We start from the raw sequence: 57671 nt of genomic DNA, 5'->3' as shown, positions 1-57671 counted from the left end.
CGCAAAATCCGCTCGGACGTAATGGTTTTGGGAGTGAACGACTCGAGACCTGCCTGGAGGACGTCGTCGAGAAGTTCGGTTCCGCCGTGCGCGAGGAGAATCAGTCCACCGCTGGACGCATGCAACGGCAATCTTCCCCCGGCGCGACCGACAACGGTGACAGCGCTACGCGAGGACAAGCGCTCGAGGTACAGAGCCTCGGTACCCTCACGAACGACCAACTGCACGTTCTCCCGGGTGACCTCGTACAGGTCCTCGAGAAACGGCAACGCCACCTGTCTGAGCCCGTGCGCCCCTGGAGCAAGAGCGCCGATCTCCCACAACCGCACTCCGACCTGGTACTTGCCGTCACTCCGACGCTCGAGTGCGCCCTCGGCCACCAACTGCCCACACAGCCGATGAACGGTGGGCAGAGGTAAACCGCTGCGACGACTGATCTCCGACTGCGTCAACCGCGGCGATTTCGCGTCGAAGGCACCGAGCACGATAAATGCCCGGCCGATCAACGAACGGTCGCCTGATGCCATTCACACAGTGTGACAGGGCAGTGCCACTAAGAATCCACTGTGACTGGCATCAGGCGAAACGTGTTCAGGCGGTGCGTAGCTACGCGGAGTGCGCCAATTCCGGTTCGCGTTCGGTCACCGGCGGCGCGGCCTCGATCTTCATCGGTTCCTGCGCGTAGTGGAAGTGCGGACGACGGTGACCGATGAACGAACCGAACCACGACATCACAGCGACGTACCGGTTGCGGAAGCCCACCAGATACATCACGTGCACGGCCAGCCACATGAACCAGGCGATCGTGCCCTTGAACTCGACCTTGCGGACGCGACATACAGCGCTGAATCTGCTGATGATCGACATGCTGCCCTTGTCGAAGTACTTGAAAGGCGTTCCGGCCTTGACCTTTCCGTTCACAGTCTTCGCGGCGTGACGGCCACCCTGCATCGCAACGGGCGACTGACCGGGCAGACCGTTGAGCGAAGTCATGTCGCCGATGGCAAAGACGTTGGCGAACCCGCCGACGGTCAAGTCCGGATTGATGAGCAGACGACCTGCGCGGTCACTCTCACAACCGGTTGCCTCTCCGAGCACTGCGGCGAAGTCGTTGGCGCGTACACCGGCCGACCAGATGACGGTCTCGGCGTCGATGCGCTTCTCTTCCTTGGTCTTTGCCGAAGAGACGGTGACACCATGCTCGTCGATGGCGGTGACCATGGTGTTGAGGACTACCTCGACACCCGACTTCTCGAGCGAGGCCTGCGTGTACTCACTGAGCTTGCCGCCGAAGGCCGGAAGCGCAACGCCGGCGCCCTCGACCATGGTGACCGTGACCTCGTCGGCACTGATGTTGTTGATGGCCTTCGCAAAGTAGCGACGCGCCAGTTCCTTGATCTGTCCGGCGAGCTCGACGCCGGTCGCGCCGGCACCCACGACAACGAAGCTCAGCAGGTTACGGCGAACCAGCGCGTCGTTGGTGGTGTGCGCTTCCTCGAAGCAACGCAGGATCTGCTTACGCAGTACCTCGGCGTCCTCGACGGTCTTGAGCTTGTAGGTGACCTTTTCGAACTCGTCATGCCCGAAGTACGCCTGCGTGGCACCGGTGGCTGCGATGAGCGAGCGGTACCCGAGCGTGTGGCGGGTGCCCGAGGCTTCGTAGACGACGGTGTTCTCTTCGGCGTTGACCTCGACGACGCGGCCGAGGCGTACGTCGGCGTTGGGGTACTTCTGCAGGATCGTGCGGATGGGCGGAGCAACTTCGCCGGCCGACAGGACACCCGTCGCCACCTGGTAGAGCAGCGGCTGGAAGAGGTGCTCAGTGGTGGCGGAGATGAGAACGAACGGCGTCTTGGACTTCGCGAGGGTCTTGGCCGCGGCGAGGGCTCCGAATCCCGAACCGACGATCACAACCTGAGTCTTCTCGTGTCCAGTCGCGTCGATGTCGGCGCGACCCGCAGCTGTTCTATCCACAACGAACTCCTCAACCAAATTGAAAGTATGACTATTACGGTATGGACTGATCATGGGTCGGGTCCAGCTAGCTGGAGTATTCGCAAGACTGTTATCTCGATTGCTCATAAGTAAGCTGTCCTCATGGACTTCCGCCAACTCAAGTACTTTCTCGTCGTGAGCGAGGAACTGAGCTTCAGTCGCGCTGCCGAACGCTGCTTCATCTCGCAGTCGGCGATCAGCCATCAGGTCGCACGACTGGAGAAGGAGCTCGGGGCGACACTCTTCGAGCGCTCGACCCGGGCGGTTCGCCTGGCCCCGGCAGGATCGCGACTGGTGCCCATCGCGCAGCAAGTCCTCAGTCTCGAAACGATGGCGTACTCCGTCGCACGAGACCCGAGAGCCCGGATCCGAATCACCGGAAACATGAGCTTTGCCGCTCAGACGCTGGACGCCATCGCACACGTGCGCGAACTTCATCCGGACCTGGACGTCGAGTTCGTCATCAAGAGTTTTGCCCACCGCATGGACGCTGTGGCCTCCGGTGACGCGGACATCGCCCTGATTCGCGGCGGCGTCGACCGCCCCGGACTCGAACCTCTGGACCTCGGCGTCGAAGATCTGCTGGTCGTCATGTCGAGCCGACACCCCCTAGCCGGCCAGCAAAGCGTCGACCTCAATGATCTGGCCGCATATCCCCTGCTCCTGCCGCCGCGCCAAAGTCAGGTGCTCATTCACAAGGTGGTCGAGGACGCATTCCGCGAGATCGATCGACGCGTCCAACTGGGCCCCGCAATTCCGAGCGATCACACAGCCACGCTGGACGTGATCACCAACCCGCGCGCCTGGACCCTGCTCTATTCGATCACCGCAGGCGAATCTCCACGCGCTGGAATCAGCTTCATGCGAGAATCGCACGGCCGCTTGCGCATTCCCGTCTCGGGAGTGACCCGCAGCGGCGCTACCCACTCCGCTGAGTTTGCCGATCTGATCCAAGCACTCAAGGACGCCATGAATCCGTCTTTCACTGAGTGAAAGTGTGATGGCGATCGACCCCCTCACAGAGCAACGTGGTGAGCAACCATGTGATGCGGCGCGCGGTTGCATCCCTTTACCGAGGAGCAGCCATGACGCGTTTGCTGAGCGCCCCTGTGTGGGAATCGAAGATCTTCGACGGCGAATGGGTTCGCGGTAGCGCCGACGATCGTATTGTCGTCGAGCCGGCCACCGGCAAGCAGTTGACGACGGTCGGCATGGCAACACCCGACGACGTGGCAGCCGCTGCAACAAAAGCTACTGCAGCTCAGAAGGATTGGGCAGCAAGGCCATACACCGAACGAGCCGCCGTTCTACGCCGCGCCGGTCAACTGTTCGAGCAGTACGCCGACGAAATCGGCGAATGGGTAATCCGCGAGGCCGGCAGCATCCCGGCCAAGGCCGGGCTGGAAACCCACACCGCTGCCGAAGAGTGCTACAACGCAGCAGCTTTGGCCGCACACCCTGTCGGTGAGATTCTGCGCTCGGAGCAACCTCGGCTGAGCTTCTCTCGTCGCGTACCCGTCGGAACCGTCGGCGTCATCGCGCCGTTCAACTTCCCCATCATTTTGTCGATCCGTGCAGTCGCTCCCGCACTGGCGCTGGGCAATTCGGTGATCCTCAAGCCTGACCCGCGCACGGCGATCTGCGGCGGTGTGGTTCTCGCTCGCATCTTCGAAGAAGCAGGCTTGCCCGCCGGAGTGTTCAGCATGCTGCCGGGCGGCGCTGACGCCGGTGAGGCAATCGTGGTTCATCCGAGCGTTCGCGTCATCGCATTCACCGGGTCGACCCGAGCTGGACGCGCGGTCGGCGAACTGGCGGGCCGCCATCTCAAGCGCGCTCATCTTGAACTCGGCGGCAACAATGCGCTGATCGTCATGGATGACGTCGACCTCGAAAAGGCCGCATCTGTCGGCGCTTTCGGATCGTTCATGCACCAGGGACAGATCTGCATGACCACCGGCCGCCAACTGGTCCACGAAAGTATCGCCGCCGACTACACCGCACTCCTTGCCGAACACGCCGACAAGCTTCCGGTAGGCGACCCGTTCACCGGTCAGGTCGCACTCGGACCCATCATCGACGCCAAACAACGCGACCACATCCACTCTCTGGTCACCGGAAGCATCGCGGCCGGAGCAAAACTGGCTGCCGGCGGCACCTACGAGGATCTCTTCTACCGGCCCACCGTGCTGGCCGACACCCCACTCGCCGCGCCGGCCTTCGCCGACGAGGTCTTCGGGCCGGTCGCACCGGTGACCTCCTTCGCCACCGTCGAACAAGCCGTCGCCATAGCCAACGATTCCGAGTACGGATTGTCGCTGGGCATTCTGACCTCCGACGCCATGCGCGGACTCGAACTCGCCCAACAGATTCCCACCGGCCTGGTCCACATCAACGATCAGACGGTCGGCGACGAAGCCGTCATCCCGTTCGGCGGCATGGCGTCTTCGGGTAACGGCGGCCGTGTCGGCGGTATCGGTGCAAACCTCGATGCCTTCACGGAAACACAGTGGGTGACGGCGCAAAGTGCACTCCCGGTCTACCCCTTCTAGAACGAATTCACAGGGCATGTCCCACTCGGTCGCTGACCAGCATTGACGGGATCGATCTCGCGGACTTACCATCCAGAGAAAATTACTTCGCCACATTAAGCATTTTCTCTTGTTGTTCCCGAGAAGGACCCGTTGACGAACACAGTTACGACGAGCAGTGCCGCGAGCCCCAGCGCTACGCCAACTGCCACCGATTCCCCGGACCAGTCCGTAGCAAGATCGCCGCGCCGGGAGGCCGTGATCATCGGCGCTTTGAGCCTGGCAGCGATGATCGTCTCGATGATGCAGACGCTGCCGGTTCCGATCCTGGGACGGATTCAGTCCGACCTCGGAGCCTCGTCCGCCGGCGTCAGTTGGGTGACGACGGCGACCCTGCTTTCCGCTGCCGTCTTTACTCCCCTGCTGGGGCGCTACGGCGATCAGCACGGCAAGAAGCGCACCTTGGTCGGCGTCCTCGTCGTCATGGTGATCGGTTCGATTGTCGCGGCATTGGCGCACAATCTGCCACTGCTGATCCTCGGCCGTGTACTCCAGGGAACAGCCACCGCGATCTTCCCTCTCGCACTCTCGGTCTTGCGCGAAGAGATACGACCACAGAAGCTTCCCGGCGCCATGGCCCTGGTCAGCGGAACTCTCGCGTTCGGCAGCGGTCTCGCCCTCGTGGCCACCGGTCTGCTCACATCGGCTCCGGATGCCGACTACCGCAACGCCTTCTGGATGGCCACCGGATTCGCAGTGCTGGCCTTGATTGCCGTCGCCACGCTGGTCCCGCCCACCACGCACAAAAGCGGTGGGCGCGTGGACCTCATCGGTGCGCTGAGTCTGGGCGCGGCACTACTTCTGCTTCTTCTGGCGATTTCTCAAGGCCACCAATGGGGGTGGTTGTCGCCCTTGACCGTCGGTGTTTTCGTGGCCTCGATCGTGATGTTCGCAGTCTGGGTGTGGATCGAGAAGATCGTCGACGAGCCGCTTGTCGACATGCGGATGTTCGTCCACCGCCCGGTGATGATGGCAAATCTTGCCGGCGTCGTGGTGGGCTTCGGCATGTTCGCGAACTTCCTCGGGATCTCGTATCTCGCACAACTTCCCCGCGATCTCACCGGATACGGCTTCGACGCGAGCATTCTGCGTGCGTCGGTCGAATTCCTGCTGCCTGGCGCGATAGTTTCGCTGATCGCCGCCCCGATCGGCGGTCGTCTCATCAGGCTGCGTGGGCCGCGATTCGTTCTGGGACTCACTGCGATCCTGGGCGCGGTGCCGTTTGCGTGGCTCGCGTTCGACCACACGCACACCGCGTCGGTCATCGGTGCGGGCATGGTGATCGGCGCCGCCCTCAGCCTCGGCTATGCAGCCATGCCCGCCATCATCATGTCCAATGTGCCGCATCATCAGAGCGGCATCGCCAACGGCATCAACTCGATCTCACGTTCCACCGGCAGCGCCATCGGCAGCGCAGTAGTGACAACGATTCTGGCGTCGATGACAATCGCGAACCTCCCTGAAGGTGTTCCGGCGATGCCAAGCGAATCTGCCTTCACCGTCACGTTCGCGACCGCGGGCGTTGCCTTCGTTCTGGTGGGACTTGTGGGGTGGCTGGGGCTGCGACCGGCACACTCCCCGTCCGCTTCCGAACAACCTCCCGCTGCGTGAGATCGGAAGTACTGCAGAGGGTTAGGTGCACCGTAGCCTGCGCACATGGCAGGTGAGACTCTCTACGTGATCGACCGGATCGTGACGAATCCCGGATGCGGGCAGAAGTTCGTCGACGAATGGCGTGCCGGCTACCTGCCGAGCGCCCGGCGACGCAGCCTGACCCTCGACAACATACTTGTCAGTCCGCCGTTGTGGTCCGAGTACGAACCGAACGTCGTGACTATCACGTGGACCGTCGACGGAACCTCCGGTTGGTGGGCAATGACTCGCCTGAGTCGCGGCGACACCACGCTTCGGCAGTGGTGGGATGCCATGGAACCACTCATCTGCGAACGTAGCCGCACCATGGCTGCTGCTGCCGACGACGTCGAGGCACTGGCCGATGTATAACGTCACGAGGGTTGTTTTTGCTGCCGACAGCCCGGACTCGGACGGCTGGGCGAATGCGGTGAACACCATTGCAGCAGTGGCAGAATCGTCGGGCGCAGTTCGCCATCTCGTCACCGCTACTCTGCCCGGCGCCATCAACGGCGGAGATCTGATCGTTTATCTTCAGTTCGCGAATGAAGCCGCGTGGCGGGCCGTTAGCGATTCCGTCGACGCCGAACTTCACCACGATGCCATCGAACGCTTTCACGGCGCCGAGTACGTTTCCGGAACCGAGGGTCGCTCGCGCGCCACGGGCCCGAACGGGGTGTATCGAGCGTTGCTGATTCGCGTTGAACCCACTACCTCCGAGGACGAAATCGAACGCTTCGAAAGCGACTTGCTGAAGATGCCCGGGCATATCTCCTCGATCGCTGCCTGGCGACTCAGTCGGGTGAGTGCGGCGACCGGCGCAACACCCGCATGTGACGAAGCACCGTGGACCCATGTGTGGGAGCAGGAGTTCACCGACCTCGAATCACTGCAGACCCAATACCTCGATCATCCGATCCACTGGGGCGTCGTTGATCGATGGTTCGATCCCGAATGCACCGAAGTCATTGTGCGGGAAAGAATCTGCCATACCTTCGGCGAACTGGGCGACGAGATCCTATCGAGCGGCGGCTGATACCTCGCGGATCATCGCCCAAACTTTCTGGCGTGCCGGCTCTGTGAGCGACAATGACGGAATAGTGAGGAACCCGTGAAACAACCCGTCGAAGCGATGATGCTGCACGGGGACGCCGGCCGAGGCAAGCAGTTTCGCGTACTCGTCACCGGACGAGCACGGCGGATCCAGCTCGGCTGTCACGACAACAGCAGCTGGAAGATCTGCGAACGACTCTGTCCGAGTGGGTATCACCCGCACGTCATCTCGGCGTTCGGGAGCATATTGGTCCCAGTACCACTTCATGGCCGTGGTCGTGTTGTAGTGGTCGGTACCGTAGAGACGGTAGGACTCGGTGTCGAAATCGTCGTCGATCACCGGATAGATGAGAACCTGCGCCGCAACCGCCGGCCCCCCACGATCGCGAGCGGCGATGGCTACTGTCGCAGCAAGATTGCCGCCCGCGCTGTCGCCGGCAAGGACTATCTTGCTCGGGTCTGCGCCGTACTGTGCCGCGTGTTTCGTCGCCCACTCCAATGCGGCGTAGACGTCGTCGTGTGCTGCCGGCGCGGGGTACTCAGGGGCCAGACGATAATCGACGGAGACGACGACGGCGCCAACCCCTTCCGCCATGGACCGGCAGAATTCGTCATGGCTGTCCAGGTCACAGAACACGAAGCCTCCGCCATGAGCGAAGACGACCAGCGGTCCGGCGTCGGAGGAAGTGTGCGGGCGGTAGACGCGGATCGCCAGATCTCCACCGGGGCCCTCGATTGCGAGATCTTCGACCGTACGCAAATCGGGAAGCCGCTCCAACGGGGCGCGTCGATTCCGAAGCAGAGCGCGCAACTCCGACGGCTCGAAGCTGGTGACATCCGGAAATGCGGCGTTGAGCGTGGCCAGCATGGTGATGACTTCCGCGTGAATTGTCATGTGCACTCCTGATCTCGGACGTCGGGCATCCGCCAAGGTAGATCGCGCGCGGCCGAGTGAGAACACACCTTCCCGATCAGTGGTCTGTTTGGTTACGAGAAGTCGTGAGAAACGAAAAGGGAGACCACACCTCGTTGTGTGGTCTCCCTTTTCGATTCGGTTCAGCCGATCAGGCGTCAGCTCCTACTGCGAGCATCCACCTTGTCGTCATCGTCGTCGTGCTCGTCGGCAGCAAGCGCGATGTCGGAAGACTCGACGCCCCCATTCGGGCCTGTCTTCTCGAGGTCGACCGGTGCATCACCGGACGCAACCTCTTCGGCCTCAGGCTCTTGCGGTAGCGGTTTCTTGAGGCTCAGGATGATCGAGCCTGCCAAGACCACGATGATCACCGCGAGGCTGACCAGCGAGGGGATCTCGGGGATCGACGTGCTGATCACCTTGTGGCTGGCCTGCATGATCAGCTTCACGCCGATGAAGGCGAGGATGATCGACAGACCCTTGGAGAGGTAGTGGAACTTCTCGAGCAGACCCGAGAGCAGGAAGTACAGGGCACGCAGACCCAGGATCGCAAACGCGTTACTGGAGTACACGATGAACGGGTCGTCGCTCACTGCCAGGACTGCCGGGACGCTGTCGACTGCGAACACGAGGTCGGCGGCTTCGATGGCGACGACGACGGCGAACAGCGGTGTTGCGACGCGCTTTCCGGCTTCCTTGACGAAGAACTTGGTTCCCGCGTATTCCTCGCGAACCGGCATGATCTTGCGCAGCAGGCGAACTGCCAGCGACGTACCCGGATCGAAGCTCTCGTCGTCGTCCTTGAGCAGCTTGTAAGCGCTGTAGAGCAGGATGGCGGCGAAGACGAACAGGACGGCCGTGAACTTGCTGACCACGGCAACGCCGGCAGCGAGGAAGATTCCGCGGAAGATCAGGGCGCCGATGACACCGAAGAACAGCACACGGTGCTGGTACTCACGGGGCACCTTGAAGTAACCGAAGATCAGGGCGAACACGAAGAGGTTGTCGACCGAGAGGCTCTTCTCCAACAGCCAGGCTGTTGTGAATTCGACGCCCGAGTTCACCCCCAAGGTCAGGGTGACAACCACCGCGAACACGAGAGACAAACCGACCCAGAGTGCACTCCACCAGGCCGCTTCCTTGAAGCCGATGACATGCGCGCCGCGGTGGGCGAGCAAGTCGATGAGCAACATGACGACGATGACTGCGGCGAACGCGGCCCACGCCCACATGGGAACGTTCATCGCTGACCACCTACCCGAATGGCACTGATGACTGCGGTCACGGGGAGCTCCTTCACTGGGTTCGGACGGCCGTCTCGCCGTCTTCTCCAGTGTTCCTTGCCGACTTCTATCCACCCCTGTCGAAATATCGACGACTTTTGTATCTAAAGTTGCCGAGATCATGCAATCTAAAGGTGTTGCATCCGAAACCGCCGTTGGAAGGCAACTTGTTCTAGCCTGGCAAACATGAGCACCTCGTTGTACTACTCCGCCGTCCGCTCCACACCGCTGACCGACGACGAGAAGGCCGAAGTCGACCGACTCATCGCCGTCCACAACGACGAATTTCCGTTCGACTACGAGGTCCTGGACCTCTACCCGTCGGATATCCCCAACACTCTGCTCAACGGCTCGACCAAGATCTCGAGCGATCCGACCGAGGTGATTCCGTCACTCGTCTACTGGTTCAACGCACTGACCGAACTCCGGCGAGCGGTGCCCGACGCCGACTGGGACGTTTCACTCGACGACACCCCCGCAGATTGGGATGACAACTCCGGCTACTCGCTCCCCGGACTCGATGACATGCAGTAGCGAATCACGGCGCCGGCGCGATGGTGGCTCCGTAGCTCTCCAGTGCGATGAGGGCCAACTCCGTCGGCAGCCGACGCTGGTCGACGCTGCGACCCAGTAGCTTTTCGGCCTGATCGAGTCGATACCGCACGGTGTTCTTGTGCAGGCCGAGGGCTGCGGCAGTAGCGGCCGCGGTGCAGTTGTTCTCGTAGTAGACCCGGACGGTGTCACGGATGCGCGTCGTGACGCCGTCCGCGCCGGCCAGGCCTTTCAGTTCCCGAGCCACCAACTCACGCAGTTCGCCCAGATCTTCGGTGAGCAGACAGGGAACCTGAACATCCTCGTAGACGGTGATACCCGGCGAGCCCCCGGAACGGACCGCCACGCGCTGCGCGGCGAGCGCCTCGCGATGACTGCGAGCGAATCCTTCCATTCCGTAACCGCTCGCTCCCACTGCAACGCGAAGATCCGAATGCCGGGCATCAACATGTGACGCCCACTCCTGGCCGTCGAAATGCGCGACCCACGACCACAGCTCACGCGCGCCCGAAGGCAAAGTCAGAACACGCTCGCCATTGGACTCGTCGACAAAGGTACGGGCGTACGAGTCCAACCGCGCCAATACGTCTGCAGCCGGGTCGGTGTCGTCCGTCCAGAGAACAAACGCCGTGTGGTGGCGCCGCATCGGATAGTCCAGGATCCGGGACGCTTCGTCGGAGTGAAGGGCTTCGCCCGCGACAATCGCGTGCACCGTCTCGGACCGACGCGCAAAAGCGCCGCGCGCCAAGCTCTCCCGCTCCTTCGCGTACGTCGCGACCAACAATTCGGTGGTCACTTCCAGCCATCTCATCGCCGAACCCCACACTCGAACGAGAAGTGCGCGTTTGAGTTCCGGACCGATCGGGAGTGCCTCTATCGACTCGTCGACGAAACCCAGCATCGCGAGGCGTCCGGCGCCGTAGATCTTGAGCAGGACCCGAAGATCCATACCGCGCCGAGCGACGGTGAGTGCAAGCGCAACCGACTCCGCCGGCGGCGTGACCTCTTGGGAACCGCCCGCGATCGCCGCCACGATGACGCGGAGTTGCGCCGCGGTGCTCGCATCCACATCGCGTCGTAGCTCCCGATCAGCCGCTACCTCGGGATTGGCCTCGGCAATGGCGTCGTCGATGCGTTGGACGAAACCGTCGATCACCTCCGGCTGGAGATAGATGGGTGCGAGATTCGCAATCCAGCCGTCCAACTCCGATGTTTCCATGGCGCCTCCCCGAATTGTGACTTAGTCATAAATCTATCGCCTTGGTTCGGCCAACAAGCCCTATCTACCCAACTTCAACTGGTCCACAATCACATCTCACTGCAGTTTCACGTCGCTGCAGATTTACGTCACTGCAATCCCATCCCTCTAGTTTTTGGAGACGCTCGCGATATGAACAAGCCTTTCGACGGTCAGGTAGTGGTCATCACCGGTGGCGCCAGGGGCATCGGATACGCCACCGCGAAACGGCTCATCAGCCTGGGCGCGAGGGTCGCGATCGGCGACATCGACGAAGCCACTCTCGCGCAGGCTGCAAAAGATTTGGGCATCCGTACGTTCGGGCGTCTCGACGTCACCGACCCCGCGTCGTTCTTCGACTTCCTCGACACCGTCGAAGGTGAACTCGGCCCGATCGACGTACTGGTCAACAATGCGGGCATCATGCCGGTCGGACGGATCGTCGACGAGGACGACACCGTGACCAGACGCATCATCGAGATCGACGTCCTCGGCGTGATCACGGGAACCAAACTCGCACTGCGACGGATGCTTCCACGCGGACGTGGACACGTCATCAACATCGCTTCGCTTGCCGGCGAACTCCCGTGCCCCGGTTTGTCGACGTACTGCGGCGCCAAGCATGCGGTGTTGGGCTTCACCGATTCTGTCCGCAAGGAAGTTCGTGGCACCGGAGTGAACGTCTCGTCCGTACTGCCGACGCTCACCAACACCCAACTCACTTCCGGGACTTCGGGAATGAAGGGTTTCCGTGAGGTTCAGCCGGAGGAAATCGCCGAAGCAATCGTCGGCTTGATCACCAAACCTCGACCACGCGTGCGCATTACGCGAGTGTCCGGACTGCTTGTCCAGGCACAGGGTTTCGTGCCCCGACGGCCTTACGAGGCATTGAGCCGACTGTTCGGCGTCGAGACGCAGTTTCTCGGCGACGTCGACACCGCGGCCCGTGCTGCCTACGAGGAACGGGCGCGCACCAGCTGATCAGGCCAGCTCCGTGGCCGGCCAGTCGAGCAACTTCGCGCCCAGCACGGCAGCGTGGAGCGCGAAGCTGTCGTTGGGGTCGTTGACGTTCTGGCCGGTGAGTTCACGGATACGGTCCAAGCGGTACGTGACCGCCCGGACCGACAAATGCAGGTCTCGGGCGGTCTTTGCCGTATTGCCGCCGGCGGAGAAGTACGCGAGCAGGGTGTCGATCATCGGCCCAGCGCCGCCGCGTGCCTCGAGCAGCGGGGTGAGCAGGGTGTGGATCAGGTCGGTGACCGCCGGCCTGTCGTTGACCAGAACGCGGTAGACCAGCAGGTCACGAGCATCGATGATCGGTGCGGTCAACGACAGGCGCTGCGCCAGGTCCAGTGCGTCGAGCGCCTCCCGGTACGACGCCACGACGCCCGAAGCGGTGGTGCGAGGGCGCCCGACAGCGATCTGCCAGGTGCCGTCCAAAGCACGCCGCTGCAACTGAACTCGCCCGTCGTCATCGGTTCCCGGTCCGAGAGCCGACCGAATACCCGCCAGCACGTGGTCGACGGCATCACGGTCCGGCGCCGCGAAAACGACGACCAGTTTGCCGCTCTTGCTGGCAACCAACGCGTCGGCGTCACCCTTGCTGCCGAGCACGGCACGTTCGACGGCCCGCACCAAGGGATTGTCGTCGGTGAACTCGCGCGTCGCGGTCACGACCGCGACGGCATGCGGACCGCTGAGATGGAGCCCGAATCCCGAAGCACGACCTAACAATCCGACGACATCGGCTCCGCCGGTCAACAAGTCGTCGACGAACTCACGGCGTGCCGATACCTGCGAGCGGACCAGAGATCGCCTGGCCAACTGGAATCCTTCGGCCAGTTCGGCGACGGCATCGTCGACGGCGCGGAGCATGACTTCGCCGGCCGAGACCACGGCAGTCGGATCCGATTGTGCCGCAATAACAGCGGGGAGCTCACGCCACAGGCGCCAAGCCGAGGAGAGATACAGATCGAGCAGGGCTCGCAGGGCGACACCCTGCTGCGCCGCTTCTTCACCGCGGGCACGGAAACGATGCAGCTGACGACGCTGCAGCGGCTTCCCCTCGCATACGGCGACACTGAGCACGTCCAGGAAATCACCCAGCAGTTCGACGGGTAGGCCACCGGCGTCGTCCGCCCCTGCCGCGGCTACCCAGGAAAGCACTTCTGTGGGTACTCCGGTTGTGTTCACCCCCCGCATTCTTCCACCACGTTCCGAAGGCGGGGGGACTGTCGTACCGGAACCGCTAGTCTTCGCCGACCAGGATGTGCGCGTAACTCACTCCGCCGGCTCCGATCATCTGCGCGAATCCGATCCGCGCACCGTCGTGCTGACGGACCCCGGACTGCCCACGAATCTGCTGCGTGATCTCGACGAACTGGGACAGGCCGGTCGCTCCACCGGGATGCCCACGGCCGATCAGTCCACCGCTGGGGCTGACCGCGACACGGCCTCCGATGTGGAAATCGCCGTCTGCCATCGCGAACGACGCCTTCCCTTCCGCCGCCAACCCGAGATCCTCGATGTACTGCAGTTCTTCGACGCTGAAAGCCTCGTGAACCTCTACGACGTCGACGTTGTCGGGGCGAATGTCGGCTTGCTCGTAGGCACGGGCGGAGACCCGCTTGGTCACACCGAGATCAGGCATGAACGCGGCAGCCCCGTGCCACTTGTCCGTCTCCGCTACGGCGGCAGCCACTCGGACGGCCCGACTGGCGTTCGCGAGTTTTCTGCTGGTGATGACGACTGCTGCTGCGCCGTCACCGATCGGGCAGGATTCGACGCGCCGGAGCGGATCCACCAGCATCGGTGCAGCTTTCAACTCGTCCATCGTCAATGCTTTGTTACGCTGCGCCATGGGGTTTCGGCTTGCATTGAAGAGGTTCTTCTCCACCACCAGGAGGCTGGCGTCGGCCGATTCGCCGTGTCGATGCATGCGGGCCTGCTTCATCAACGCAAACGGAACAGCAGGAACTGCCATGCCGGATACAGAAATCAAGTCCGGTTCACGTTCCCCTTCGGCAGCGCGGCTCATCAAGAGAGCACCGAGGCTTCCGACTCCGACCACCGCGGCAGTTTCCACCTGCCCCGATGCCACAGCAGCGCGGGCCTGCTCGAAAGCCGCTGTGCCGGTAGCTGATGCGTTCTCTACCGCAACAGCAGGAATCCCGGTCCACGCCATTTCGTGCAGAACCAGCGGAGCGGTCGACATTCCGGTACCGACGGCACCGACCACGAGCAGGCCGACTTCAGCCCAGTCCAGTCCGGAATCCCCGAGGGCCGCGTTCAACGCCTGTCCACCCTGAACATGTGGCGGTGTCGTCGTTTTGGAAACGAACGGCGTCATTCCGACGCCCGAGATGTATACCTCACGCATCGCGCGACTCCTTTTCGAAACCGTATGTCGTGAACAGTGAGTCTTCCGTGCCCGCACTCCGGGGAACAACGGAAACCACATCACCGATTCGAACGGGATCGGCACTGACTCCCAGAATTTCGATGTCGGCGTCACCGATACGCACCTGCGCGATGGTCACGGGAGGTTGCGCTCCGGCAATCGGAAATGCTGCAGTGCAATGCGATAAGACGGTACCGGACTCGGCCAGTTCGATCTGGGTCGCCGGGGCGTAGCACTTGGCGCAACGCTCACGGCAAGGGAAGCTGATGTTCTCGCACCGACTGCACTGCGAAGCCAGCAGTCTGATGCTCGTGCCTTCACATCGCAGGGCGGCATCGTCGAACGAAGGGTGCATTATTCGTCAGTCCTGTTCTTCAGACTCGTCGAGCCTGATCAGCCCAGTAGAGTTCTCGGAGATCCTTCTTGAGGACCTTCCCGTTGACGCTGCGCGGGAGTCGTTCGACGAAGTCGATTCGCTTGGGACTACGAACACCTCCGAGCTTGTTGCGGCACAGAGCAATCAGCTCGTCGGCACCTACTTCTGCGCCCTCGTTGAGCTCGACGACAGCGGTGACGGCCTCGCCCCATTCCGGGTCCGGAATGCCGATGACGGCACAGTCCTGCACAGCGGGGTGCGACCAGATCACCTGCTCGACCTCAGCTGGGAAGACGTTGAATCCGCCCGAGATGATCATGTCTTTCTTGCGGTCGGTGAGCGTCAGAAACCCTTCGTTGTCGAGGTATCCGATGTCGCCGGTGTGAAGCCAACCGTCACGTATGGTGTCGGCGGTCGCCTCGGGGTTGTTGTAGTACCCCTTCATGACCAGGTCTCCGCGTACGCAGATTTCGCCACGCTCACCGCTCGGAAGCGCGTTGTCTTCGTCGTCGCGGATTTCGACTCTGATCAACGGCGACGGCCGACCACAAGACAGCAATCGGGCGTCGTCGGCGATCTCGCCGTCGACAAAGTGCTGCTCGGGGCGCAGGAAACTGATGGAGCCGGGAGCTTCCGTCTGGCCGAAGCATTCGATCATCACCGGACCCAGAACCTTCAAGCACTTGCGCAGCTTCTCGGCCGACATCGGGGCAGAACCATAGAGGAAGTACCGCAGCGACGTGAGATCGTAGTTCGCCAGATCCGGATGTTCGATCAACCGGTAGATCACGGTGGGAGGCAGGAACAGGTCGGTGACGTTGTATCGGTCGATCGACTCGAGCAGGGTCTCCGGATCCGGCCGCTTCAACACGACGACGGCGCCGCCGCGGGCAGTTGCCGGCAGGGTCAGCATTCCGGCGGAGTGCGTCATGGGGGCAGCCGCGAGGTTGACCACCTTCTCGTCGGCGCGATAGTGCATGGCAAGCATCAGCTGCGCAACACACATCGAGAAGCTGCGGTGGGTGTTCATCACGCCCTTGGGAGCGCCTGTCGTACCGCCGGTCGGCGAAATCATCGCCACGGAATCCTGCGGAACGTCGACCCTCGGATGCGTCGACGGAGAATCGCCGAGCCAGTCCGTCAATGCGCGGGCGTAGTCACGAACACACTCGGCGGCGTCCGCTTCTCCTTCGAGGCGGATGTACTGGATGCGGTCGCCGACTGCAGCGTGAATCTCGTCTACAGCTGCTGCAAGCGCAGGGTGATAGAAGAGAATCTCGCAATCGAACTGGTTGACGAATCCGATGCTGTCCGTGATCGGACTGTTCGGATTGAGAGGCACCCAGGTTCCACCGGCACGCCAGGCAGCGATGACGCATAACCACGCCGCTGGATCATTGGGAGAGAGAACGCCGATCTTCGTTTCCGGCTTCATTCCGTCTCGCAGCAACGCGTTCGCGACACGACAGGACAGCGAACCTGCTTCTTCGAACGTCCAGTCGACGTCGCCGTGACGATATGCGATGGCAGCGGGATCGACGCTCCACCCTTGGTCGAAGAAATCGGAGAGGGCCATGGGAAACCATTCCTTCCTTCCTGCGGGCCGCAGCGTCCCAGGAAGTTGTCAGTAACTGTTTACATCTCGGCGAAACGTAAGCTCCCCCGGCCGACCTGTCAACCATCGACAACTGCAAAACTGTTGCACAACAACAGAATAGAGCTAACAGTCGAACAGACTCAGCAGAATCATCCCGTCTCGTACACTAAACCATACGCCATTAGGTTTACCGAAGGCGCATGCGTTGACCATTTAACCGAACTGCGTTAGATTAACCGATGTGACTTGAGGCACATCGATTCAGTGTCCACTCGAAAACTGCTGCTGGTGAACATCACCCGAGCGCACAAGCCAAGTCACACCCGCAACCACCCCTTCCGACTAAGGAACACGATGGCTTCAGCACGCGAACTGATCGATGCGTCTCCACTCAGCAGACTCCAAATACGGGTAATCCTTCTGTGCACGCTGGTCAACATGGCCGAGGGATACGACATCCTTTCGATGTCACTCGCCATACTGCCGATCACGGACGACTGGGGAATATCCGGCACCCAGTCCGGCATGCTTTTCAGCGCCGGCCTCATCGGCATGGCGGTCGGCTCGATCGCCTTGGGACCGGTCGGCGACCGATACGGGCGCCGCCCCCTGCTGATCGGTTCGCTGGTCGTCATCACAGTCGGTCTTCTACTGTCCGCAGCGAGCGGCGACGTCACACAACTTGCGCTTGCGCGTCTGCTGGCCGGCGTCGGTATGGGCGGCATCATCCCGAGTTCGCCGATCATCGTCGGCGAGTACGCACCTGCACGCAAGCGCTCGACGCTCATCGCGCTGTTCGCGATCGGCATTCCACTCGGGGGTGTACTCGGCGGCGCCGGAGCAGCGGTGCTGATGTCGACGTACGGCTGGCACTCCGCATTCCTGCTCGGCGCGGTCGTCACGGCGATAATGGCGGGTGTGGCCTATTTCGGAATCCCAGAATCGCCGGACTTCCTCGCCGCCAAGGGAACCGAGTCGTCGCGAAAGAAGCTGGACGAACTGATTTCCAAGATGAAACTGACCGGAGTCCCGGCCACGGGTAATCACACGACACCTGTGCGGCGGTCACCGAACGTCTCCGGATCGGCTCACCTGAAGTCCTGGGCCCTGGCGACGACATGCATCGTCTTCGGCCTGGTCAACATCGCATACTTCTTCGGCAATACCTGGACACCGAAACTTCTCAAGCTTGCCGGCATGTCCAACAACGCCGGAATCAGTGGTGGACTGATGTTCTCGCTCGGCGGCGCGCTCGGAACGCTGGTCTTCGCCGGCCTGGCCCTTCGATTCGCCTCGATGTGGATCACCATGGGCTTCATCCTCGCCGGCTCGCTACTGTTCGGCGTCCTCGCTCTGGTCTCGACTCAACTCAGCCCCGCGCTGGTGGCGTCAGCTCTGCTCGGGCTGTGTATGACCGCGGCCTACACCGGCCTGTATGTCATGGTGCCGATCCTCTTCCGCCCCGAAGCACGTGTCTCCGCTCTCGGAATCGCAGCGGGACTCGGCCGCATCGGAAGTATCGTGACGCCGTTGGGGATCGGTCTACTCGTCGACCGATCCTGGACGACGGAATCCATCTTCTTCCTCTTCGTCGTACCGACCCTGCTCGCCGCCGCAACGATCGCATACGCGCAGGTTCGCAATACCAAGGAATCAGTCGCCCTTGCCGTCGACGGCGAAAAGGCATCTGTACCTGCCGCTTGATCAGATCGAGTTATCCACCTGGTCGGCGTGAAGAACCCCGTAGAGGAAACTTCGCATCATCTGTTCGTACAACTGCCTGGGCGTACGTTGATTCGACTTCAGCGCGGCGTCGAGGACCGGGTGGGCAATTCGATCTACGTTGGCAAAAACGGCGGAACGCTTGGCCTCGGGCCTCATCGCCTCAGTGAGGGTGACACCCAAGGTCAGCTTCTCGAGGCCGTCGAGGATCTGAACATGCAGCCGCACAGGAACTCCCGAACCCTCGAGGTAATCTGCTGCAGCCTCGAACATGTCAGTCACGAGGTCTCGCGGAAGAAACTGCAACATCACCGGCGCGGCATTGCGGTGACGCAGAATCACATCCCGAAAGTTCAAGCCGTACGCGACAACCCAGTCCTGCCAATCACCTGACGCGGGCTGACGCGGAATCCTGGTCTCGAACACGATTGCTCGCGCAACCTCCGTCAAAATCTCGTTCTTGTCGGAGAAATGGTGATACAACGACGGAGCTTTGACGTCGAGGTACTTAGCCAGACGCGGAAGGCTGAAAGCGTCCAAGCCCTCGGCATCGATAATCGAGATTGCTGCGGCAACTGCGGTGGTTCGGCTGATCAACGGTTTCGACGGTCGAGCCATGTCGCTCTTCACTCCTGATTTGCTCGGCGTCCGAAGATCGTACAAGCACCGATCGGAAGGTCAGGACAAGCGCATCGAACCCGTGTCGATGTACCGCTGATGGAACGAGAATGCCTCGCCCAGGATGTGCGGCGTCTGCCCCGCGCCCGGCTGAGCGTCGGCGCGAGCGATGTAATCGCGGAGCAGTGGCCGGAACTCCGGGTGAGCACAGTTGTCGACGATCAGGCGCGCGCGTCGCCGCGGAGACAGACCGCGCAGATCGGCCAACCCCTGCTCGGTGACCAACACCTGAGTGTCGTGCTCGGTGTGGTCGACGTGCGGAACCATCGGAACGATCGCCGAGATCTCACCCCCGCGGGCCGTCGACGGGCTCAGGAACATGGACACGTAGCCGTTACGAGCGAAGTCTCCCGAGCCGCCGATTCCGTTCATGATCTTCGTCCCCATGACGTGCGTCGAGTTCACGTTGCCGTAGATGTCGGCCTCGAGCATGCCGTTCATGGCGATGATTCCGAGTCTGCGCACCACCTCTGGGTGGTTGCTGATTTCCTGCGGACGGAGCGTGATGTGGTTGCGGTAGAAGTCGATGTTCGCGGTCAGTTCTTCGATGCCCTCGTCGGTGAGCGCCAAAGCCGTCGACGACGCATGCGCGACGGTTCCGTCCTTGATCAGCTTGAGCATCCCGTCCTGGATGACCTCGGAGTAGCAGGTCAGGCCGCGGTACGGCCCCCGATCGAGACCGCCGAGCACCGCGTTGGCAACATTGCCGATGCCTGCCTGCAGCGGAAGCAAGGTATCCACCGGCATCCGTCCGGCGCGCACCTCGAAGTCGAAGAATTCCAGGACGTGGCCGGCGATCGCCTCACTGACGGCGTCGGGTGCAGTGAGAGGGCTCGCGCTGTCTCGGCAGTCGGTCTCGACAACGGCCACAACCTTCGCGGGATCCACTCGGAATGTCGTCTGGCCGATCCGGTCTTCGACGCGGGTGATCTCGAGAGGCTTGCGATGCGGCGGCAACGCGGTGCCGTAGTAGACGTCGTGGATGCCTTCCATCGCCTCGGGCACCCAGGAGTTGACTTCGAGAATGACCTTGTCTGCGACGTCGAGCCACGTCTTGTTATTGCCGATCGACGCGGAGGGAATCAGTTCACCTGATTCGGTGATACCGGCGACTTCGACGACCGCGACGTCGACATTGCCGTAGTAGCCCTCCCACACCTGCTGAGCAACGTGGGAGAGATGGATGTCGACGTAGTCCATGCGACCGTCGTTGATGCGGCGACGCGCGGTGGCCTCGGACTGATACGGCATTCGCAGCGCGATTCCGTCGACCTCGGCGAGCAGCCTTTCGGTCTCGGTGGACACCGAAGCACCGGTCAGGAGATTGATCGTGAAGTTAGATCCGTTGCCGCGGGTGTGGTGAATGCGCTCGGCCAGCGCCGGAATGATCACCTTGGGAGTACCGGCGCTTGCGAAACCGCTGATCGCGACCGTGTCGCCGGGGTGAATGAACTTCACAGCGTCGGACGCGGCCATCACCTTCGACGCAAAGGCTGTGGCGCGAATGCGGCTGGAGGTGGCTTTGTGTCCGGTTTCACCGAAGGTTGAACTCACGACACCAGGATAAACAGGGCACGTCGAAGCGATTTACGGGGATAACCCAGACAGAATCGCTCCGACGTGCTAGGGGCTCGGGTCAGCTGACGACGCCGTAGGCGCCCTCGCCGACCAGGCTCGCAATTCGATATTTCTGAATCTTGCCCGAGCCGGTCAGAGGAAATGCTTCTGCACTGAACCACTCCTTCGGTGCTTTGTGGCGTGCCAGTCGCTCGGTGCAGAACTCGACCAGTTCGGCTGCGGTCGGCTGGTCGGACTCGTCTTTCCACCTGATGACGGCAACCACCCGCTCGCCCCACACCTCGTCGGGCACACCCACGACCGCCACATCGAGGATCTTCGGATGCGTGAAGATCACGGACTCGACCTCTCGCGGATAGATGTTCTCCCCGCCGCGGATGATCATGTCCTTGAGCCGGCCGGTCACCCGGACGTATCCACGGTGATCCATCGTCCCCAAGTCGCCGGTATGCAACCAACCGTCCTTGTCCACGGTGGCGGCCGAAGCCTCCGGGTTGCGGAAGTATTCGGTCATGACGAGGTACCCGCGCGCGCAGATCTCACCTTGTTCGCCGAGTGGCACGCTGTCCCCGGTCACCACGTCGGAAATCTTCACCTCGACCTGCGGCAACGCGAGACCGACCGTCTCCGATTTGTCTTCGGGGGTGTCGGCGGGGCTGGTCTGCGTGATCACGGGGCTCGCCTCGGTTTGTCCGTAGACGATGCTGAACCCCGCACCGAAGGCCGATTCCACCGTGCTCACGAGTTCGGGCGGGACCGACGACCCACCCGACACGACCACCGAACAGGCCGAGAAATCGCGGCTCGCGAAGCTGGCGTCGTTGATCATCGCGATCAGCATCGTCGGAACTCCACTGACCACGTCGGCCCGAAAGCGTTCCGCCGCATCGAGAACCGCAGTCGGGTCGAAATACTGGATCAGACCGATGGACATTCTTCGCTGTGCGGCGCCGAGGACCAGGATGCCGCACCCAGCGGTGTGGAAGAGCGGCATCGCCGAGACCACCGACCCCCTTTCGGGGAATTGACCTCTCCGACTGACGAAATCGGCATTGTTGACCAGTCCTCGATGATGCAGCAGCGCACCTTTGGGAACTCCGGTGGTTCCCGACGTGTACTGGATCTGCGCATTGTCGTCAGGAGAGACTTCCGGCAGTGCGCCCCGTTCGCCGGCCCAACCTCGAACCTGACGATCCCAGTCCTCGAAGTTCACTGCCAGAACTTCTGCTCCCGCAATCGAAATCGCCTCGGATGCCACCGCCGCCATGTCACCGCCGCGAAATTTTCCGGTGTGGAACAACCCGCGGGACTGGGACTGCGACAAGACGTACGCCAACTCCTCGGCGCCCAACGCCGGATTGGCAGTCACCAGAACCATTCCGGCGAGCGCGGCGCCGTACTGCAGAATCATCCACTCCGGAATGTTCGGAGCCCAGACCGTTATCCGGTCGCCGCGGTCGAACTGCGACAAGAGGTAGTGCGCGCACCCCTCCGCTTCACCCAGGAGTTCCGCAAAGGTCCAGGTGCGATCCGTCTCGGAGGCACCGGACAACGAATGCGATTGCGTCGGAACCACTTCTCTGATTGCAATCAGGTTCGGCGAGTCCGCGGCGCACTCTCGCAGCAGTCCGCCGACCGTTTGTTCCACTATCGGGTCCGACACGTCCGCGGGGAAGTACGACGTTTCGAGAACACTGCTCATCTCACATCCACTTTCTTTTCGGAAGGGGTGTCGGATTCGGGGAGCGGCCCGCCTCCGTCTGGAATCTTGCGGCCGGAATCGCGGTACTGCACCGCGGCGTGAAATCCGTCGCGTTCGGCAAAATCCTTGAACCAGCGCCCTTCCGGCGAGTGGCGCGTGATTCCGTCGAACAGGGTTGCCAGCACCTGGGTACCCTGCAACCCCATGTTGTCGTACGCCTGATTGATCATCATCTTCTGCATTGCCAATTGATTGAGCGGGACACCGGCGATGCGATCCGCCAACGCCTCCACCGCAGCGTCCAGTTCGTCGGCCGGCACCGATTCGAGCGCCAATCCCCAATCGGCGGCGGTGACACCGTCAATGGTGTCTCCCGTCAACAACATTCGCTTGGCGCGTTGCGCCCCGAGGCGGTACACCCACATAGCTGTGGTCGGGCAACCCCAGACGCGAGCAGGCGGGTATCCGATGCGGGCGTCGTCAGCCATGATCAGCATGTCGCAAGACAGCGCAATATCGCTTCCGCCTGCGACTGCATGACCCTGAACTTTGCAGATGGTCGGCTTGAGCGATCGCCAGAGGGTGAAGAAGTCGTCGGTGTTCTGCTTCATGCCCCGAAAGTCCTTGATGGGGTCCCACACCGGGCCTTGATTCCACTTTCCGTCGAGATCTCCTTCGGCGAACTTCTTGAGGTCGTACCCGGCGCAAAACGCCTTGCCTGCGCCTTGCAAGATGATCACGCGAACGTCGTCGTCGTCATTGGCCGCCGCAACTGCATTTCGGATGTCCGACGGCATCCGATCGTCGATTGCGTTGAGCCGATCGGGGCGGTTCAGGGTGATGTACGCCTTACCACCAGAGGTCTCGTATTTCAGGGTCGCAAAATCTGTCATCATCGGTCCTGTCGATCGAGCGCATCTCGAACGAAACGAGTTGCGCTAGTTCTGGGTGAGCAGCAGGCGAACAACGCCCGCCCATTGACTGATCGAACGACGCGCAGAGGCATCGCTCTTGTGTACCGCCCGGGACAACGCCAAACCACGGAGCATCAGCACGGTTAGATCTGCAATTTGCGAATAGTTCTCGGAAGCAACAATTTCAGGCCCGAACGCGTCATGGACAACTCGCTGCAAATCCCGCCCGGCGACGCGCTCCGATTCGCGGAGAACCTCCGCCAACACCGGATCCGTCCGAGCCGCCGACCACAGTTCGAGTTCCGCTTGGAACGGCGGCTGAGTCAACGCCGAATACAGAGCGGAGATCGAGTTCTCGATCGTATCCACCGACGGGTCCTGTCGAGACATCGCCGACCTCACCGCCGCCTCGTTCCGCACGACGATGTTCGACACCAACGCCGCAGTGAGCTCCTGCATATTCGGAAAGTGGTGCAGGAGAGCGCCCCGACTGACTCCGGCAGCCGTTTGAACCGACTGCGTCGTCAACGACGAATACCCGTCCGCTATCAGTAAATCCGTTGCCGCATCGAGAATCCGGTGGCGCGTGGCTTCGCGCTGCGCGTCACGCAGGGTCACGGTCACACCTCCAGTCTCTCGAGTGGCATGGCTCACAGTTTCACAGTCCATTCAGACTGTCAACGGTCGAAGACCTCCGGCGTACCCTCGATCCACCGGACCTCGGACTGATCGGAGCAACAAGTGAGGACCTCACCGCCGACCGTCTCGCTGACGCTCGATCAACTTGCCTCACGCGCCGCTTCACTGATCACCGACAACGGCCGATACATTCTCGGCATCACGGGAGCCCCTGGAGCCGGGAAATCGACGGCTTCACAGGCAATTGCGCAGAAACTGGACTCACTCTGCACCGTCGTCGAGATGGACGGCTTTCACCTTGCCAATCGGGAACTCGACCGACTCGGCAGGCGTGGACAAAAAGGCGCTCCGGAAACTTTCGACGCCGACGGATACGCGGCGCTTCTACACCGCCTCCGATCCGAAGACTCCATTGTGTACGCGCCCGTCTTCGATCGCGAGATCGACGAATCAATCGGCAGCGCAACCACTGTCGAGCCTCGAACGCCGTTGATCGTCACCGAGGGAAACTACCTCCTCCTACCAAACGGCAGCTGGCCACAAGTACGAGCGGCGATCGACACCGTCTGGTACCTCGAGGTTCCGGAGGCGACACGCACACAGCGGTTGGTGAAACGCCACAGCCGCTTCGGGAGGAGTTCCGAAGCGGCCGCGGACTGGGTGAGACGGGTGGATCAACCGAACGCCGACGTAATCGCAGCGGCCAGGTCACGTGCGGATCTGATCGTGGAGATCCGCACGTGACTGTCGAAGTTCGGCAGCTCCCCACACCCACCCGTCATCCAACTGAACGGCGAAGACTACGGTAGTTTGGATTAAAAACCCTGGTCAAGTCGATTTAATATCTCCATACATACGTACGTATGGATCCTCTTTCGACCATCATCCTCGGGCAACAAACTCTACCGCTGGTCGCCGCCGTCAGTCTGGCTCCTCAGTGAAACTCGACAGTTGCGCAGCAAACAGATTCAGCACGTTTGCGGTTATTCGTTCGGTGAAAGGATCCCGGTGAATCAGTCCACTGACCCACTCGGTCGTCCCGGCATTGAAAACGGTTCCGAGACCGCGCTGATGTGTTGCCACCATTCCCGAACCGTATTCGAACTCGCGCAGATGCTCGGGGAGTTCTCTCCCATAGGCACTTTCGAAGATTCCCGACACCTCGGCGAGGGGCGCACCAATCGGAGCGGTGCCGTTCCAGTTGTCCCGTGACCCCGAAACTGCCGGCGCCATTGCGATGATTTCCAGATCCTCTGGTGCACCGTCGACACCGGTGGCGTACGGCAGACCCTTCCTGAACGTGTAGTCCGCACCGTCCATTGCGAAAGCAGCAATACAGACCGGCGCGATTCCGAAGTTGTCACCGTAATACAGGTCGGTTCCGTTCAATGCCCAATGATCGGGCCGGTATACGGTAAAGCCGCCGGATGACCTCGGAGCTGTTGCACCGTAACGGTTGTACACCCCCGCCATCGCGGTCAAACCCATCGTCCACGCGCCCGGCCGATCAATCTCGGGGGAATCCCATGCCGTGGTGACGCGGGTGGGGTCTACTTCTCGTATGGGATCGTCGAAGGGGTTCTTGTAACAAATCTGCGCGTCACCTTCGATGCGTACCTGCCACAGGAAGTTCCCGCCGAATCGCGCCAGGCCGCCTCCTCCTTCGACAAATGCGTCGAGACGATCACGCATTTCCCACGACCAGTACTCGTCGTGACCGACGACGACTGCACACGAATATCCGCGCAGCGCTGAAGGATCCTCATGTAGGTCGTGCTGGGTGATGTGGTGTACGAGAAACGCTTGCTCCTCCGCCCACACCGTGAACGGGCGTTCGTACGTCGCCCAGAATGCGTCGGCGTGATGGCGCGAGTATCCGTTCACCCAGGCCCATTCGTACGGCGGGTGCCGCGGAACCCATCCGATTCCCGGCATATCGGTGTGAATGTTTCGCGCTGCACCTTCGGGTTTGCGCAACATCCCGCGCGCGATGGGACGCTGCGTCGACGAAATCGGTGTCGCCACGTCGCCGAAACCGTCCGGGGCACCACGGAAATTGTTGGCTCCGCCCCAGTCGTTGTAGGCCAACATCGTGCTCGTGGTGTGGATGAGGACCATGTCAGCGTGCTCGGGTTCACGTGCCTTGACAATGAAGAAGCCCTCACGTTCGACGACCACACCTTCGTGGCGCATTCGAACCAGGATCAGGTACATCCCCGAAGCCCAATTCGGTGCAACGGTGAAGGCAACGGATTCCGACCAATCACACCCGGTCGCATAGGCGTCGTCGGGCGTCGACTGTTGTTTGCCTGGTAGCCCGATGTACTTGACGATGCTCTGTGGGCGCGCGCCGTCACGGACCACCTCGATGTCGTATTCGTCAGCGGTGGTGTGCACGCGCACCGAGACGGTATCGCCGGCGAAGTAGGAGAACTTGTCTGCGTAGACCCAGATCTCGGGTGCTCCCGGAATCATTCCCGGCCGTTCGACCAAACCACCAGTGGCCGACCACGCGGCAGCAGCACCCGCGCGACGTGGACGGGTTTTCTCTCTCATGGGTAACTCCGTGGATCGTCGTATTTAGGCGCATGGACTGTGAATGAGGGTGCCCGAGGTCGACCGAATTTCACTCGAAGTTGTCCCGGTGTTCTACGAGAGTGCCGAAACGTTTCGGCATAGTCAATAGCTCTGATGAAACGATTCGGCGCAATTCCTTCGACTGAACAATCGTCCGCCAGGTTCCCCCTGCCGAAACGATTGGGCGTTACTCTTGAGTAGAAACCGCCCAGCAACTAGAGGACGCGACCCCGATGATCACGCCGAACGTCCCGACGCTTCGCGATGTCGCGACAGCCGCCGGCGTCGCCGTGTCCACAGTTTCCTACGCACTCAACGGCAAGGGCAGAGTCGACTCTGCCACCCGGGCGCGTGTTCAAGAGGTTGCGGATCGCTTGGGTTACCGAGCCAATCGGTCGGCACAAAACCTTCGCTCGGGTCGAACCGCCACCCTCGGGTTGATGCTCCCGGCCCCGGACGAGCCTTCCTCGGCCGAGTGCCTCAACTTCGACTGGTACGGCCGTGTGGCGACCGCCGCCACACAGGCAGCGTTCCACGCCGATCACTCACTCCTGTTGTTGCCGTCGATGAAAGACCCGAACGGACTGCGTCGCATCGAGATGGACGGTGTGATCGTCGTCGACCCGATGATGCACGACCCTCGCGTCGACATCTTGAAGAAACTCGGAATACCTTCTGTCGTAGTGGGTCCCGGCAACCCTGAGCAATTCGGATGGAGTATTTCGCCGGATCTCTTCGCCACGACCGAAACGCTCTTGAACCACCTCACCGAACAGGGCGCAACGGATATCCTTGTCCTCAATCCCGGAATGGATTCGGCATGGACTCGCGCAACGACCATCGCTTACCTCGAATGGTGCCGCATCCACGGCGTGTCGCCCCGAGCCACCGACGACCTGGCGTCGTTCGAGGGCGTCAATTCCGTCGAACAACTCGTCTCCGCGGCATACGCGGCGACTCACAAAGCACTGACATCCGAGAATCCCCCTGACGCGATTCTCTCGGTCATCCTCGGTTGCGCCCCCGCCGCTGCACGAGCGGCGCTCGATCTCGGCCTGTCAATTCCCGGAAGTATCTTGATCGCCCAGGACAGTGACGAGCCCGCTCTACTGATCTCCGATCCCCCGATCACCGCCGTCGACTTCTTCCCCGAAGAACAAGCAGCTTTGGCGGTGGATGCACTGCTCGCCCTGATCGACGGTGACGAACCCTCTGCGCCGACCCACACGCGTAGCGAATTACGCATACGAGCAAGCACGGCGCATTCGCTCACCCCATGAATTCACTCGGCACCGATAGACTGATTTCCTGACAATCGTCCGTCGCAGACCGAGAGGAATCAAGCCATCGCGCACCGCTCCCGCGACCGCTTGGCCAGGTACCTCGCCGTAGCGCTCGTCTGCATCTTCACGCTCGTGATCTCGGTCGCCAGCGCCTCCGGTCTCGACCGCGATATCCCTCCGGTGCGCATCGCTTACGCTGCTGCCGCAGATACTTTCGGCGATCTGTATCTTCCACCCGGATCGGACGGCGACCTGCCAGTCGTCGTATTGATCCACGGCGGCGGCTGGGCGCAGAAGAGCAATCTGGAGTACGCGGGCGCGTGGGCAAAAACGCTGACCCCCTACGGAATTGCGGTCTGGAACATCGAATACAGACGTATAGGTGGGCAGGGCGGTTGGCCGACTACTCTCTCCGATACCGTTGCGGCGACCAACGCGCTTGCCGGCATCGTTCAGGAAAAGGCCTCCGGGCGACTGGATTTGGGTCGCGTGCACATCGCCGGATACTCCGCGGGCGGACAACTGGCCGCGTGGGTCGCGTCGCGACCACAACAGGACACGGATGCTCCCGCGCCTGACCTCACCGTGCCGATTCGTTCGGCGACGATCATGGCCGGCGTCTTCGACATGACACTCGCCGCAACCGCGGGCAAAGATCGATTTGTTCGAAATCTTCTGGGCGGCATGCCGGTCGATCACCCTGACCGTTACCGCATCGCGTCACCGATCGAACATCTCCCCACCGGGCTCCCCGTCACGGCGATCCACGGACTCGGCGACAAGGTCGTGTCGGTCGAACAGAGCCGGCGCTATGCCCGTGCCGCACGAGCAGCAGGCGACGTGGTCGATCTGATCGAACTACCCGGCGTCGGCCACGGCGACTTCGGCAACCCGACAACCAACGCCTGGGCTATCACCAAGCAAGCAATAATCGATCACGTAAACACTCCTTGAGCAGGTGAAACCGCCTACTGTGAGCATGATCGCCCGCAAAAGGATTAGCTGAAACCAACTCCATGACGTACGGTGGGGTTATCAGAGGGCAGCCGTCAGTCAGGCAGCCGGTCGCTTCGCCCGGAACGACAGTTCCAATATTCGTTCCAGGGGCAGACTTCCAGTTCGGTGCAAATCCGCGCCTTTGATCACTACGCACTTTCATCAGTCCCGCAGATTGTTGACCAGGCCGAAGGCTCCGACAGAGTCCGCCGCCAATCGCGTACCGACTGCACCAGTATCAACATGCGCTACACACCGCACGGGCCCAAAACCCATGTGGTTCAAAGGAATACCTTGTACAACACCATGATTCACCCCGACGACACGAACAACCAGACGAACAGTGTCCCGACAAACGGACTACGGATCCCGACTACTTCGGGCCGTCTCCGCGAACGGGCTCTCGAAATTGTCTGCACGCTCTACCGCTGCAGCACCGACGAAGCCGCCGACCTGCTGGTACGACATTCTCAGACCAACAACCTCAAGGTCACCAGCCTGATCAAGGCGCTTGTCGCCTTGATCGACGAGGACACCTCCGGCACCGGCTACGGAAGCAACAACGCGCTGGCGTCTCACTTCTGGCTTCGCGAGATCAGGAATCTCAGCCAGGCCCACCGACGCAGCGATCACTTTCACCGCCATCTCGTCGGCGCGTAACAGTCGCTGAACGACAACTGACCTGAAACGACAGCTGGGGCAGTACACGGAAATCGTGTACTGCCCCAGCTTCGTTTCGGCAGTCAGGCGGAAGCCGATTCCTTGTTCAGGTCCTGCCGGACGTCGTCGGTATCCGTCGCCTCGTCCACATGCTGCGGAGCGAAGAGCAGGCAGACGATGCTCAGGATGCACATGCCGATCAGCAGTGCGATGACCGGCCAGATGCTGCCCGTTGCCTTGTACATCAGCGTCGAGATCAGCGGAGACAATCCGCCGAAGATCGCGCCGGCACCCTGGTACGCCAACGAGATACTTGTGTAACGAGCCTGCGGCTTGAACATCTGCGAGAGAACGGCGGCGATCGGACCATACGTGGCAGCAAGCACCAGTCGCATGACCGCAAACGTCAGGAAGATCAGGAACACGGATCCGGACTTCAGCACCAGGAACTGCGGCGCTGCGAGTATTGCGACCGCAGCAAGACCCCAGATGACCACGCGGACGCGCCCCACCTTGTCGCCGAGCCACGCAACTCCCAGGGTCGCGATCAACTCGACCACTGCAGCGACACTGAGCGCGTTGAGAATCAGCGTCTCCGACAAGCCGACGTCGGGGTCGGTTGCGTATGCCGTGATGAAGGTCGTCACGAGGTAGTAGCCGCCGACTGCGACCGGCAGAATGCCGATACCAAGGATGATCGGACGCCAGTTGGTCACCAGCGCGTACTTGAGCGGCAGCATCTCCGGAACGTCCGCGGACTTCACCTCGGACTCGAAGACCGGGGACTCCTCGACCTTCAGGCGAACGACCAAGCCGACCAGAATCAGCAGTGCCGAGCAGAGGAACGGCAGACGCCAAGCCCACTCGCGCAGAGCGTCGTCGCCGAAGGTGGAGAGAATGCTGAAGAAACCGGTGGCAAGAAGGGCGCCGGCCGGGTTGCCCAGCTGAGCGAATCCGCCGTAGAAGGTCTTCTTGTCCTCGGGAGCATGCTCGACGGCCATCAGGACTGCGCCACCCCATTCGCCGCCAACGGCGAAGCCCTGGACGAAGCGGAGCACGACCAGCAGTAGCGGCGCCCAGAACCCGATCGACGCGTACGTGGGCAACATGCCGATGAGGAATGTTCCTGCACCCATCAGCGTCAGGGTGACAACAAGAGCGGTGCGTCGGCCCATCTTGTCACCGACATGGCCGAACACGATTCCACCAAGGGGGCGGGCGAAAAACCCGACGGCGTACGTCGCGAACGCCGCCGCAACGCCGGTCAGGCGATCGGTTCCGGGCGGGAAGAAGATGTCACCGAACACCAGGGCGGCTGCCGTGGCATAGACGTAGAAGTCGTACCACTCGATGGTTGTACCGACGAAGGCTGCAAATCCCGCCTTGCGGGCCTTCACGATCTGTTGCTCTCGGTTCATTACTTTTCCTCGGTGGTCGAAGTGCTCGACAATAGGTGGTTATGACCTGAATGTGCGAGTTCGCCGTCGATCCAGGTCTCCCGGACCTCGATCTGCGCAATCGCGTCGGCCGGAACCTCGAGGAGATCCGCGCCCAGAATCACGAAGTCGGCCCGCTTGCCGACCGAGATGCTGCCAAGTTCCGCTTCACGGCCCAGCGCACGCGCGCCGTTGAGCGTGTGAGCCTGCAGTGCCTGGTCGGCGGAGATGCGGAGTGCATCGGAGCCGAGCTGATGGCCCTGACGTGTCACACGAGTGACGGCTGCCTGAATTGCCTCGAGCGGCTTGGGCTCTGCGACCGGGGCGTCGGAGCTGATGGTCACGGGAACATCGGCAGCGATGAACTCCCCGAGCGGGTTGAACCGCTCGCCCGGAGTGCCGATCGCCGCGGTGACGCCCTCACCCCAGTTGTAGTAGTGCTGCGGCTGGTTCACCGGGTAGACACCGGCCAGGTTCATCCGGGCGATCTGCTCGGCCGTCGGGAGTCCGCAGTGCTCGATGCGGTGACGCGCGTCGGCGTCGGGGTGAGCCTTCTGCGCTGCTTCGATGGCGTCGAGCACCATGTCGATGGCGGTCGGCGACTGCGCGTGCGTGGCGGTCTGCAGACCCACGGAGTGTGCCTTGGCAATGAGCTCCGAGTAGTCCGCCGGCTCATGGTAGAGCTGCCCGGTGCGGCACGGGTCGCCCACGTAGCCGTCGGGGAAGTATGCGGTCCAGCCGCCGAGAGTGCCGTCGGCGTAGAACTTGATGCCGCCGAACGCGAGCCGCGAATTGCCGAAGGCGCCATGCATTCCCGTGTCGATGACGTGATCGAGGAGATGGCTGAGCATGTACATGCTGACGCGCGTCTTGAGCTGATCCTGCTCGGCCAGACGCAGGTACATGTCGAATTCACGACGCGTCACCTGGCAGTCACCGATGGTGGTGACGCCGCCGGCCAGGAACTTGTCCTGAGCGACCGACAGCTGGCGAAGGTGCTCTTCCGGCTCGTCCTCGAGATGGAAGTTGGGTCCGTGATGGCCGACCTTCACACCGTTGACACCGGTGAGGATGTTGCACGCGGCGTCGGACAGCTCGCCCGTCAACTCGCCGTCTGTGTCTCGGAAGAACTCGCCACCGGCCGGGTTCTCAGTGCTCGCATCGATGCCGTGCTTGTCGAAAGTGAAGGAGTTGACGACGCCGCCGTGACCGCTCGCGTTCATGAGGTAGACCTCGCGATCAGTGGCAACCTGATCGAGCTCTTCCTTGAGCGGATGACGCCCTTCGATCAGGTTGCGGTGCTCATAGCCGTATCCGCGAATCGGGACACCTGCAGGAGCTGTGAGTGCCGCTTCCTGAAGCAGGGCAATGATTCCGGGAATCGAGTGCGCCTTCTCCGGCCCGCAGTCCACCCAGCTGAGCATCTGTCCGTACATCAACGGGTGTGCGTGCGGATCGACGAATCCGGGGACGACGGTGGCGCCGTCGAGTTCGACCACCGCGGTCGTGCGAGTGCTCAGGCGTCGCGCCTCCGTGCGGCATTCCTCGAGTGTCCCCACCGCGGCAAAGCGGTTTCCGAACACCAGGAACGCTTCGGCTCCCGCCGTGCTGTCGTCAACGGTGTGGATCTTGGCGCCGGTGAAGATCGTGGCGGTGGCGTCGAGCGGCGAGGCTTCGTGCGTGTGCAACTTGCGCATGGTGGTCCTTCGTCGAGATGGTGGTGCAGGTCACTGCGTGTTGAGCGAAAACTACGCCCTGACCTGGAGCTATGCAATGCATCAAAGTTTCAGACCAGGTGGTACACAACTTTTTTGTACAAGTTTTCGAGCATTTCTGCACTTATCCACATCATCTATGCCCACATGCGACTGTTCTAATAGGAAGCTCATACAGAAAAATCTCTGGAAAAGTTGGGGCATCCATGACGGTCGATCTCGATTCCAAGCTCATCGCTGCTCTTCAACGCAATGGGCGAGCGACGTACCGCGAACTGTCCGTGGCCGTCGATGCCCCACGCGCGGCAGTGTCCACCAGGGTGCAGGCACTACTCGACTCGGGAACGGTGTCCGTGGTTGCCGTCGCACACCCCGAACTTCTCGGCCTGAAGGCACTCGCACACGTGTCGATCGCCGTGTCCGGACCGATGACCCCGGTACTGGACGCGTTGATCGAATCCGAGGCTGCCGTCTACATCTCGGCAGTCAGCGGGCAGTACAACGTGATCGCGGAACTTCGGGTGTCCAGCCACGACGATCTGTACCGCGCTATCGCCGAACTCCGCTCACAGCGTGGCGTCAGATCCGTGAGCACGCTGGTCTACGTCGACGTCATCAAGGGAATCTTCATGCCCGAGACCGCTTTACAAGCCGACATCCGACTCGATTCGACGGACGTCACCTTGATCGAACTGCTCGAACGCAACGGGCGCATGCCATTTCTCGAGCTGGCCGAACACACCGGCCTGTCGCCGAGCGCTGTGCGCAATCGCGTCAATCACCTGATCGCGAGCACGGCACTGCGCGTCGGCGCTGTCGTCAAGCGGCGAGGTGGTGGCCGGACGCTGGCGATGGGCATCGGCGTCAATCTGGGCTCACGGGACGACAACGCGGTATCGGAGATCGAGTCCCTGCCCGGAATCGAATTCCTCGCGCGGACCCTGGGACGGTACGACGTGATCGCGACGGTCGCCGCCAACTCGTCCAACGACCTCCATGCCCTGTCCGAGCGAATCCGGGGCATCGACGGTGTCAGCGGCTTGGAATCGTGGGCGCATCTCGAGGTTTTCAAGGAGCACTACGCCCGCAGCCTGGACGTACGCGGATAATTCCCAAGTCATTGACCCACTCGTGAGAGCACGCTAACCTCGGACAAAGTCATTGACTCACTTACCCGAGGTGGCACACATGTCCGACTCCGGACGCAAGGTAGACATCGTCGCTGCGGCAATCGAGGAGGCGATATCGACCGGCCGATGGCCCGTCGGATCAAAACTCCCGCCGGAGACCGCACTGGTCGAGGAATTGGGAGTCGCCCGAAACACCATGCGCGAAGCGGTACGGGCGCTTGCACACGCCGGAGTTCTGTCCGTTCGTCACGGTGGCGGCGTGTACGTCATGGCGGCGTCGCCGGTCGAAGGACTACTCGGGCGCAGGCTCGCCAGAGGTGACATTCTCGACGTACTGAGCTTGCGACGCGGACTCGAGGTCGAAGCCGCGCGACTTGCAGCGCAGCGCCACACCCCCGAAGATCTCGCGCGGATACATGCAGCCTGGAATGCCCACCCCGGTCACGTCGGCGGCTTCACTGTCGAAGCCGGCATGGCCCTGCACCTTTCGATCGTCGAGGCGTCCCACAATTCCGCACTGATCGACGTCTACCGGGGAGTCCTTGCCGCCGTGACGGATTCACTGTCCGCCGTCAGTGTCGGTCCAGGTTTCCACGTCGACGAGCACCGACCCTTGATCGCTGCCATCGAGGAACGCAACCCCGACGAATCAGCGCGCGCGGCGGGCGCAGCGCTCGATACGGTCATCGACGCAGTCGAAAGGAGCTTGGCGTGAATCAGGGAAACTGGAACGGTACGACGTATTCGCCTCTTGCCGAGCAACTCTCACCGGCATCGACGGAGGCACTGCGCTCGATCGGGCATGTGAGCACGGTGTACGACGTCTGCGCCGGAACCGGGAACTTTGCGCTCCCGGCGGCTCAGTCAGGCATGACGGTCCACGCACTCGACCTCTCCGCCAGCCAGCTCGAGGTCGCACGCAAACGCTGGATTCCCTACCCCGGCACTACCCAACCCACCTTCACGATCGGCGATGCGCAGTCTTTACCCTGGCCGAATTCGAGTGCCGACGCCTGCGTCAGCATCTTCGGGATCATCTTCTGCCCCGACCCCTCGATTGCCCTCGCAGAGATGATGCGGGTGACCCGGCCAGGCGGAAAGATCTGCGTCGCGACGTGGTCGGAGAACGGGTGGGCAGCAGCACTCCGCCGGGAGGCCGCCTCGGCGTGGAATGGCATCACACCACTACCGACGACATGGTCGAGCTCGAGCGAATTCGAGAAGGCAGCAGCCGGATTGGAGTCGGTGAGCTCGGCCTCCCACCTGCTCGAGTGGCAACTACCAGCCGGATCGGATCCCGTCGAGGAACTGTGCGACCAGGCACCGGCGTTGAAGAACTTTCGCGAGGCCGTTCGAAGCACAGGGAATTGGGCTTCGATGTCAGCGCACCTCCGCTCGACGCTCGAGCCCTATCTCAGGTCGAGTGCGCCAGGCCCCGTCGCCACCAGCGAATACATCCTCCACGTTGGCACTGTCCCGAACTCTGACACCGCGTTCTTCCGAACGCGCGGGTAACCCTCTTTGCCGGATACGGTCTCTTCACCGTCCACCGACCCGAAGAGGCCCGCTCGATGTCCGAATCGAACTCCCTGCCCGAATTGAAGCAAGCATCGCAGCAAGCATCGAAACAAACGTTGTCCATGACCGTCCTCATGACGCCGGACATGTCCAATTTTTCGGGCAACGTTCACGGCGGAACGATTCTGAAGTTTCTCGACCAGGTCGCCTATGCGTGCGCGAGTCGATACGCCCAGACGTACGTCGTGACCCTGTCGGTGGATCGTGTGGTGTTCCGCGAACCGGTGCATGTCGGAGAACTCGTCACGTTCAGCGCTTCCGTCAATTACACCGGGCGCACCTCGATGGAAATCGGAATACGCGTCGAAACCGAAGACATTCTTCTCGGAAAATCTCGACACACCAATAGTTGCTACTTCACGATGGTCGCAATGGGCAGCGACGGAAAACCGGCCGAGGTACCCCAACTGCGGCCGACCGGAACAATCGCGAGGCAGCGATTCGAGGCCGGTCGTCGGCGTCGTGAACTGCGCAGAGAGAACGAGCTTCGTGAACAGTCCATCCGGGCTGCAGTTCGGGACTTAACGCCCGAACACGATGACTAAATCCAGTCAAATTTAAGTTATAACCTTATGCATTAAACTGATCGAGTGACTTCGAAGGCACGGGAAAACTATGACGTTGTAATTGTCGGCGCGAGCATCGCAGGATGCGCGGCCGCAATCATGTACGCCCAGCAAGGTCTGCGGATAGCGCTTCTCGACGCTCGCTCCGACATCCGGGCGCACAAAGTCCTGTGCACTCACCACCTACAACCCTGCGGTGCCCCGATCTTGCAACGACTCGGCGCCACGGAAAAACTGCTCGCCCTGGGAATGGTGGAAACCGTTCCGAAATTCTGGACCCCGTGGGGAATGATCACCCCTGATGCTGAAGAGAACTCACCGCCGCCTGGATTCAACGTCCGAAGGGAAACTCTCGACCCCCTCCTGCGCCAACTCGCGAACGACTACCAGAACGTCGACCTTCTTCTCGGACATCGTGTTTCCGGACTACTGACCAAGAACGGCACTACTGCAGGCGTCTACGGCACCGAACAGGGTTCGGCCTTCACTGTCGAAGCACGATTGACCGTCGGAGCAGACGGCAAGGATTCGACCGTCGCACGATCCGCGCGTTGCGACTCGGTGAGTGCGTCCAACGGGCGCTTCAGCTACTTCGCTCAACTCTCCGGACTCGAACGACCCGACGGAGAATCTTCATTGTCGTGGTTCATGGATCCCGACGTCGCCTACCTGCTCCCCAACGACGGCGGGATCAGCGTGCTGGTCGTCTTCCCTGCCCTCGACAAGCTCGGCCCGTTCACTGACGACCTGTCTACTGCTTTCCTCGCGTACGCCAACGCATTACCCGGCGCTCCGCCTGTTCGCCGAGAGCACATCGTCGGGAAGATCGTTGGTACCAAACACTTCTCCACAACCCTCACCGACCCGGTAGGTAACGGGTTCGCACTCATCGGCGACGCCGCGGCAACCAACGACCCGTTATGGGGCATCGGATGCTCGTGGGCACTGGAGACCGCTCAGATGCTGGTCGACGCGACCGCCCAAATGCTGACGGAGACGACGTCACACACACTCGACTCGCATCGGAACGTGAACGCTGCCTTGGCCGAATACCGCAGTGCCAGAGCGAGTATGACGAAACACATCGATTACATGAGCGGTTACGCCGGTGGGCGAAAGTTCACCGCGATCGAACGTCTGCTCATCTCCGCGGCCACACATGACCACGACGAAGCCCAAAGGTTCTACTTGTTCGGTTCCCGGTTGATACCCGCCGAGCAGTATCTCTCGACTCGCTCGGTCGCGCGGGCAGCACAAAAACATCTCAGACACCGTCTGCGTCGTAGATCTGTGGCCGGGACGTAATCTGCCAAGCGTTTTTTCGGCGCCGGCAACGGGGAACCCTCCGATCGCAACCGAGCCGGAGGAGCGACCATGCGTGCACACATCGCCATTCCGAGTGAATCGACTTGTCACAGGTACGTAGTCGCCGTCGCCAGCTCCACCTTCGCCGAATCGGTCATCTGGTGCGACGGCCCCGCGTTCGACGCAGTACTCGTTCTGGGCAGCGAGATTCCGCAGCACAGTGGCCACCGAGCCGTACTCGCCTGGAATCACTACTTCGGGTGGGCGCTCGGCGTGGAAACGACACCGGATACGTCGTTCGCCGTTGTCGAATGCCTCGGTATCGGGAGAATGCCGGACCCGGAACTGTGCGCCGACCGCGCTGTCGAGTTGATTGCCCAGGCGGGTAGTTAAGGAACTCGTCGCGCGGCGCGCAATCCAGCGGGCATAGGATCGAGCGCGAGTTTCGCACGCCCGACGAAAGAGAGCCCGACATGGACCCGGTGAACAGGCCTGCCGGTCAGCTGGCTCTCGAGAACGAACCGGACGGCAGGGCGACTTTGCGGGCGCGTCAGACGCCCCGCAGTGAGCGTCGCAAAATCGGGAAGGGCCTGCGCAAGCGAGTAGCACGATCGTCGCTCGGTGACTGGACGCCCCCGCCCAACCGACGCGATCCGGTCGATCAGGTCAACACGGCACACGAGGGAAGACTCGACTGGTTGGTTCCGATTCGTGTGGGACGCATGGTCGCTTCACCGTACGGCTTCCTGCGCGGTACCGCCGGCTTGATGGCAGAGGACATGGCGCAGCTCCCGTCCACCGGCATCACTCCCGTCATCTGTGGGGATGCGCACGTCGGAAACTTCGGGTTCTACGGGTCCCCGGAACGCGAACTTGTCATAGACCTCAACGATTTCGACGAAGCACATCCGGGCCCCTGGGAATGGGACCTGAGAAGGTTGGCTGCGAGCATCTGGGTGGCCGGGCGGCAGAACGGTCTCACCGAAGCTCAATGCGAAACAGCGACAACCTCGTGTGTGTCCGCATATCGCCTCCACTTGGCAAAGCTGTCCGAGCGTCCACTGTTCGATCGCTCCTTCGACCGGGTCGATCTCGACGGACTGACCGACCACGTCACTGATCCCGGGTTGCTGGCCGAGATCCGCCGCGCCGCGGAGCGCGCACGACGGCGTACGAGCGATCACGCGGTGCCGCGGTTCACTGTGGAGGATCACGGACGGCGCCAGTTGGTCGAGAACCCGCCGCTCACAACACGACTCACGCCGCAGGACACCGACTTCCTCCTGGAGGGTCTGGACGAGTATCTCGAAACCCTTGCACCACACTGGCGCCGAGTCGTCTCGGGATACAACGTCATCGACGTTGCGCACCGGGTTGTCGGAGTCGGAAGCGTCGCTCTGCGTGCGTATGTCGCCCTGTGCGAAGGGAGCATCCCGGACGACGTCATCTTCTTGCAGCTCAAGCAGGCTCGCCGATCCGTCGTTGCCCCCTTCGTGCACGGCGACTCGGCCTGGCACGACCACCAAGGACGACGCGTCGCGGAATACCAGCAGGCTCTCCAGACAGTCAGCGATCCACTGCTCGGGTGGTGCACCGTGGACGACCGCCAGTACTACGTCCGTCAGTTCCGGAACATGAAAGGTTCTGTGGACCTGAACAATATCGATGCAGCAGCCTTGACCGACTATGTCGCGATCTGCGGTCGCCTACTGGCCAAGGGACATGCACGAACCAGTGGCGCGTCACTGATTTCCGGTTACCTGGGAACCTCGGACACGGTCGACACCGCCCTCACTCGGTTTGCTCGGCTCTACGCCGATCAAACCGAACGTGACCACGACGCTCTGTGCCGGGCGGTATCGGCCGGTACGATCGCCGCGGAGCCGGGAATCTGATCCCTCACGCCGCGACGATCCTGCCCTGCTCGAACTTCACTCCACCCCAGATTCCGGTCTGACCAGTGGCAGAGGCGAATTCACGACACGATTCCGCAATCGGGCACCTGTTGCACACGTCGGTCGCGTAGTCGTATCCCTCGGACGGGAAGGGAAACCAGCGGTCCGGCTCGGGGTCTCCTCGACATTCCGCCTGCCACCAGGTTGGGTCGTCCGAGATCGGCAGAAGCTCAGCCAGATTCGAGATTTCGTCAGCGCACATCACTTACTCCTTTCGACCGTCACGTCCGACTCAATTCACGCCAGATCTTCTGCTGCACTTTCTCGATGCGTCGAGGTGCCTTCGGTTCCCACAGCAGCCGCATGCCGGCCTCAGCCGGTGTGCGATCCGCTTTGCGCTGATTGCAGGAACTGCAGCACGCCACCAGATTTCCCCACGTGTTGGGCCCGTTGCGGCTTCGCGGCTGGACGTGGTCGATGGTCGTTGCTCTGGCGGCGCAGTACGCACATTGACGACCGTCCCGGTCGAAGATGCCGGCGAAGGTCGCTCGGCTGGAATCGGTGACCGTAACCCGGTGGGCGACATACACGTACTCGGCAAGCAGGATCGTCCGAGGCAGTGGGATCTCGACGTGCTTGGAGCGCACCGGAAATATCGGGATCACGTCTTCGGTGGACTGCGCAGAACCGGTGGCGATCAGGACGACCGCACGATCGGCGCTCACTTCACCGAGGTACTCGTACGTTGCGTTGAGTACCCGGACGGACCGGTTCATCCAACTGTGAGAAGCGGCGGTAGATGCGCGGTTCGGGTTCCGCATGAGACGTCTCAGTTCATGTCGAGGAGTGGAACTCCTGGACGTGAAGACGGGTCAGGAGCAAATGCAAGAAACGGGGAACGGCATATATCCAGCGCCACTCTGTTCCCCGAATGCAGGAAGGGAAATGCCGCGGGGTGAGTGCCCGCGCAGGTGCAACGCTTGCTTCGAGTCGCGCATGCCTGTCCCTTCCACTTCTTGTTCTCTTCACCGACGATTGCCGGCGCCCATCATCACACGGAAGGCATCCTCAGCGATATTGATTTATCACGCCGGAATAGCCGTCCAGCAAAGGCCGCGGTTTGACGCCGGAACACGCGGCTTGATCGAATGAGCCATGACTTCGTCGTACATCGACCTACGCTCGGACACCGTCACCAAGCCTGATGCGGAGATGCGGAAGGCGATGGCTGACGCCGAGGTCGGTGACGACGTCCTCGATCACGACCCGACCATGGCGGCGCTCGAGGAAGAGGTCGCACATACTCTGGGCTTTCCGGCGGCCTTGTGGGTACCGAGCGGATCGATGGGCAACCTGATTGCGCTGATGCTGCACCTTCGCCGCGGCGATCAGTTCCTCGCACCGGAACACTCTCACGTCTTGGGGTCAGAGTTGGGCACCGCTGCTTGGCTCGCACAGGGAATGCCGATGGCGCTGCCGCACGACGGCGGACCCGGACGTCCCAGTCCCGAGACCGTCGTGAAGGCGGCGGGCTCCCCCGGCCCGTACTTCACGTTGAACACCACGCTGCTCTGTCTCGAGAACACCCACAATTTCGCCGGCGGCGCCGTCATGAATCCGACGGAGTGGACGAAACTGGTCGACGGGGCGAGATCACGCGGCTTGAAGATTCATCTCGACGGCGCCCGCCTCTGGAATGCCGCTGCTGCACTCGATGTTTCGCCCACCGAACTGACTTCCGGCGCCGATACCGTCCAGGTGTGCCTGAGCAAGGGACTCGGTGCGCCGGTCGGCTCGATTCTGGCCGCATCACCTGAATTGATCACCGAAGCCCGAAGGATCCGCAAGATGCTCGGCGGCGGCGTTCGTCAGGGCGGGGTGCTTGCCGCAGCCGGCATCGTCGCGCTTCGCTCACAAGCTCGCCTGTCCGACGATCACGACAATGCGCAACGCCTGGCGTCGGGCCTTCGTGAACGCGGTTGGGCTGTCGACGAACCTGCAACCAACATCGTTCTCGCCGCCACAGCCGATCCGTCGGCCACCGTTGCTCAGCTCGCCGCCGTCGACGTCGGTGCGGTCACCGTCGCCGGGAAGGTTCGGTTCGTGACACATCGAGACGTGAGCACTGCCGACATCGACGAGGTTCTGTCCCGACTAGCCGCCTGAGCTACACCATCAGCGGTTGAACCTCCTGCGCGACAAGGCGAATGAACTCACGGACGTCCGGCTCGTCAACGGTCGGTTGGAGTACCACGGTGGTTGCACCCGCGTCCACCCATCGCACTGCTGCTGCCGCAACGTCGGCCGCGGTCCCCACGGCAATCGCTTCCGCAGGCGATTCGCACCCTGACGCTGCGGCCTCGGCAAGGGCGCGCTCACGACCGCTGGAACCAAATGCACAGATGACGTAAACGACCACCTCGAGATCCTGCGCTCCGATATGAGCGATCGCCCGGCGAACGCCTTCCGGGGTCGTCCCACCCGAGAGCACGGTGCCCTGCGCCAACTCACCACTGAGCGCCAAAGTCTTTGGCCCCGTGGCACCGACGAGCAACTGCGGCACCTTCTCGGGCGGCCACGCCAGCTTGACGTCCGTGAGATTCACGTATCGGCCGGATACCGTCACCGACTCACCGCGCAGTAATCGTTCGAGTGCTCCGAACTGCTCCCGGAGGAGGGTCAACGGCGATTCGACCTTGGCGCCGATCTGCCGCATCCAACTCTGAACGCCGTGACCGAAGCCAACACGCAGTCGATCCGGATGAACTCTGGCCAGCGCCGAAATCTCCATCGCCGTGATCGCGGTGTTGCGCATCGGAGTCGGCAGCACACCGATCGCCACTCCCAGGCGCGTGGTTTCGGCCAATACAGTTGCAGCAGTGGCTATTCCTCCACCGAAGAAGCAGTCCTCCCACAGCCAGACCTCGTCGATACCGACTTCGTCGGCATACCCCGCATGCCGAACCAGATCTTCCGGGGATTGCTCCGGACGCAGGACCACGGCAATCCGTGCGGCGCTCATGCCGTCACCAGAAACGCAGCGATCTCGTCAGCTGTTCGGCGACCCTGTTCGCGTCCGAGTTCAGCTGCCGGGCGCCTTGTCGCCGGCGAGAGGGAGTTGGTTCCGATCGCTTCCACGACGGCGTCGTCGGCGAAGATCGCCAGTACCCGTGACTGCGTCATCGCGTCGATTTCCTCTCGTAGGCTGCCGCCCAGCAGATTCGGGGCGGGATCGGCAGCAGGTGAAAGAACCACGACCACATCGCAGTCGGCAGCCAAATGAACATTCGAGCCACTTGCCATTCCGCCGTCCATGTACCGGTCGCCCTCGATCATGACTACCGGCCACACCCCTGGTACGGCGCAACTTGCTCCGACTGCGTCGATCAGTTCTACGCCGTCAGCACTGCCGAACACCCTCAACTCACCGGTTTGTGCGTTGATCGCCGGGATGCGCAACTCCCGCTCGGGCCACAACCGATTGGGCAGCCTTGCCTCGATGACCGCACGACGCACGGCGGGTTCGACGGTGTCGGCGGCCATCGCTGCCTCGCCGAGCGCACGAAGTTGTTCGGACCGATCCGCGGAGCCCGCGATCGCGTCGACGAACATCTGACCGAGGACCTCGACATCTACCTCCGGATCGATCTCACCGGTCGCAGCGGCCGTTTGTGCGTCGAAAAGCTCCTGAAGTGTCGCGCCGCCCGCAATCTGAGCAGTCACGGTGGAACCTGCAGAAGTGCCGATCAATACGTCCGCTGCCAGCAGCGCTGCGGCAGCGTCCGGCGATTTGTCCTGAACGCCCAACAGAAAACCGGTTTCCCAGGCGATTCCCGCAACGCCGCCACCGGCAAGTACCAACCCCAATTTCACGCCGTCCACCTCTCGTCGATCACGATCCGTGCCCGAAGTCGACGTTAGACCTACTCTGAAGTGATGTTCATGCGCAGCGCAAAGACATTTGTTCCCGACGCACTCCGCGGGTTGATCGCATCCACCGACGACATCGCGTGGAACCCCGATCCCGGATACCTCACTCGTGCACAGCCCCTTCCGCGCGGGCGAGTCGCGCTCGTCTCCGGCGGCGGCTCGGGTCACGAACCCATGCACGCCGGATTCATCGGCGAAGGAATGCTCACGGCCGTCTGTCCCGGGTTGATCTTCAGCTCACCCAACGCACTGCAGATCCATGAAGGATCCAAAGCTGCCGACGCCGGTGGCGGCGTCCTGCACATCGTGAAGAACTACACCGGCGACGTGATGAATTTCGGTATCGCACGGGAACTACTCCGCGAGGACAAGATCGACACGGACGTCGTCTTGGTCGACGACGACGTCGCGACCGAACGCGCAGACGGTAGCGGCCCGGGGCGACGCGGCACTGCGGCAACGATCGTGGTGGAGAAGGTCTGCGGCGCGTCGGCCGCCCGCGGTGACGACCTGGCCGAGGTGACCCGGATCGGACAACACGTCGCGCACTCGGCTCGCAGCATGGCCGTCGCTCTTCGCCCATGCACCTTGCCGGGGGCTGACGAGCCGTCGTTCGACCTACCGGACGGGCAGATGGAACTTGGTATCGGAATCCACGGCGAACGCGGCACAGAACGCGTGGACGCCCTGCCCGCACCGGAATTGGTGCGACGGCTGACGGATCCGATCATCGAGTCCCTGAGTCTCGCCGAAGGTGATCACGTCATTGCAGTCGTCAACGGGCAGGGAGCCACCCACCCAATGGAGCTGCAACTACTGTTCGCCGAACTCGGAGATTATCTGGCCGACCAGGGAATTCACATCGAGCGGACGCTGATCGGAACGTTCGTCACTGCATTGAACATGGCCGGAGCATCCATCACCCTTGTTCGCACAAACAAAGAAATCCTCGAATTATGGGACGCGCCAACAAAAGCGCCCGCCTGGCCGAATGCTATGGCACGTGAGTACAGCGGCATGGGCAAGCGTGAATCATTCGGTCCCACATTCACACCCGACACCTCACGCACTGCCGAAAGCAGCTTCGTCGGCGGCTGGATTGCGGACTGGGCCGCGAAGGTACTGGAGCAGGAACCTGCCCTGACCGATCTCGACCGACGAGCAGGAGACGGCGACTTCGGGACCAACATGGTGGCCGCACTGGATCAGCTCGATATCTCGGCGATCCGTGACACCTATTCCACTGCAACGATATTCGATGCAGTCTCCCAGGCGTACCTCGGTCACGCCGGCGGTACGTCCGGCGCGTTGTTCGGCATCTGGTTCCGGCATTTCTTCCGCGTCGCCGCAGACTCGGGAGACTCCGAACTCGACCTCGGCGCGATCGCGACTGCAGCACGGGCGGGGCTCGACAACATCACCTCGCTCGGCGGCGCACGCGTCGGCGACAAGACGATGGTCGACGCGATAGTTCCGGCGGTCGAGTCGTTGGAGCAATCCGTGAACTCGGGAGCCGATCGGGACGCTGCTCTGGCCAGCGCAGCGGCAGCGGCGGCGGCCGGCGCGGAGTCGACCGAAACCATGCTCGCGAACCGCGGACGTGCAAGTTATGTGGGCGAAGCCGCTCGCGGAGTGGTCGATCCGGGAGCGCTACTCATAGCGTGGTTTTTCGCTAGTGCAGTGGGTCACTAGCGAGCACTTCGCAGCTGTGACTAATCTGGCAGCCACAGCACATCGTTTGTGAGGGCCCGTGGGCAAAAGCACCGGTCTCACACACCACACAGGAGCAGCCCATGCTGAGCACCATGCAAGACGCCCCCCTCTCCATTGCTCAACTTCTCCGCCACGGTGCCTCCGTTCACGGCGCTTCCGAGGTTGTCACGTGGACCGAGTCCGGCCCGCGCCGTGTGTCATACGCAGACGTCGGCAAGCGCTGCGCACAGCTTGCGCACGCCCTGCGCGGACTCGGTGTCGAGGGTGACGAGCGAGTCGCCACGTTCATGTGGAACAACTCCGAGCACCTCGAGGCGTACCTGACGATCCCCTCGATGGGTGCTGTGCTCCACACGCTGAACATTCGCCTGTTCCCCGAGCAGTTGATCCACGTCGCCAATCACGCCGAGGACCGCGTGATCATCGTCGATCCGTCCCTGATTCCGCTTCTCTCTCCGCAGCTTCCGTCGCTGACAACCGTCAAGCACATCATCGTCACCGGTTCCTCCACTGCGGGACTCGAAGCTCCCGAGGGCGTGCAGGTTCACACATACGAGGGCTTGATCGCCGATCAGCCAACCGAGTTCGACTGGCCCGAGGTCGACGAACTCAGTGCTGCCGCAATGTGTTACACGTCCGGCACCACGGGCGACCCCAAGGGCGTCGTCTATTCCCACCGCTCGATCTACCTGCACTCCATGCAGGTCTGCATGAGCGACGGCCCCAACCTCGCGCAGGGCGATCGTGCACTCGCGGTGGTGCCTCAGTTCCACGCCATGTCGTGGGGACTTCCCTACGCTGCGTTCATGATCGGCGCCTCGCTGATCATGCCCGATCGCTTCCTCCAGCCTGCTCCGTTGGCTGCGATCATCGCCAGCGAGAATCCGACGTTCGCCGCGGCCGTACCCACCATCTGGCAGGGCCTGCACCTCTACCTCGAGCAGAACCCACAGGACATCTCCTCGATGCGTGAGGTTCTGATCGGCGGCTCCGCTGTACCGCCTGCCCTCATGCACGCATTCGAAGCCGACCACAACGTCTCCGTCCTGCACGCCTGGGGCATGACCGAAACCTCCCCACTCGGATCCGTTGCCCGCCCGCCGGCCGGTGTCACCGGCGACGCGATGTGGAAGTACCGCTACTCTCAGGGCCGCTTCCCGGCATCCGTCGAGGCACGTCTCATCGACGACGACGGCAAAGTTGTTGCACACGACGGCGTTTCCGTCGGCGAGCTCGAAGTGCGCGGCCCCTGGATCACCGGGTCGTACTACGGCGTCGATGCGGAAGACAAGTTCAACGACGGCTGGCTCAAGACCGGTGACGTCGGATCCATCACGGCCGACGGCTTCCTGAGCCTGTCAGACCGCTCCAAGGACATCATCAAGTCCGGCGGCGAATGGATCTCATCGGTCGACCTCGAGAACGCCGTCATGGGTCACCCTGACGTCACCGAAGCTGCCGTCATCGGCGTGCCGGACGAGAAGTGGGACGAGCGCCCGTTGGTCGCGGTTGTTCTGCGCGCCGGATCCGAGACCACGATGTCCGAACTCCAGCAATATCTTTCGGACAAGGTAGCCAAGTGGCAGCTCCCCGAGAACTGGGCTGTGGTTCAGGAAGTTCCGAAGACGAGCGTCGGCAAGTTCGACAAGAAGCGCCTGAGGGCCGACTACCACGAAGGCGGACTCGAAGTCACTCGCCTCTGACACGGAGTGAGTGCTGAAGCATGAATACTGAAGGTGGGCAACAGGTTTTCAATCTGTTGCCCACCTTCGTTTAACGAGCAATGCACTTTACGGACGATAACCGACCGTGTGAAAAGCGATGTCGACGTACTTCTGCGCCAATTGCGTCGGCGACATCGGCCCGCCGGTCTGGAACCAACGCGGCAGTGACTGCGCCATACCGAGTATGGCCCGGACGGTCTCCTCGGTGTCGGTGACCGCGAAATCTCCCGATGCCACACCGTCGTCGACGATCCTGCGCATGAGCAACTCGAGCCGCTTACGACTGGCGGCGTATCGACTTCGGCTTTCCGGTGAGACATGCCGAATCTCGGTGTCCAACGCAGCATGCCGCGACCGGTGGGTCATGTAGAGAACAATTGCCTCCACCACCAAGGCGAAGCGTCGTACCGGATTTTCGCCGGCTTCCACCTCTGCCGCTTCGGTTCTGGTATTCAGCTCACTCATCGAGATCTCGAACAGAGCGACGAGGACTGCCTCTTTGTTCGCGTGGTGATAGTAGAGCGCGGGAACGGTTACCCCGACACGGTTGGCAATCTGCCGCACCGTCGTGCCGTGGTAACCGTTCTCGTCGAACAGCTCGAGCGAAGCCATCAGGATGTCGGTCATCACCAGCGGCGGGAAAGTCCTCCAGTCCACTGCCACCGAATTCACGGGCTCCACCTCGCCAGTCATGAATAGCCGAAATTACCGCGGTGCCATACGGATTGCACCGTCGAGGCGGATCGTCTCACCGTTGAGCATAGGGTTGGAGACGATATGCGCAGCAAGCGCGCCGTACTCGCTGGGATCGCCCAGGCGAGAGGGGTGAGGCACCTGCTGACCCAGCGACGCCTGGGCTGCTTCAGGCAGTCCGGCCAGCAACGGGGTCTTGAACAGCCCGGGAGCGATGGTGTTGACGCGGATCAGCAGCGACGCGAGGTCACGGGCGATGGGGAGCGTCATACCGACGACGCCACCCTTCGACGCGGAGTACGCAGCCTGCCCGATCTGACCGTCATAGGCTGCGACGGAGGCGGTGTTGATGATGACGCCGCGTTCACCGTCGATGGGTTCGGTCTTCGAAATACGTTCCGCAGCAAGACGAAGAACGTTGAAGGTGCCGATCAAGTTGACGTCGATGACCTTCTTGAACGCGTCGAGCGGGAAAGCACCCTTCTTGCTGACAGTCTTGACTGCGTTGCCGATTCCGGCGCAGTTGACTGCCACGCGCAGGGGTCCGAGGGACTCGGCCACGTCGAGTGCAGCGGTGACCGCAGCCTCGTCGGTGACGTCTGCAGCCGCGAAGCGGACCCGGTCGCCAAGTTCCTTGGCGATGGCTTCACCGTTGGACGACGGAAGGTCGACGATGACGACGCTGGCACCGTCGGCAAGAAGGGCTTTGGTCGTAGCCAGGCCGAGGCCGGATGCTCCACCGGTGACGACGGCGACGCTGTCGTTGACGATCATGAGAGTTCCTTTCGAAAGGTTATGTGTTTCAGATGCGTTCGATGATGGTGGCGTTGGCCATGCCGGCGCCCTCGCACATGGTCTGCAATCCGTAGCGTCCGCCGGTGGCCTCGAGGTGGTTGACCATCGTGGTCAACAGTCGAGTACCCGAGGACCCCAGGGCATGGCCGAGTGCAATCGCGCCGCCCCACGGGTTGAGCTTTGCCGGGTCGGCGCCGAACTCGTGAGCCCAGGCGAGTGGAACGGGAGCGAAGGCCTCGTTGACCTCGTAGGTGTCGATGTCGTCGATGCTCAGACCCGCGCGAGCGAGCACCTTGTGGGTGGCTGGGATGGGTGCGGTGAGCATGAAGATCGGGTCGTCGCCCGCAACGGAGAAGGAGTGGAAGCGTGCTCGCGGCGTCAGCCCCAGCTTCGACGCCATTTCTTCGCTCATGATCAGTGCTGCGGACGCGCCGTCGGTGAGCGGCGACGAGTTACCGGGAGTGATCGACCACTGCGCCTCGGGGAAGCGCTGCGCGTACTTCTCCGAGTAGAACGACGGCTTCAAACCGGCGAGTCCCTCGGCGGTAGTAGACGCGCGAACCGTCTCGTCGACGATATGCGAGACGGTCTCACCGGCGGCGTTGGTCACCGAGATCGGCAGAATCTCCTTGTCGAAGAGCCCCTTCGCCGCTGCCTCTGCTGCCCGCTGGTGGGACTGCGCGGAGAATGCGTCGAGAGCGTCGCGGTCAAGCTTCCACTTGGCGGCGATCAATTCTGCAGAGATTCCCTGGTTGACCAGGCCTTCGGGGTAGCGAGCCGCGATGCCCGGACCGGAAGCATCCTTCCCCATCGTCGTGGTACCCATCGGGACACGACTCATGGATTCGACGCCTGCCGCGATCACGATGTCGTAGGCCCCGGCGATCACGCCCTGCGCCGCAAAGTGCGCAGCTTGCTGACTTGATCCGCACTGGCGATCGATCGTGGTGGCGGGTACCGACTCGGGGAACCCTGCCGACAGGACCGCGCTGCGGGTGATGTTGAGCGCCTGCTCACCGGCCTGGCCGACGCAACCGCCGATCACGTCGTCCACCAGGGCGGGGTCGAGGCCGTTTCGCGAGGTGATGGAACGCAGAACGTGGGCCATCAGTTCGACAGGGTGCGTCCCGGACAGCGCTCCACCCGGCTTTCCCTTGCCGGACGCGATCCGGACTACATCGACGATCACTGCCTTGGTCATCTTCGTTCCCTTCGAGGACGTGCATTGCTGGGGCGGTCCGGCACCCGAGTTCGTGGCACCGGATGCCGGACCGAGATCGTGGGAGCATCCTGACTTAGCGCTCGCTAAACACTTACCACCGAGTCGGACCGTCCGTCAAGAGAGGGCTACCGAACTCGAAGCAAATATGGACGGACAAAAAAGTTGGACGATCAGGAACCCCTGACCAACGCCCTTCATTAGTACTTTCGAATGATAGGTTTTCAATCTTCGCCCGAAATGTCCGGAATCGGATAACCTTCCGCCACAAGCAATCCAAGCCACAGGGGATTCGGGGCGTGGCACCAATCGATGACAAACCGCAGGGGGACTGACCCGGAGGTAGAGCGTGGACCTGCGATACGTTGCATTCATACGTGCCGACTCGCATTTCTACGACCGAATCAGAACGGCCACTCGACCTGACGCACCGACTGACCAGCACTTTAAGCCTGCAAAGTCGGTGGACTGGTCACTCTGGCGACGCGGTCCCCAAAGCGGACCGTGGAACTACTTCCAACCGCCTGACAGCGTGCTGCCAGAACAGGGATGGAAGATTCACTGCTCCGCTACCCAAGCCAACGCGCAGGAGCTGCTCGATACCGTCTCCGCGTATTGCGGCCACAATCTGGTGCCTTTCAAATTTCTTCGGACGGCAGCAGACCTCATGTTCTCCAACAGCAAGCAGGCCAATCGAACATCCAGCGGAAAATTCATCACGATCTATCCGGCGGATAGCGTTGCCACACAACGTGTCATCACCGAACTGGACGAGCTTGTCACGGCTGCCGACGGGCCATACATCCTCAGCGATGTGCGATGGAACCGGGGACCACTGTACTTACGGTACGGCGCGTACCTGCCCATGCACACCAACGATTCATTCGGCGATCGCGTCCCGGCAATACGGCGCCCTGACGGATCGCTCGAACCCGATCTGCGCGGCACTTCCTTCAGAACTCCAGACTGGGTACAAATCCCGGACTTCGTTCGCGCGCAGCAAGACAAGCTGAAATCACGCGACGCCTTCCCCTATTCGATCACTGAAGCCCTGCACTTCAGCAACAGCGGGGGGATCTACTCAGCGCTGGACGACGCCGGCATCAATCTGGTCATCAAAGAGGGTCGACCCTTCACCGCCCCGGACGCCAACGGCCGGTACGCAATCGACCGCATCCGCAACGAGTACGACACGCTGACTCACCTTGCCGACAACCCGTACTCACCTTCCGCGCTCAACTTGTTCGAGCGCGAAGGACACCACTTTCTTGTCACCGAGCGCGCTCCCGGCGCTCCCCTGAATCAGGAGATTGCGCTCCGCTATCCGCTGATACGCGCGGATCAGACACTCAGCTCCCGAACGGAATACAGAACCTGGGCGCTCGACATCGCACAACAGTTGACCACAGCAGTCGAGAGCTTCCACAACGCCGGAATCGTTCATGCCGATCTTCACCCCGGCAACGTGATGTGCTCACCGTCCGGTATTCGGATCATCGATTTCGAGATGGCCCACAACATCGACGAGCAACCGCCCCGGTCCACCGGGGCTCCCGGGCACACCGCACCGCAACAGTTGACAGGAATCGAGGCAGATCGATACTCCTTGGGATGCATCGAGCTGGGACTCTTTGTTCCACTTACTACATTGCTCCCCCTCGATCGCAACAAGATTCCCGAACTCATCGGCTACGCGGTGTCTCGATTCGATCTTCCTCGTGCCTTCTGTGCCTCGCTCTATTCGATGCTCGACGCACAGCCGCCGGAACCGGAGGATCACCCGCATCGTTGGGACACGTCGTCGAGGGAAACCTTGCAACGTATGGACGCTCGATTGCGCTGCGGCATCCTCACCTCACTTGATCTCTCCCGCGCTGATCGACTCTTTCCCGGCGACATCGCCCAGTTCGAAGTAAACGGTTACGGCATTGCTCACGGCTCGTGCGGAAACCTACTCGCCGATGATCTTCCCACCGACACCTTGGAGACAGTTCTGGAATGGACTGAACATCAAGTTGATTCGGATACGCAACCACGGTTCGGTTTCTTCGACGGGCTCGCAGGTGCGGTGCATACCTTTCGGCAGCTAGGACGACACTCGACTGCCGACAGATGGGTCGAGACTTTGCGTGGAGTCCCACTCGACGATCTCGACTCCAGCCTCTTCGGCGGCCTTTCCGGAATCGGGTGCCTTCTACTCGAGGAATCGGAGTCATGTCCGGCGGCATCGTCAACTCTCGCTCTCGTCACCGAAACTCTGCGGGATCGCCTTCCGGCTGCTCGCGCACACGTCCGCTTCACCGACGGAACATCTTGGGCGACAACGGGTCGCGGAGGCTTGATGAGAGGGCCGAGCGGGCAAGCGCTGTTCTGGACTCGCCACTACGAACGGACCGGTGATCCTCGATCGCTGGAACACGCGCGACAGCTTGTCGACATCGACCTGTCCGTGATGCAGATGTGCCCTGACGGTTCGATGCAGCTGAGAGAGGAGCGCCGGACAATGCCGTACCTCGGATCGGGATCCGTCGGCGTGGGCCTGGTACTTCTTCAACTTGTTCGACATGTCGACGAGCCGCGCTACGCGTCTGCGCTACTTGCCATATCCCGCGCTGCCGCCGTCGAATTCACTGCCCAAGCCGGACTACTCAACGGGCGAGCCGGGCTGATTCTCTTTCTCGGCGAACTCTCCAAGAGTCCATATGCCGGCGCCGATTGTGAGCAGACGCTTGCCCAGCAGTTCCAGCTTCTGGGCTTACACAGCCTCAATCACGCAGGAGGACTGCACTTTCCAGGTGAACAGAACCTGAGACTCTCGACAGACTGGGCAACCGGATCTGCAGGAATACTGGCGTCGCTCCGACATACCGGATCGGCAACTGCCCGACAGTCGTTTCCACTGATGTGCGCGTCGAACTGCCACATCGCCTAATTGTTCGGAAGTTATCACCCACGGCAGATTGGAGCACAGAAGTACCAGGCGAAAAACCTGGAATGAAATCAACACCGCAAGCAAACTCGATCGATCAAATCCATCGGCAAGAACGCCGATCAACAAAGGAAATGACAATGGACGCTATTCTCTCCCTTCAAGATCTGTCAGTCGCCGCCGGCAACGTCGGAGACGCAGGCCAGCTCGAGCAGAACGCGGCAATCAGTTCGCTCAGTTTCTTCTGCCTCTGACCTCAGGCCGATACCTCGGAGAAGGTCCGGGGTATCGGCTTTCGGAATCCGTGCGGATCACCAGACGAACAGTATTGTTTCATCATGAGACGCATCCGCACTTCACCGAGCTGTATTTGCCGATGATGTGCGCGACCTGGCGGCAATGCCGAGGGCAGATCGGGCGGCCAGCGGCGGTGATATTCCTCCTGATCCTGACAGCCGCGTTTTCAGGTTGGTTCGTTCAGCGTTCGGCGAGAGTTGGGACTTCGGGGACATCTGCTCACGCTGGTACGACGGAGGTGGCAGTTGCCGCACCGACACCGCCTTGACCTTCACGACGCTTTTCGTACTCCTACTTCCCTTCGCCTCCGGAATGCTGGTCGGGTGGTTTGAGTTTCAATAGCTGTCAACGACAAGATGAGGGAATCGGTACCATCCGCCCCCGATGTCTTCCAACTGGAGCTGATTGAAGGTCTTGTCGGACACGCCATCGGGTGCGTACACCCAGCCGGGATTGTCCAAGATATCCAATCCGTCTCGTGCGTCAAAGAAATAGACGTGGCCTTCACTGCTGACGTTGGCGTAGGAGATATCGAATCTGCCGATTCGTAGATCACGATGATACCCATCGGAATAGGGATCGTCAGGTTCTTGAAGTAGTTGCTGTGCAACGGTTTCGAAGTCTGCCCGATACTGATCGAAATGTGGCTGCCCCGCGGCCGCGATCCCGAGTGCGATCACCACGAGAACCGGAACAGCGACATCGGACCACAACCATCGGCGTCGCTGCCACCAGCACACTCCGAGCAGCACGATTGCAACACTCGCCGTGAGGACCCAGAGAACGACCGCACCGGCGATCGAGAGTGCACTATCCGCAGGTTCGGGCCAGGTGAGATGGCATTTCGCTGCGACATACATCGCCGACGCCGACGCTGCGATAAGTGCGTTTACCAAAGCAACCCAACGAAGTGCACCGGACCTTCTCGTTGCCTGCGAGTTCGACACTGCCTGATCCATTCGATGAGAATAGCGAGCTGTTTGTCGCGGACTAGCAGTAACCACTTCCCCGATCTCACGATCGATTGTTTCTCGGCACGGAGAAAGTGTCCACGGTGCTATCTTTGCTGACTATGGGAGGCAGGGCTGCGAGGATGGCCGATTTTAACTACCGATGTCAGGAGAGTTCGGCGACTCCCAAAGTCGACAGGTCAATTTTGAGCACGGCTGGATTCGGTGGATCGCAGCAACCAATACCATCGTCACCTCGTGATGACGTGACTGTTGCGGGCGAGTCGTGAAGATTCGATTATTACGAGCAAGCCAAGCGTCTTTAGCAATATCGCTGATCGCACTAACCTTGGTCTATTTGTTGGACGCATTTTCTTTGCGCCTCCAACATCAGCCCAGCTGGTGCATTGATCACTATGGAATCCCATCACGATTCAATTATCTCCTTCCCGACCGGGCGGAGAGGGTAGCGGCAGGAATTACAGACTTCTGGGGATGGTTCCCTCCAGGCATAAGCTGTACATTCACTGATGCAGTGACCAAAGAAAGCGAAACGGTGGCACCGGCCGCGGACAGGTCGCACATCGTCGTCGTTCTTGTGGCGCTGATCATGATCTCGGCGGTCGGCGTATTGTTCGGCCGCCGGAAGCGCTGAAGATTGGTTTTGGCTCGGGACTGCAGATGCGCACTCGACACCAGACCGATGAGTAATAAATCGGTGTCCGTCGTGTCCGGCGCTTCCACTACTCGTCGATCTTCGCGAATCCACCAGCCTTGTTCGAGGGCATTTCTCGCGGGTCCTGGTGGTCTTCGTTCCCATTACGCTGGCGATGACACTCCTGGGCCTGGTGCTCGGCTGGACCCATGCGCTTGCCGGGGACAGGCGGCAACATGATCGACGCCGATTACACAATGTGCTGGGGCTCAGACAATTCCGACGTGATGCTGTTACGCTCCGGGTTGATGGTGGCGCTCGCACTCGTCGGCGCACGTGGACTACGTCGGCGACCCGCCTATAACCGAATGTCCGAAATGTCGAAATCGATTTGATAGCAGCAATTTTCGATCAACAATCTCTTGTGTTCGAAACTTTGTTCGATTAAACTTTCGGTATGAACAGTCGGGAAGCATGGCAGCTGGATGGTGAGGGCCTCAAGGGTGAGGTTCTGGATCTGGTGCGCGCCCGGCACGAGTTGCAGTCGCGGATGGTGTTGCTGATCGTGGAGATGTTTTCCCGTGAGGTTCTCGGCGGGAAGGGTTTTCGGTCGATCGCGCAGTGGTTGCACGGTTCGACGAATCTGGAGATCGGTGAGTGCAGTCTGCTGGTCGGTTTGGCGCGGTTGTTGATGCTCGAACCTGTTGTGGGCGATGCGTTTCACCGGGGTGATGTTGATGCGTTGAAGGCCCGGCAGGTGGCGTCGTTTTGTCAGCATCCGCCGAAGAACATGACCCTGGCGGATGTGGACAAGGCCCGCGGGATTCTGCTTCGGTTGGCGTCGAAGAACATCGCGGATTGTGATGCGGTGCGGGCGGCGATCCGGCGGATCGAGAAGCAGTACGGAAAACGGGAGGACGGGGTCCCGGTCGGCGAGGATTCCGAACGTAACGAGTTCTACGCCTCGAAAGGCTTGTACGGCAGAGTGACTGTGAAGGGTGATCTGGATGCGGTCAACGGGGCCCGTCTGATCACGTTGTTGTCGAGTTTGTCGGCGCCGACGCCGGAGAAGGACGGTGTCAAGGACACGCGTACTCCGGCATTACGGCGTGCGGACGGGTTTTGCGAGTTGTTGCGCCGGTATGAGCGGGCGGGGTTGGGTCCGATCGAGGGCGGCGTGAAACCACACATCACGGTCACCGCGTCCGCGAAAGACATGACGGACCTGCAGGCGTTGAAAGACCTGTTGCCGTCCACCGAGGAGCTGGGATTCGCGTGGACGGATTGGGTGGGCCCGATCAGTATCGACACTGCCCGGATGCTGGCGTGCGACTGCACCGTGACGCGGATCTTGTTGGATGAGAATGGTGTTCCGCTCGACTGCGGTAAGGAAGCGAGAACGGCGACGGTTCCGCAGCGGCGGGCGTTGGCGGTTCGTGATGGTGGGTGCGCGTTTCCGGGGTGTGGGACGCCGTCGGGGTGGTGCGATGCTCATCATATTGTTCACTGGAATGATGGTGGCCCAACAGATCTCGACAATCTGATCTTGTTGTGCGGCCATCATCATCGGACGATGCACCACACGGAGTGGCGGGTGGAGATCGGTCCGGATCGGAAGTCGGTGTTCTATCCACCGATGTCGATCGATCCGTATCAACAGCCGATCGGCGGGAACAGCCCACCCACAGCGGCGTGAATCGCGAAAATCGAATACATCAGCACCGGGGACGAACCATGCCCCGGTGCTGGTGCACGTTTCTGGTCAGATCCCAACCCCTCAAATCCCAGCCCCTCAGATCCCAGCCCCTCAGATCCCAGCCCCTCAGATCCCGGCCCTTCGCACGAGAGCGTCAGTGACAGAAGGGGATACAACGTCAATCGCTCGTAACAGCCCCGCGTACCGCGGATACAGCTCGACGGGACGCGTATTGATCGCCCGCAAGATCCACGATGCAGCTTGATCGGCCGTCAGCGCCGGCTGGCTCACGTAATCCGCCGTCGGCGCGATCATCGGTGTTCGTATGAGTGGGAATTGCACTGTGGTGACATCGACACCGGTGCCGTGACATTCCGCGCCGAGGCTTCGGCCGAAGGCACTGAGAGCAGACTTCGACGCGTGGTAGGCACTGAACCTCGGCATCACGCCGGCAGTGACTCCCCAGGTTCCGACGTTGATGATGTGTCCGGACTTCGCCTCGAGCATCGCGGGCAGCAGACGCAACGTCAGTCGTGTAGGTCCGAAGTAGTTGAGTGCCATGGTGCGCTCGTAGTCGTGGAATCGGTCGACCGAATCCAACGCGGTACGCCGGATCGAGCGACCCGCATTGTTGACGAGGATGTCGACCGACCCGAATCGATCCGCGATCGTCTCCGCGAGTTCGTCGACGGCTTCACCGCGGGAGAGGTCCGCAGGCACGATGTGCGCCCACCCTCCCCTGCGGTGGATCTCGTCCCGTACGTGTTCGAGGTTTTCCTGACCGCGCGCGACCAGGATCATCTCGGCTCCCCGACGAGCCAAGAGATGAGCTGTCGCCTCGCCGATCCCCGAGGAAGCTCCTGTCAGAACGATCGTCTTGTCGGAGAGCGTGACACCGCGTGACGGAACAAGAGAGCGCAGACGCGTCGGCGGACTCAAGGCAATATTGCTGAGCAGCGTTCTGATCACATCGGCCTCGGTTCGATCTTCGCGTGCGTTTCGGTGCGAACCCATCCCTGAACAGCCAACTTCGAGCGCACCGCGGAAATTACTCAAAAGTAAGTTATGGCGCCGTTTCGACCGTGTCAAGAATTCGTCGAGATCCAGGAGTATCTGCCACTAGCTTTTCCTGATACCTCGGGTTACATTAAACCCAGACCGAGTGCCAGCGATCACACAACCGGCCCTCGATTCCACCGAACACCGCGAGAAATACCAGCGGTGACCGAAACGAAGAGGAGACGCCATGACGCTCACATCGCCGCTCGACAAGCGCGGAGAAGCATCCGACGACTCGTACAACGAGACGCTTCGACTCCTGTCCGAGGGCTCGGTGCACAAGCACTTCGACCCGTACCTCGACATCGACTGGGACTCCCCCGAGTTTGCCGTCGTCCCGAACGATCGCCGCTGGATCCTCCCGGCCGAGACAGACCCGCTGGGTGCTCACCCCTGGTACCAGTCGCAGTCCGAGGCCAGGCAGATCGAAATCGGCATGTGGCGCCAGGCCAATGTCGCGAAGGTCGGTCTCCAGTTCGAGAACATTCTGATCCGCGGCATGATGCAGTACGTCTTCTCGCTGCCCAACGATTCGGCCGAGGCGCGCTACTGCACGCACGAGTCGGTCGAAGAGTGCAACCACACGATGATGTTCCAGGAGATGGTCAACCGCATCGGTGCCGACGCTCCCGGCATGAGCCGTCCGATGAAGATGCTTGCACCCTTCATCCCCCTCGCTGCGGGTCCGTTCCCCGAACTGTTCTTCGTCGGTGTCCTCGCCGGTGAAGAGCCGATCGACCACATTCAGAAGAGCATCCTGCGCGCCGGCGGCCAGATCCACCCGATCATGCAGTCGGTCATGGCCATCCACGTAGCCGAGGAAGCGCGTCACATCTCGTTCGCGCACAAGCTTCTGAGCCGTCGCATCCCGCTGATGTCACGCCCGAACCGGTTCGTCCTCTCGCTGCTGTTCCCGATCGTCATGCGCATTCTCTGTGACGCCATCGTCATCCCGCCGAAGTCCTTCTGGAAGCAGTTCGACATCCCGAAGTCCGTGAAGAAGGACCTGTT

The 57671-nt window shown here is 61.6% G+C and carries 52 protein-coding genes (1 of these 52 running past the window's edge); 26 read left to right on the top strand and 26 right to left on the bottom strand.

Annotated elements, in window-relative coordinates:
- Together AC1DVN_RS25300 and AC1DVN_RS25295 are read right to left on the bottom strand one after the other, a co-directional pair.
- On the bottom strand, nt 1-527 hold the 5' portion of the coding sequence (locus tag AC1DVN_RS25300; RefSeq protein ID WP_019745792.1) for an IclR family transcriptional regulator. The gene continues 226 nt to the left of window position 1, outside the view; the window shows 527 of its 753 coding nt (coding positions 1-527); its start codon is at nt 525-527; its stop codon lies beyond the left edge, outside the window.
- A gap of 79 nt (nt 528-606) precedes the next feature.
- Nucleotides 607-1974 (bottom strand): NAD(P)/FAD-dependent oxidoreductase, encoded by a 1368-nt coding sequence (locus AC1DVN_RS25295; RefSeq protein WP_019745793.1) that lies wholly within the window; start codon nt 1972-1974, stop codon nt 607-609.
- Nucleotides 1975-2097: 123 nt separating this feature from the next.
- Here AC1DVN_RS25295 and AC1DVN_RS25290 point away from each other — a divergent pair, with 123 nt between their 5' ends.
- From AC1DVN_RS25290 to AC1DVN_RS25270, 5 genes are all read left to right on the top strand, one after another.
- Nucleotides 2098-2988 (top strand): LysR family transcriptional regulator, encoded by an 891-nt coding sequence (locus AC1DVN_RS25290; protein ID WP_019745794.1) that lies wholly within the window; start codon nt 2098-2100, stop codon nt 2986-2988.
- A gap of 92 nt (nt 2989-3080) precedes the next feature.
- A complete protein-coding gene (locus tag AC1DVN_RS25285) occupies nt 3081-4544 on the top strand; it encodes a benzaldehyde dehydrogenase (RefSeq protein WP_133727280.1) in 1464 nt (487 codons plus the stop codon).
- Nucleotides 4545-4676: 132 nt separating this feature from the next.
- Entirely contained in the window at nt 4677-6194 is a 1518-nt protein-coding gene (locus AC1DVN_RS25280) for an MFS transporter (protein ID WP_020909510.1), read from the top strand.
- A 45-nt stretch (nt 6195-6239) separates the two neighbouring features.
- The gene (locus tag AC1DVN_RS25275) at nt 6240-6587 is read left to right on the top strand and encodes a hypothetical protein (RefSeq protein WP_133727281.1); all 348 of its coding nucleotides are present in this window, start codon (nt 6240-6242) and stop codon (nt 6585-6587) included.
- On the top strand, nt 6580-7251 hold the full coding sequence (locus AC1DVN_RS25270) for a Dabb family protein (RefSeq protein ID WP_084325884.1): 672 nt from the start codon (nt 6580-6582) through the stop codon (nt 7249-7251). The genes AC1DVN_RS25275 and AC1DVN_RS25270 overlap by 8 nt, the downstream gene beginning before the upstream one ends.
- Here the strand turns inward: AC1DVN_RS25270 and AC1DVN_RS25265 are convergent.
- On the bottom strand, nt 7234-8163 hold the full coding sequence (locus tag AC1DVN_RS25265) for an alpha/beta hydrolase (protein ID WP_020971152.1): 930 nt from the start codon (nt 8161-8163) through the stop codon (nt 7234-7236). The two genes, AC1DVN_RS25270 and AC1DVN_RS25265, sit on opposite strands and share 18 nt — an antisense overlap.
- A gap of 176 nt (nt 8164-8339) precedes the next feature.
- The gene (locus AC1DVN_RS25260) at nt 8340-9425 is read right to left on the bottom strand and encodes a TerC family protein (protein WP_477994327.1); all 1086 of its coding nucleotides are present in this window, start codon (nt 9423-9425) and stop codon (nt 8340-8342) included.
- Between the two features lie 225 nt (nt 9426-9650).
- Between AC1DVN_RS25260 and AC1DVN_RS25255 the strand changes: the two genes are divergently transcribed.
- Entirely contained in the window at nt 9651-9998 is a 348-nt protein-coding gene (locus tag AC1DVN_RS25255) for a hypothetical protein (RefSeq protein ID WP_020909514.1), read from the top strand.
- A gap of 4 nt (nt 9999-10002) precedes the next feature.
- Here the strand turns inward: AC1DVN_RS25255 and AC1DVN_RS25250 are convergent, their stop codons facing one another.
- Complete coding sequence (locus AC1DVN_RS25250) at nt 10003-11235, bottom strand: PucR family transcriptional regulator (protein ID WP_019745802.1); 1233 nt, start codon at nt 11233-11235, stop codon at nt 10003-10005.
- Nucleotides 11236-11406: 171 nt separating this feature from the next.
- Here AC1DVN_RS25250 and AC1DVN_RS25245 point away from each other — a divergent pair, with 171 nt between their 5' ends.
- Entirely contained in the window at nt 11407-12234 is an 828-nt protein-coding gene (locus tag AC1DVN_RS25245; protein WP_019745803.1) for an SDR family oxidoreductase, read from the top strand.
- Here the strand turns inward: AC1DVN_RS25245 and AC1DVN_RS25240 are convergent, their stop codons facing one another.
- The 4 genes from AC1DVN_RS25240 to AC1DVN_RS25225 are packed head-to-tail and all read right to left on the bottom strand — an operon-like array spanning nt 12235 to nt 16605.
- The gene (locus AC1DVN_RS25240; RefSeq protein ID WP_283567247.1) at nt 12235-13446 is read right to left on the bottom strand and encodes a PucR family transcriptional regulator; all 1212 of its coding nucleotides are present in this window, start codon (nt 13444-13446) and stop codon (nt 12235-12237) included. It lies immediately after the preceding gene.
- A 55-nt stretch (nt 13447-13501) separates the two neighbouring features.
- Nucleotides 13502-14632: a thiolase family protein gene (locus AC1DVN_RS25235; RefSeq protein ID WP_003942932.1), complete on the bottom strand. Its 1131-nt coding sequence runs from the start codon at nt 14630-14632 to the stop codon at nt 13502-13504.
- Nucleotides 14625-15008, bottom strand: a complete 384-nt coding sequence (locus AC1DVN_RS25230; RefSeq protein WP_020971157.1) for a Zn-ribbon domain-containing OB-fold protein — start codon at nt 15006-15008, stop codon at nt 14625-14627. The genes AC1DVN_RS25235 and AC1DVN_RS25230 overlap by 8 nt, the downstream gene beginning before the upstream one ends.
- A gap of 19 nt (nt 15009-15027) precedes the next feature.
- On the bottom strand, nt 15028-16605 hold the full coding sequence (locus AC1DVN_RS25225) for an AMP-binding protein (RefSeq protein ID WP_069145398.1): 1578 nt from the start codon (nt 16603-16605) through the stop codon (nt 15028-15030).
- A 375-nt stretch (nt 16606-16980) separates the two neighbouring features.
- On the opposite strand from AC1DVN_RS25225, the gene AC1DVN_RS25220 reads away from it, so the two are divergent.
- Nucleotides 16981-18330: an MFS transporter gene (locus AC1DVN_RS25220; RefSeq protein WP_020971159.1), complete on the top strand. Its 1350-nt coding sequence runs from the start codon at nt 16981-16983 to the stop codon at nt 18328-18330.
- Here the strand turns inward: AC1DVN_RS25220 and AC1DVN_RS25215 are convergent, their stop codons facing one another.
- The 5 genes from AC1DVN_RS25215 to AC1DVN_RS25195 all read right to left on the bottom strand — a co-directional run bounded on the left by AC1DVN_RS25215 (nt 18331) and on the right by AC1DVN_RS25195 (nt 23844).
- Nucleotides 18331-18966, bottom strand: a complete 636-nt coding sequence (locus AC1DVN_RS25215) for a TetR/AcrR family transcriptional regulator (RefSeq protein WP_031333860.1) — start codon at nt 18964-18966, stop codon at nt 18331-18333.
- A 60-nt stretch (nt 18967-19026) separates the two neighbouring features.
- Nucleotides 19027-20580 carry an acetyl-CoA hydrolase/transferase family protein gene (locus tag AC1DVN_RS25210; protein WP_021331695.1) on the bottom strand — a complete coding sequence of 518 codons (1554 nt, stop codon included), beginning with the start codon at nt 20578-20580 and terminating at the stop codon, nt 19027-19029.
- Nucleotides 20581-20662: 82 nt separating this feature from the next.
- Nucleotides 20663-22306 carry an AMP-binding protein gene (locus AC1DVN_RS25205; RefSeq protein ID WP_021331694.1) on the bottom strand — a complete coding sequence of 548 codons (1644 nt, stop codon included), beginning with the start codon at nt 22304-22306 and terminating at the stop codon, nt 20663-20665.
- Complete coding sequence (locus tag AC1DVN_RS25200; RefSeq protein WP_241840798.1) at nt 22303-23199, bottom strand: crotonase/enoyl-CoA hydratase family protein; 897 nt, start codon at nt 23197-23199, stop codon at nt 22303-22305. The genes AC1DVN_RS25205 and AC1DVN_RS25200 overlap by 4 nt, the downstream gene beginning before the upstream one ends.
- 45 nt (nt 23200-23244) lie before the next feature.
- Nucleotides 23245-23844, bottom strand: coding sequence for a TetR/AcrR family transcriptional regulator (locus AC1DVN_RS25195; RefSeq protein WP_021331692.1), 600 nt, complete (start codon nt 23842-23844; stop codon nt 23245-23247).
- Nucleotides 23845-23961: 117 nt separating this feature from the next.
- On the opposite strand from AC1DVN_RS25195, the gene AC1DVN_RS25190 reads away from it, so the two are divergent.
- Nucleotides 23962-24603, top strand: coding sequence for a nucleoside/nucleotide kinase family protein (locus AC1DVN_RS25190; RefSeq protein ID WP_021331691.1), 642 nt, complete (start codon nt 23962-23964; stop codon nt 24601-24603).
- A 177-nt stretch (nt 24604-24780) separates the two neighbouring features.
- On the opposite strand, the gene AC1DVN_RS25185 is transcribed toward AC1DVN_RS25190, so the two are convergent.
- The gene (locus AC1DVN_RS25185; protein WP_070795506.1) at nt 24781-26415 is read right to left on the bottom strand and encodes a N,N-dimethylformamidase beta subunit family domain-containing protein; all 1635 of its coding nucleotides are present in this window, start codon (nt 26413-26415) and stop codon (nt 24781-24783) included.
- Nucleotides 26416-26669: 254 nt separating this feature from the next.
- Between AC1DVN_RS25185 and AC1DVN_RS25180 the strand changes: the two genes are divergently transcribed.
- The 3 genes from AC1DVN_RS25180 to AC1DVN_RS25170 all read left to right on the top strand — a co-directional run bounded on the left by AC1DVN_RS25180 (nt 26670) and on the right by AC1DVN_RS25170 (nt 29375).
- Entirely contained in the window at nt 26670-27716 is a 1047-nt protein-coding gene (locus AC1DVN_RS25180; RefSeq protein WP_020971166.1) for a LacI family DNA-binding transcriptional regulator, read from the top strand.
- Between the two features lie 90 nt (nt 27717-27806).
- Nucleotides 27807-28673, top strand: a complete 867-nt coding sequence (locus AC1DVN_RS25175; RefSeq protein WP_046379498.1) for an alpha/beta hydrolase family protein — start codon at nt 27807-27809, stop codon at nt 28671-28673.
- A 336-nt stretch (nt 28674-29009) separates the two neighbouring features.
- A complete protein-coding gene (locus tag AC1DVN_RS25170; RefSeq protein WP_024487573.1) occupies nt 29010-29375 on the top strand; it encodes an ANTAR domain-containing protein in 366 nt (121 codons plus the stop codon).
- An 83-nt stretch (nt 29376-29458) separates the two neighbouring features.
- Here the strand turns inward: AC1DVN_RS25170 and AC1DVN_RS25165 are convergent, their stop codons facing one another.
- Both AC1DVN_RS25165 and AC1DVN_RS25160 read right to left on the bottom strand, forming a co-directional pair.
- On the bottom strand, nt 29459-30793 hold the full coding sequence (locus AC1DVN_RS25165; protein WP_047888248.1) for an MFS transporter: 1335 nt from the start codon (nt 30791-30793) through the stop codon (nt 29459-29461).
- On the bottom strand, nt 30793-32508 hold the full coding sequence (locus AC1DVN_RS25160; RefSeq protein WP_060937803.1) for an amidohydrolase: 1716 nt from the start codon (nt 32506-32508) through the stop codon (nt 30793-30795). The genes AC1DVN_RS25165 and AC1DVN_RS25160 overlap by 1 nt, the downstream gene beginning before the upstream one ends.
- A gap of 224 nt (nt 32509-32732) precedes the next feature.
- Between AC1DVN_RS25160 and AC1DVN_RS25155 the strand changes: the two genes are divergently transcribed.
- From AC1DVN_RS25155 to AC1DVN_RS25125, 7 genes are all read left to right on the top strand, one after another.
- Nucleotides 32733-33635, top strand: coding sequence for an Lrp/AsnC family transcriptional regulator (locus AC1DVN_RS25155; RefSeq protein ID WP_019745816.1), 903 nt, complete (start codon nt 32733-32735; stop codon nt 33633-33635).
- 79 nt (nt 33636-33714) lie between these two features.
- Entirely contained in the window at nt 33715-34371 is a 657-nt protein-coding gene (locus AC1DVN_RS25150; RefSeq protein ID WP_477994326.1) for a FadR/GntR family transcriptional regulator, read from the top strand.
- Nucleotides 34368-35171 carry a class I SAM-dependent methyltransferase gene (locus tag AC1DVN_RS25145; protein WP_020909528.1) on the top strand — a complete coding sequence of 268 codons (804 nt, stop codon included), beginning with the start codon at nt 34368-34370 and terminating at the stop codon, nt 35169-35171. The genes AC1DVN_RS25150 and AC1DVN_RS25145 overlap by 4 nt, the downstream gene beginning before the upstream one ends.
- Before the next feature lie 56 nt (nt 35172-35227).
- A complete protein-coding gene (locus tag AC1DVN_RS25140) occupies nt 35228-35779 on the top strand; it encodes an acyl-CoA thioesterase (RefSeq protein WP_020909529.1) in 552 nt (183 codons plus the stop codon).
- Nucleotides 35780-35824: 45 nt separating this feature from the next.
- Nucleotides 35825-37105 carry an NAD(P)/FAD-dependent oxidoreductase gene (locus AC1DVN_RS25135; RefSeq protein WP_084325879.1) on the top strand — a complete coding sequence of 427 codons (1281 nt, stop codon included), beginning with the start codon at nt 35825-35827 and terminating at the stop codon, nt 37103-37105.
- 69 nt (nt 37106-37174) lie between these two features.
- Nucleotides 37175-37498 carry a DUF6292 family protein gene (locus tag AC1DVN_RS25130; RefSeq protein ID WP_019745820.1) on the top strand — a complete coding sequence of 108 codons (324 nt, stop codon included), beginning with the start codon at nt 37175-37177 and terminating at the stop codon, nt 37496-37498.
- 80 nt (nt 37499-37578) lie between these two features.
- A complete protein-coding gene (locus tag AC1DVN_RS25125; protein WP_019745821.1) occupies nt 37579-39000 on the top strand; it encodes a DUF2252 domain-containing protein in 1422 nt (473 codons plus the stop codon).
- 4 nt (nt 39001-39004) lie between these two features.
- On the opposite strand, the gene AC1DVN_RS25120 is transcribed toward AC1DVN_RS25125, so the two are convergent.
- Both AC1DVN_RS25120 and AC1DVN_RS25115 read right to left on the bottom strand, forming a co-directional pair.
- Entirely contained in the window at nt 39005-39262 is a 258-nt protein-coding gene (locus AC1DVN_RS25120; protein ID WP_042953210.1) for a WhiB family transcriptional regulator, read from the bottom strand.
- A 19-nt stretch (nt 39263-39281) separates the two neighbouring features.
- Nucleotides 39282-39821 (bottom strand): HNH endonuclease, encoded by a 540-nt coding sequence (locus AC1DVN_RS25115; RefSeq protein ID WP_031333862.1) that lies wholly within the window; start codon nt 39819-39821, stop codon nt 39282-39284.
- A 334-nt stretch (nt 39822-40155) separates the two neighbouring features.
- On the opposite strand from AC1DVN_RS25115, the gene AC1DVN_RS25110 reads away from it, so the two are divergent.
- A complete protein-coding gene (locus AC1DVN_RS25110) occupies nt 40156-41166 on the top strand; it encodes a threonine aldolase family protein (RefSeq protein ID WP_279163444.1) in 1011 nt (336 codons plus the stop codon).
- 1 nt (nt 41167) lies between these two features.
- Here the strand turns inward: AC1DVN_RS25110 and AC1DVN_RS25105 are convergent, their stop codons facing one another.
- Together AC1DVN_RS25105 and AC1DVN_RS25100 are read right to left on the bottom strand one after the other, a co-directional pair.
- Nucleotides 41168-42022, bottom strand: a complete 855-nt coding sequence (locus tag AC1DVN_RS25105; protein ID WP_019745825.1) for an LLM class flavin-dependent oxidoreductase — start codon at nt 42020-42022, stop codon at nt 41168-41170.
- On the bottom strand, nt 42019-42882 hold the full coding sequence (locus AC1DVN_RS25100; protein WP_042953212.1) for a patatin-like phospholipase family protein: 864 nt from the start codon (nt 42880-42882) through the stop codon (nt 42019-42021). Before AC1DVN_RS25100 ends, AC1DVN_RS25105 begins: the two co-directional genes overlap by 4 nt.
- Before the next feature lie 54 nt (nt 42883-42936).
- Between AC1DVN_RS25100 and AC1DVN_RS25095 the strand changes: the two genes are divergently transcribed.
- Together AC1DVN_RS25095 and AC1DVN_RS25090 are read left to right on the top strand one after the other, a co-directional pair.
- A complete protein-coding gene (locus AC1DVN_RS25095; RefSeq protein ID WP_477994325.1) occupies nt 42937-44622 on the top strand; it encodes a dihydroxyacetone kinase family protein in 1686 nt (561 codons plus the stop codon).
- Nucleotides 44623-44723: 101 nt separating this feature from the next.
- On the top strand, nt 44724-46346 hold the full coding sequence (locus AC1DVN_RS25090) for a long-chain fatty acid--CoA ligase (protein ID WP_477994324.1): 1623 nt from the start codon (nt 44724-44726) through the stop codon (nt 46344-46346).
- Nucleotides 46347-46433: 87 nt separating this feature from the next.
- Here AC1DVN_RS25090 and AC1DVN_RS25085 read toward each other — a convergent pair whose 3' ends face one another.
- Genes AC1DVN_RS25085 through AC1DVN_RS25075 form a run of 3 tightly spaced genes read right to left on the bottom strand, consistent with a single transcriptional unit; the run spans nt 46434 to nt 49056 of the window.
- Nucleotides 46434-47060, bottom strand: a complete 627-nt coding sequence (locus AC1DVN_RS25085) for a TetR/AcrR family transcriptional regulator (protein ID WP_020909537.1) — start codon at nt 47058-47060, stop codon at nt 46434-46436.
- A 12-nt stretch (nt 47061-47072) separates the two neighbouring features.
- The gene (locus AC1DVN_RS25080) at nt 47073-47834 is read right to left on the bottom strand and encodes a 3-hydroxyacyl-CoA dehydrogenase (protein ID WP_172932727.1); all 762 of its coding nucleotides are present in this window, start codon (nt 47832-47834) and stop codon (nt 47073-47075) included.
- Between the two features lie 28 nt (nt 47835-47862).
- Nucleotides 47863-49056 (bottom strand): thiolase family protein, encoded by a 1194-nt coding sequence (locus AC1DVN_RS25075; protein ID WP_172932728.1) that lies wholly within the window; start codon nt 49054-49056, stop codon nt 47863-47865.
- Nucleotides 49057-49423: 367 nt separating this feature from the next.
- Here AC1DVN_RS25075 and lanKC point away from each other — a divergent pair, with 367 nt between their 5' ends.
- Nucleotides 49424-52006 carry a class III lanthionine synthetase LanKC gene (lanKC, locus tag AC1DVN_RS25070; RefSeq protein ID WP_477994323.1) on the top strand — a complete coding sequence of 861 codons (2583 nt, stop codon included), beginning with the start codon at nt 49424-49426 and terminating at the stop codon, nt 52004-52006.
- Between the two features lie 629 nt (nt 52007-52635).
- Here lanKC and AC1DVN_RS25065 read toward each other — a convergent pair.
- Nucleotides 52636-53259 carry a hypothetical protein gene (locus AC1DVN_RS25065; protein WP_092765526.1) on the bottom strand — a complete coding sequence of 208 codons (624 nt, stop codon included), beginning with the start codon at nt 53257-53259 and terminating at the stop codon, nt 52636-52638.
- A 526-nt stretch (nt 53260-53785) separates the two neighbouring features.
- On the opposite strand from AC1DVN_RS25065, the gene AC1DVN_RS25060 reads away from it, so the two are divergent.
- On the top strand, nt 53786-53905 hold the full coding sequence (locus AC1DVN_RS25060) for an LPXTG cell wall anchor domain-containing protein (protein ID WP_117435002.1): 120 nt from the start codon (nt 53786-53788) through the stop codon (nt 53903-53905).
- Between the two features lie 457 nt (nt 53906-54362).
- Complete coding sequence (locus AC1DVN_RS25055) at nt 54363-55601, top strand: HNH endonuclease signature motif containing protein (RefSeq protein WP_092765525.1); 1239 nt, start codon at nt 54363-54365, stop codon at nt 55599-55601.
- A 126-nt stretch (nt 55602-55727) separates the two neighbouring features.
- On the opposite strand, the gene AC1DVN_RS25050 is transcribed toward AC1DVN_RS25055, so the two are convergent.
- Complete coding sequence (locus tag AC1DVN_RS25050) at nt 55728-56615, bottom strand: SDR family oxidoreductase (RefSeq protein ID WP_092765524.1); 888 nt, start codon at nt 56613-56615, stop codon at nt 55728-55730.
- A gap of 232 nt (nt 56616-56847) precedes the next feature.
- Here AC1DVN_RS25050 and AC1DVN_RS25045 point away from each other — a divergent pair.
- Nucleotides 56848-57671, top strand: an 824-nt coding sequence (locus tag AC1DVN_RS25045; RefSeq protein ID WP_477994322.1) for an AurF N-oxygenase family protein, incomplete at its 3' end; no start/stop codon positions are given.

The organism is Rhodococcus sp. P4_E4 (assembly GCF_056401575.1).
Note: the sequence above shows the minus strand (reverse complement) of the source record. Positions and strands in the feature narration are given on the sequence as shown.

Coding starts and splice junctions, on each gene's coding strand:
- AC1DVN_RS25290 (WP_019745794.1), top strand. CDS start 2,098: ATGGACTTCCGCCAACTCAAGTACTTTCTCGTCGTGAGCGAGGAACTG.
- AC1DVN_RS25285 (WP_133727280.1), top strand. CDS start 3,081: ATGACGCGTTTGCTGAGCGCCCCTGTGTGGGAATCGAAGATCTTCGAC.
- AC1DVN_RS25275 (WP_133727281.1), top strand. CDS start 6,240: ATGGCAGGTGAGACTCTCTACGTGATCGACCGGATCGTGACGAATCCC.
- AC1DVN_RS25270 (WP_084325884.1), top strand. CDS start 6,580: ATGTATAACGTCACGAGGGTTGTTTTTGCTGCCGACAGCCCGGACTCG.
- AC1DVN_RS25265 (WP_020971152.1), bottom strand. CDS start 8,163: ATGACAATTCACGCGGAAGTCATCACCATGCTGGCCACGCTCAACGCC.
- AC1DVN_RS25260 (WP_477994327.1), bottom strand. CDS start 9,425: ATGAACGTTCCCATGTGGGCGTGGGCCGCGTTCGCCGCAGTCATCGTC.
- AC1DVN_RS25255 (WP_020909514.1), top strand. CDS start 9,651: ATGAGCACCTCGTTGTACTACTCCGCCGTCCGCTCCACACCGCTGACC.
- AC1DVN_RS25250 (WP_019745802.1), bottom strand. CDS start 11,235: ATGGAAACATCGGAGTTGGACGGCTGGATTGCGAATCTCGCACCCATC.
- AC1DVN_RS25245 (WP_019745803.1), top strand. CDS start 11,407: ATGAACAAGCCTTTCGACGGTCAGGTAGTGGTCATCACCGGTGGCGCC.
- AC1DVN_RS25235 (WP_003942932.1), bottom strand. CDS start 14,632: ATGCGTGAGGTATACATCTCGGGCGTCGGAATGACGCCGTTCGTTTCC.
- AC1DVN_RS25230 (WP_020971157.1), bottom strand. CDS start 15,008: ATGCACCCTTCGTTCGACGATGCCGCCCTGCGATGTGAAGGCACGAGC.
- AC1DVN_RS25225 (WP_069145398.1), bottom strand. CDS start 16,605: ATGGCCCTCTCCGATTTCTTCGACCAAGGGTGGAGCGTCGATCCCGCT.
- AC1DVN_RS25220 (WP_020971159.1), top strand. CDS start 16,981: ATGGCTTCAGCACGCGAACTGATCGATGCGTCTCCACTCAGCAGACTC.
- AC1DVN_RS25215 (WP_031333860.1), bottom strand. CDS start 18,966: ATGGCTCGACCGTCGAAACCGTTGATCAGCCGAACCACCGCAGTTGCC.
- AC1DVN_RS25205 (WP_021331694.1), bottom strand. CDS start 22,306: ATGAGCAGTGTTCTCGAAACGTCGTACTTCCCCGCGGACGTGTCGGAC.
- AC1DVN_RS25200 (WP_241840798.1), bottom strand. CDS start 23,199: ATGACAGATTTTGCGACCCTGAAATACGAGACCTCTGGTGGTAAGGCG.
- AC1DVN_RS25185 (WP_070795506.1), bottom strand. CDS start 26,415: ATGAGAGAGAAAACCCGTCCACGTCGCGCGGGTGCTGCTGCCGCGTGG.
- AC1DVN_RS25180 (WP_020971166.1), top strand. CDS start 26,670: ATGATCACGCCGAACGTCCCGACGCTTCGCGATGTCGCGACAGCCGCC.
- AC1DVN_RS25165 (WP_047888248.1), bottom strand. CDS start 30,793: ATGAACCGAGAGCAACAGATCGTGAAGGCCCGCAAGGCGGGATTTGCA.
- AC1DVN_RS25160 (WP_060937803.1), bottom strand. CDS start 32,508: ATGCGCAAGTTGCACACGCACGAAGCCTCGCCGCTCGACGCCACCGCC.
- AC1DVN_RS25155 (WP_019745816.1), top strand. CDS start 32,733: ATGACGGTCGATCTCGATTCCAAGCTCATCGCTGCTCTTCAACGCAAT.
- AC1DVN_RS25150 (WP_477994326.1), top strand. CDS start 33,715: ATGTCCGACTCCGGACGCAAGGTAGACATCGTCGCTGCGGCAATCGAG.
- AC1DVN_RS25140 (WP_020909529.1), top strand. CDS start 35,228: ATGTCCGAATCGAACTCCCTGCCCGAATTGAAGCAAGCATCGCAGCAA.
- AC1DVN_RS25130 (WP_019745820.1), top strand. CDS start 37,175: ATGCGTGCACACATCGCCATTCCGAGTGAATCGACTTGTCACAGGTAC.
- AC1DVN_RS25125 (WP_019745821.1), top strand. CDS start 37,579: ATGGACCCGGTGAACAGGCCTGCCGGTCAGCTGGCTCTCGAGAACGAA.
- AC1DVN_RS25120 (WP_042953210.1), bottom strand. CDS start 39,262: ATGTGCGCTGACGAAATCTCGAATCTGGCTGAGCTTCTGCCGATCTCG.
- AC1DVN_RS25115 (WP_031333862.1), bottom strand. CDS start 39,821: ATGCGGAACCCGAACCGCGCATCTACCGCCGCTTCTCACAGTTGGATG.
- AC1DVN_RS25110 (WP_279163444.1), top strand. CDS start 40,156: ATGACTTCGTCGTACATCGACCTACGCTCGGACACCGTCACCAAGCCT.
- AC1DVN_RS25105 (WP_019745825.1), bottom strand. CDS start 42,022: ATGAGCGCCGCACGGATTGCCGTGGTCCTGCGTCCGGAGCAATCCCCG.
- AC1DVN_RS25095 (WP_477994325.1), top strand. CDS start 42,937: ATGTTCATGCGCAGCGCAAAGACATTTGTTCCCGACGCACTCCGCGGG.
- AC1DVN_RS25090 (WP_477994324.1), top strand. CDS start 44,724: ATGCTGAGCACCATGCAAGACGCCCCCCTCTCCATTGCTCAACTTCTC.
- AC1DVN_RS25085 (WP_020909537.1), bottom strand. CDS start 47,060: ATGACTGGCGAGGTGGAGCCCGTGAATTCGGTGGCAGTGGACTGGAGG.
- AC1DVN_RS25080 (WP_172932727.1), bottom strand. CDS start 47,834: ATGATCGTCAACGACAGCGTCGCCGTCGTCACCGGTGGAGCATCCGGC.
- AC1DVN_RS25075 (WP_172932728.1), bottom strand. CDS start 49,056: ATGACCAAGGCAGTGATCGTCGATGTAGTCCGGATCGCGTCCGGCAAG.
- AC1DVN_RS25065 (WP_092765526.1), bottom strand. CDS start 53,259: ATGGATCAGGCAGTGTCGAACTCGCAGGCAACGAGAAGGTCCGGTGCA.
- AC1DVN_RS25055 (WP_092765525.1), top strand. CDS start 54,363: ATGAACAGTCGGGAAGCATGGCAGCTGGATGGTGAGGGCCTCAAGGGT.
- AC1DVN_RS25050 (WP_092765524.1), bottom strand. CDS start 56,615: ATGGGTTCGCACCGAAACGCACGCGAAGATCGAACCGAGGCCGATGTG.